General features: G+C 39.8%; 54 protein-coding genes and 2 pseudogenes (2 of these 56 only partly in view). 33 read left to right on the forward strand and 23 right to left on the reverse strand.

The genetic code is table 11. The features are described 5' to 3' along the window. On the reverse strand, nucleotides 1-353 hold the start of the coding sequence (locus tag ACGTJS_RS10220; protein WP_410471977.1) for an ImpA family metalloprotease. Its footprint begins 1,168 nt before the window's first position; 353 of the gene's 1,521 nt are visible here — the first part of the coding sequence; its start codon is at nucleotides 351-353; the stop codon falls past the left edge of the window. Between the two features lie 60 nt (nucleotides 354-413). Between ACGTJS_RS10220 and ACGTJS_RS10225 the strand changes: the two genes are divergently transcribed. Beyond that, nucleotides 414-548 (forward strand): hypothetical protein, encoded by a 135-nt coding sequence (locus tag ACGTJS_RS10225; protein ID WP_410471978.1) that lies wholly within the window; start codon nucleotides 414-416, stop codon nucleotides 546-548. Nucleotides 549-685: 137 nt separating this feature from the next. Here the strand turns inward: ACGTJS_RS10225 and thiE are convergent, their stop codons facing one another. The 3 genes from thiE to ACGTJS_RS10240 all read right to left on the reverse strand — a co-directional run bounded on the left by thiE (nucleotide 686) and on the right by ACGTJS_RS10240 (nucleotide 2,078). Continuing rightward, entirely contained in the window at nucleotides 686-1,339 is a 654-nt protein-coding gene (gene thiE, locus ACGTJS_RS10230) for a thiamine phosphate synthase (RefSeq protein WP_410471979.1), read from the reverse strand. A gap of 195 nt (nucleotides 1,340-1,534) precedes the next feature. After that, a complete protein-coding gene (locus tag ACGTJS_RS10235; protein ID WP_410471980.1) occupies nucleotides 1,535-1,750 on the reverse strand; it encodes a hypothetical protein in 216 nt (71 codons plus the stop codon). Between the two features lie 193 nt (nucleotides 1,751-1,943). Further along, nucleotides 1,944-2,078: a hypothetical protein gene (locus tag ACGTJS_RS10240; RefSeq protein WP_410471981.1), complete on the reverse strand. Its 135-nt coding sequence runs from the start codon at nucleotides 2,076-2,078 to the stop codon at nucleotides 1,944-1,946. A gap of 215 nt (nucleotides 2,079-2,293) precedes the next feature. On the opposite strand from ACGTJS_RS10240, the gene purU reads away from it, so the two are divergent. After that, nucleotides 2,294-3,154: a formyltetrahydrofolate deformylase gene (gene purU, locus ACGTJS_RS10245; RefSeq protein WP_410471982.1), complete on the forward strand. Its 861-nt coding sequence runs from the start codon at nucleotides 2,294-2,296 to the stop codon at nucleotides 3,152-3,154. 95 nt (nucleotides 3,155-3,249) lie between these two features. Next, nucleotides 3,250-4,069 (forward strand): IS5 family transposase gene (locus tag ACGTJS_RS10250; RefSeq protein WP_410471559.1). Its coding sequence is split into 2 segments (ribosomal slippage): nucleotides 3,250-3,635 and nucleotides 3,634-4,069, totalling 822 coding nucleotides; the frame shifts between segments, so codons are not numbered across the junction. A gap of 118 nt (nucleotides 4,070-4,187) precedes the next feature. On the opposite strand, the gene ACGTJS_RS10255 is transcribed toward ACGTJS_RS10250, so the two are convergent. Then, on the reverse strand, nucleotides 4,188-5,639 hold the full coding sequence (locus tag ACGTJS_RS10255; RefSeq protein WP_410471983.1) for a WG repeat-containing protein: 1,452 nt from the start codon (nucleotides 5,637-5,639) through the stop codon (nucleotides 4,188-4,190). A 165-nt stretch (nucleotides 5,640-5,804) separates the two neighbouring features. On the opposite strand from ACGTJS_RS10255, the gene ACGTJS_RS10260 reads away from it, so the two are divergent. After that, on the forward strand, nucleotides 5,805-6,287 hold the full coding sequence (locus ACGTJS_RS10260) for a hypothetical protein (RefSeq protein WP_410471984.1): 483 nt from the start codon (nucleotides 5,805-5,807) through the stop codon (nucleotides 6,285-6,287). Nucleotides 6,288-6,352: 65 nt separating this feature from the next. Here ACGTJS_RS10260 and ACGTJS_RS10265 read toward each other — a convergent pair whose 3' ends face one another. Both ACGTJS_RS10265 and ACGTJS_RS10270 read right to left on the reverse strand, forming a co-directional pair. Continuing rightward, entirely contained in the window at nucleotides 6,353-7,282 is a 930-nt protein-coding gene (locus ACGTJS_RS10265) for a LysR substrate-binding domain-containing protein (RefSeq protein WP_410471985.1), read from the reverse strand. 30 nt (nucleotides 7,283-7,312) lie between these two features. Further along, nucleotides 7,313-7,699 (reverse strand): type II toxin-antitoxin system HicB family antitoxin, encoded by a 387-nt coding sequence (locus tag ACGTJS_RS10270; RefSeq protein ID WP_410471986.1) that lies wholly within the window; start codon nucleotides 7,697-7,699, stop codon nucleotides 7,313-7,315. Nucleotides 7,700-7,907: 208 nt separating this feature from the next. On the opposite strand from ACGTJS_RS10270, the gene ACGTJS_RS10275 reads away from it, so the two are divergent. The 3 genes from ACGTJS_RS10275 (at nucleotide 7,908) to ACGTJS_RS10285 (ending at nucleotide 10,501) form a co-directional block, all read left to right on the forward strand. Beyond that, nucleotides 7,908-9,455 (forward strand): AmpG family muropeptide MFS transporter, encoded by a 1,548-nt coding sequence (locus tag ACGTJS_RS10275; protein ID WP_315044171.1) that lies wholly within the window; start codon nucleotides 7,908-7,910, stop codon nucleotides 9,453-9,455. A 2-nt stretch (nucleotides 9,456-9,457) separates the two neighbouring features. After that, nucleotides 9,458-10,294 (forward strand): peptide chain release factor N(5)-glutamine methyltransferase, encoded by an 837-nt coding sequence (prmC, locus tag ACGTJS_RS10280; RefSeq protein ID WP_315044174.1) that lies wholly within the window; start codon nucleotides 9,458-9,460, stop codon nucleotides 10,292-10,294. A gap of 75 nt (nucleotides 10,295-10,369) precedes the next feature. Beyond that, nucleotides 10,370-10,501, forward strand: coding sequence for a hypothetical protein (locus ACGTJS_RS10285; protein ID WP_315044176.1), 132 nt, complete (start codon nucleotides 10,370-10,372; stop codon nucleotides 10,499-10,501). On the opposite strand, the pseudogene ACGTJS_RS10290 reads toward ACGTJS_RS10285, so the two are convergent. Next, nucleotides 10,502-10,645: pseudogene (locus ACGTJS_RS10290) on the reverse strand (transposase); the annotation flags it as partial. It abuts the gene before it with no gap. Between the two features lie 255 nt (nucleotides 10,646-10,900). Here ACGTJS_RS10290 and rpsT point away from each other — a divergent pair. After that, nucleotides 10,901-11,167, forward strand: coding sequence for a 30S ribosomal protein S20 (gene rpsT, locus ACGTJS_RS10295; RefSeq protein WP_315042137.1), 267 nt, complete (start codon nucleotides 10,901-10,903; stop codon nucleotides 11,165-11,167). 156 nt (nucleotides 11,168-11,323) lie between these two features. Here the strand turns inward: rpsT and ACGTJS_RS10300 are convergent, their stop codons facing one another. From ACGTJS_RS10300 to ACGTJS_RS10310, 3 genes are read right to left on the reverse strand one after another with little or no spacing between them, the layout of a single operon-like run. Then, entirely contained in the window at nucleotides 11,324-13,540 is a 2,217-nt protein-coding gene (locus ACGTJS_RS10300; RefSeq protein WP_410471987.1) for a hypothetical protein, read from the reverse strand. Between the two features lie 12 nt (nucleotides 13,541-13,552). After that, complete coding sequence (locus ACGTJS_RS10305; RefSeq protein WP_410471988.1) at nucleotides 13,553-15,403, reverse strand: protein phosphatase 2C domain-containing protein; 1,851 nt, start codon at nucleotides 15,401-15,403, stop codon at nucleotides 13,553-13,555. Between the two features lie 38 nt (nucleotides 15,404-15,441). After that, a complete protein-coding gene (locus ACGTJS_RS10310) occupies nucleotides 15,442-16,158 on the reverse strand; it encodes a vWA domain-containing protein (protein ID WP_410471989.1) in 717 nt (238 codons plus the stop codon). 192 nt (nucleotides 16,159-16,350) lie between these two features. Between ACGTJS_RS10310 and ACGTJS_RS10315 the strand changes: the two genes are divergently transcribed. From ACGTJS_RS10315 to ACGTJS_RS10350, 8 genes are all read left to right on the forward strand, one after another. Further along, complete coding sequence (locus ACGTJS_RS10315) at nucleotides 16,351-16,902, forward strand: hypothetical protein (protein WP_315042148.1); 552 nt, start codon at nucleotides 16,351-16,353, stop codon at nucleotides 16,900-16,902. Nucleotides 16,903-17,018: 116 nt separating this feature from the next. After that, entirely contained in the window at nucleotides 17,019-17,999 is a 981-nt protein-coding gene (locus ACGTJS_RS10320; RefSeq protein ID WP_410473259.1) for an aspartate carbamoyltransferase catalytic subunit, read from the forward strand. A gap of 1 nt (nucleotide 18,000) precedes the next feature. Beyond that, complete coding sequence (locus ACGTJS_RS10325; protein ID WP_410471990.1) at nucleotides 18,001-18,420, forward strand: nucleotidyltransferase substrate binding protein; 420 nt, start codon at nucleotides 18,001-18,003, stop codon at nucleotides 18,418-18,420. Continuing rightward, nucleotides 18,413-18,709 carry a nucleotidyltransferase family protein gene (locus ACGTJS_RS10330; protein ID WP_410471991.1) on the forward strand — a complete coding sequence of 99 codons (297 nt, stop codon included), beginning with the start codon at nucleotides 18,413-18,415 and terminating at the stop codon, nucleotides 18,707-18,709. The genes ACGTJS_RS10325 and ACGTJS_RS10330 overlap by 8 nt, the downstream gene beginning before the upstream one ends. Before the next feature lie 25 nt (nucleotides 18,710-18,734). Next, nucleotides 18,735-19,304 (forward strand): tetratricopeptide repeat protein, encoded by a 570-nt coding sequence (locus ACGTJS_RS10335; RefSeq protein ID WP_410471992.1) that lies wholly within the window; start codon nucleotides 18,735-18,737, stop codon nucleotides 19,302-19,304. A 15-nt stretch (nucleotides 19,305-19,319) separates the two neighbouring features. After that, entirely contained in the window at nucleotides 19,320-20,504 is a 1,185-nt protein-coding gene (locus ACGTJS_RS10340; RefSeq protein ID WP_410471993.1) for a dihydroorotase, read from the forward strand. 96 nt (nucleotides 20,505-20,600) lie between these two features. Beyond that, complete coding sequence (gene gpmI / locus ACGTJS_RS10345; protein WP_315042163.1) at nucleotides 20,601-22,199, forward strand: 2,3-bisphosphoglycerate-independent phosphoglycerate mutase; 1,599 nt, start codon at nucleotides 20,601-20,603, stop codon at nucleotides 22,197-22,199. Nucleotides 22,200-22,312: 113 nt separating this feature from the next. Further along, nucleotides 22,313-23,848: a S41 family peptidase gene (locus tag ACGTJS_RS10350; protein ID WP_410471994.1), complete on the forward strand. Its 1,536-nt coding sequence runs from the start codon at nucleotides 22,313-22,315 to the stop codon at nucleotides 23,846-23,848. Between the two features lie 11 nt (nucleotides 23,849-23,859). On the opposite strand, the gene cysE is transcribed toward ACGTJS_RS10350, so the two are convergent. Continuing rightward, nucleotides 23,860-24,798 (reverse strand): serine O-acetyltransferase, encoded by a 939-nt coding sequence (gene cysE / locus ACGTJS_RS10355; RefSeq protein ID WP_410471995.1) that lies wholly within the window; start codon nucleotides 24,796-24,798, stop codon nucleotides 23,860-23,862. A gap of 72 nt (nucleotides 24,799-24,870) precedes the next feature. After that, a complete protein-coding gene (gene hemW, locus ACGTJS_RS10360) occupies nucleotides 24,871-26,034 on the reverse strand; it encodes a radical SAM family heme chaperone HemW (RefSeq protein ID WP_410471996.1) in 1,164 nt (387 codons plus the stop codon). 108 nt (nucleotides 26,035-26,142) lie between these two features. Here hemW and ACGTJS_RS10365 point away from each other — a divergent pair, with 108 nt between their 5' ends. The 3 genes from ACGTJS_RS10365 to ACGTJS_RS10375 all read left to right on the forward strand — a co-directional run bounded on the left by ACGTJS_RS10365 (nucleotide 26,143) and on the right by ACGTJS_RS10375 (nucleotide 29,294). Continuing rightward, nucleotides 26,143-27,021, forward strand: a complete 879-nt coding sequence (locus ACGTJS_RS10365; protein WP_410471997.1) for a hypothetical protein — start codon at nucleotides 26,143-26,145, stop codon at nucleotides 27,019-27,021. A gap of 90 nt (nucleotides 27,022-27,111) precedes the next feature. After that, on the forward strand, nucleotides 27,112-28,488 hold the full coding sequence (locus ACGTJS_RS10370) for an MATE family efflux transporter (RefSeq protein ID WP_410471998.1): 1,377 nt from the start codon (nucleotides 27,112-27,114) through the stop codon (nucleotides 28,486-28,488). A 308-nt stretch (nucleotides 28,489-28,796) separates the two neighbouring features. Continuing rightward, a complete protein-coding gene (locus ACGTJS_RS10375) occupies nucleotides 28,797-29,294 on the forward strand; it encodes an META domain-containing protein (RefSeq protein ID WP_410471999.1) in 498 nt (165 codons plus the stop codon). Between the two features lie 79 nt (nucleotides 29,295-29,373). Here the strand turns inward: ACGTJS_RS10375 and ACGTJS_RS10380 are convergent, their stop codons facing one another. From ACGTJS_RS10380 to ACGTJS_RS10390, 3 genes are all read right to left on the reverse strand, one after another. Continuing rightward, the gene (locus tag ACGTJS_RS10380) at nucleotides 29,374-30,570 is read right to left on the reverse strand and encodes an aromatic amino acid transaminase (RefSeq protein WP_410472000.1); all 1,197 of its coding nucleotides are present in this window, start codon (nucleotides 30,568-30,570) and stop codon (nucleotides 29,374-29,376) included. A 106-nt stretch (nucleotides 30,571-30,676) separates the two neighbouring features. Then, nucleotides 30,677-32,101 (reverse strand): cysteine--tRNA ligase, encoded by a 1,425-nt coding sequence (cysS, locus tag ACGTJS_RS10385; protein WP_315042183.1) that lies wholly within the window; start codon nucleotides 32,099-32,101, stop codon nucleotides 30,677-30,679. A gap of 154 nt (nucleotides 32,102-32,255) precedes the next feature. Continuing rightward, on the reverse strand, nucleotides 32,256-33,152 hold the full coding sequence (locus ACGTJS_RS10390) for an IS982 family transposase (protein WP_410471537.1): 897 nt from the start codon (nucleotides 33,150-33,152) through the stop codon (nucleotides 32,256-32,258). Between the two features lie 123 nt (nucleotides 33,153-33,275). On the opposite strand from ACGTJS_RS10390, the gene ACGTJS_RS10395 reads away from it, so the two are divergent. Beyond that, complete coding sequence (locus ACGTJS_RS10395; protein WP_410472001.1) at nucleotides 33,276-33,536, forward strand: hypothetical protein; 261 nt, start codon at nucleotides 33,276-33,278, stop codon at nucleotides 33,534-33,536. Between the two features lie 5 nt (nucleotides 33,537-33,541). On the opposite strand, the gene ACGTJS_RS10400 is transcribed toward ACGTJS_RS10395, so the two are convergent. Continuing rightward, nucleotides 33,542-34,384, reverse strand: coding sequence for an integrase core domain-containing protein (locus tag ACGTJS_RS10400; protein WP_410472002.1), 843 nt, complete (start codon nucleotides 34,382-34,384; stop codon nucleotides 33,542-33,544). A 121-nt stretch (nucleotides 34,385-34,505) separates the two neighbouring features. On the opposite strand from ACGTJS_RS10400, the gene ACGTJS_RS10405 reads away from it, so the two are divergent. Genes ACGTJS_RS10405 through ACGTJS_RS10420 form a run of 4 tightly spaced genes read left to right on the forward strand, consistent with a single transcriptional unit; the run spans nucleotide 34,506 to nucleotide 39,569 of the window. Further along, nucleotides 34,506-35,186, forward strand: coding sequence for a WG repeat-containing protein (locus ACGTJS_RS10405; RefSeq protein WP_410472003.1), 681 nt, complete (start codon nucleotides 34,506-34,508; stop codon nucleotides 35,184-35,186). A gap of 11 nt (nucleotides 35,187-35,197) precedes the next feature. Further along, the gene (locus ACGTJS_RS10410; protein ID WP_410472004.1) at nucleotides 35,198-36,910 is read left to right on the forward strand and encodes an Hsp70 family protein; all 1,713 of its coding nucleotides are present in this window, start codon (nucleotides 35,198-35,200) and stop codon (nucleotides 36,908-36,910) included. A gap of 37 nt (nucleotides 36,911-36,947) precedes the next feature. After that, a complete protein-coding gene (locus ACGTJS_RS10415) occupies nucleotides 36,948-38,966 on the forward strand; it encodes a J domain-containing protein (protein ID WP_410472005.1) in 2,019 nt (672 codons plus the stop codon). Between the two features lie 15 nt (nucleotides 38,967-38,981). Further along, nucleotides 38,982-39,569, forward strand: a complete 588-nt coding sequence (locus tag ACGTJS_RS10420; RefSeq protein WP_315042257.1) for a cob(I)yrinic acid a,c-diamide adenosyltransferase — start codon at nucleotides 38,982-38,984, stop codon at nucleotides 39,567-39,569. A gap of 85 nt (nucleotides 39,570-39,654) precedes the next feature. Here the strand turns inward: ACGTJS_RS10420 and ACGTJS_RS10425 are convergent, their stop codons facing one another. After that, the gene (locus ACGTJS_RS10425) at nucleotides 39,655-41,526 is read right to left on the reverse strand and encodes a SurA N-terminal domain-containing protein (protein WP_410472006.1); all 1,872 of its coding nucleotides are present in this window, start codon (nucleotides 41,524-41,526) and stop codon (nucleotides 39,655-39,657) included. A 214-nt stretch (nucleotides 41,527-41,740) separates the two neighbouring features. Between ACGTJS_RS10425 and ACGTJS_RS10430 the strand changes: the two genes are divergently transcribed. From ACGTJS_RS10430 to ACGTJS_RS10450, 5 genes and pseudogenes are all read left to right on the forward strand, one after another. Continuing rightward, nucleotides 41,741-42,442: an FFLEELY motif protein gene (locus ACGTJS_RS10430; protein WP_315042260.1), complete on the forward strand. Its 702-nt coding sequence runs from the start codon at nucleotides 41,741-41,743 to the stop codon at nucleotides 42,440-42,442. A gap of 58 nt (nucleotides 42,443-42,500) precedes the next feature. After that, nucleotides 42,501-43,445, forward strand: a complete 945-nt coding sequence (ubiE, locus tag ACGTJS_RS10435; RefSeq protein ID WP_410472007.1) for a bifunctional demethylmenaquinone methyltransferase/2-methoxy-6-polyprenyl-1,4-benzoquinol methylase UbiE — start codon at nucleotides 42,501-42,503, stop codon at nucleotides 43,443-43,445. Between the two features lie 131 nt (nucleotides 43,446-43,576). Continuing rightward, entirely contained in the window at nucleotides 43,577-44,254 is a 678-nt protein-coding gene (locus ACGTJS_RS10440; protein WP_410472009.1) for a hypothetical protein, read from the forward strand. Nucleotides 44,255-44,509: 255 nt separating this feature from the next. Continuing rightward, a complete protein-coding gene (locus tag ACGTJS_RS10445) occupies nucleotides 44,510-45,964 on the forward strand; it encodes a DUF3360 family protein (RefSeq protein WP_410473260.1) in 1,455 nt (484 codons plus the stop codon). Between the two features lie 115 nt (nucleotides 45,965-46,079). After that, nucleotides 46,080-46,899, forward strand: a pseudogene (locus ACGTJS_RS10450) (IS5 family transposase). Between the two features lie 40 nt (nucleotides 46,900-46,939). Here ACGTJS_RS10450 and ACGTJS_RS10455 read toward each other — a convergent pair. Then, nucleotides 46,940-48,208: an HmuY family protein gene (locus ACGTJS_RS10455; protein ID WP_410472010.1), complete on the reverse strand. Its 1,269-nt coding sequence runs from the start codon at nucleotides 48,206-48,208 to the stop codon at nucleotides 46,940-46,942. Between the two features lie 39 nt (nucleotides 48,209-48,247). Beyond that, on the reverse strand, nucleotides 48,248-50,341 hold the full coding sequence (locus tag ACGTJS_RS10460; RefSeq protein WP_410472011.1) for a TonB-dependent receptor plug domain-containing protein: 2,094 nt from the start codon (nucleotides 50,339-50,341) through the stop codon (nucleotides 48,248-48,250). A 241-nt stretch (nucleotides 50,342-50,582) separates the two neighbouring features. Between ACGTJS_RS10460 and ACGTJS_RS10465 the strand changes: the two genes are divergently transcribed. Together ACGTJS_RS10465 and ACGTJS_RS10470 are read left to right on the forward strand one after the other, a co-directional pair. Then, nucleotides 50,583-51,614 (forward strand): helix-turn-helix transcriptional regulator, encoded by a 1,032-nt coding sequence (locus ACGTJS_RS10465; RefSeq protein WP_315042269.1) that lies wholly within the window; start codon nucleotides 50,583-50,585, stop codon nucleotides 51,612-51,614. Between the two features lie 27 nt (nucleotides 51,615-51,641). Then, on the forward strand, nucleotides 51,642-52,499 hold the full coding sequence (locus ACGTJS_RS10470) for a TerD family protein (protein ID WP_410472012.1): 858 nt from the start codon (nucleotides 51,642-51,644) through the stop codon (nucleotides 52,497-52,499). A 32-nt stretch (nucleotides 52,500-52,531) separates the two neighbouring features. Here the strand turns inward: ACGTJS_RS10470 and ACGTJS_RS10475 are convergent, their stop codons facing one another. The 3 genes from ACGTJS_RS10475 to ACGTJS_RS10485 all read right to left on the reverse strand — a co-directional run bounded on the left by ACGTJS_RS10475 (nucleotide 52,532) and on the right by ACGTJS_RS10485 (nucleotide 54,842). Next, a complete protein-coding gene (locus ACGTJS_RS10475; protein WP_410472013.1) occupies nucleotides 52,532-52,990 on the reverse strand; it encodes a diacylglycerol kinase in 459 nt (152 codons plus the stop codon). 75 nt (nucleotides 52,991-53,065) lie between these two features. Continuing rightward, complete coding sequence (gene creC / locus ACGTJS_RS10480) at nucleotides 53,066-54,649, reverse strand: two-component system sensor histidine kinase CreC (protein ID WP_315042274.1); 1,584 nt, start codon at nucleotides 54,647-54,649, stop codon at nucleotides 53,066-53,068. A gap of 28 nt (nucleotides 54,650-54,677) precedes the next feature. Continuing rightward, entirely contained in the window at nucleotides 54,678-54,842 is a 165-nt protein-coding gene (locus ACGTJS_RS10485; RefSeq protein ID WP_315042276.1) for a hypothetical protein, read from the reverse strand. Nucleotides 54,843-55,219: 377 nt separating this feature from the next. Between ACGTJS_RS10485 and guaB the strand changes: the two genes are divergently transcribed. Both guaB and glmM read left to right on the forward strand, forming a co-directional pair. Next, nucleotides 55,220-56,689: an IMP dehydrogenase gene (gene guaB / locus ACGTJS_RS10490; protein WP_410472014.1), complete on the forward strand. Its 1,470-nt coding sequence runs from the start codon at nucleotides 55,220-55,222 to the stop codon at nucleotides 56,687-56,689. 159 nt (nucleotides 56,690-56,848) lie between these two features. Next, nucleotides 56,849-57,671 carry the 5' portion of a phosphoglucosamine mutase gene (glmM, locus tag ACGTJS_RS10495; protein ID WP_410472015.1) on the forward strand. Its footprint extends 524 nt past the window's final position, so the window shows 823 of its 1,347 coding nt (coding positions 1-823); its start codon is at nucleotides 56,849-56,851; the stop codon falls past the right edge of the window.

Consider the following 57,671-nt stretch of genomic DNA (forward strand, 5'->3'; position numbering starts at 1 on the left):
CTAAAGTTTAACATCAAAGGTCCGCCAAACGGACTGTTAAACACGGTTGTATTTTGTTTGTCTAGCGGAATTGTATAACTGTTTGGACGGCGTGGGCGAGAATAACCGTCAAAAGGATTGCCAACTGCACGTAAATGACTGGTTTGCACTCGCAAATTCGCATTGGCATTAGCGTCATCGGCAACGACTTGAATTTCAACAGGTTTACTTGGAATGCTCGCTCGTCCGATTAAAGTAACGCCAGAATTTTGTGGAATGGTAACGGTAATCGTTTCCCAATCTTCACTTGTGGCAATTTCTTTGGCAACCGCTGGCATATATTCCCATGCCTTTGCCAACGGCTTGGGCGACACCACCGCTTGTCCAGTTACTACCCATAAAGACCACGTGTAGTTGGTGTAGGCGTAACGGGATTGCTTGTCTCTGTTGTGCCAATTGGGGTGTTGATGGCGTTTGTGCTAGATGAGTCAACCGATGAAGAATTGCTACACGCTGTTAAAGTTAGGCTTGCCAAAACTGCCAGTGACAAAGGTTCTACACAAAAATGAGATAGCATACATTTACCCTATGATTACCCTATGATAAAAAATTGAAAAAAATATTTGATAACAGTTATTTTAGTTCAAGTGGACTATTTTTTACCAATACTTTTGGACAATCTTTGTTAAAATAAAGATAAAATCTTTTATGTAGAAATTTTTAACAATAAATTTTTGCTGGCTTGATAAATATCATCTTGCTGTAAAATCGCTGAAACCACCGCAAAACCTGAAATTTTAAGCTGATTTTTATCAATATTTTCTTTTAGCATTGATAAGTTTTGATTATTAATACCACCGATTAAAATAATGGGTAAATCTACTGCTTGATTGATTTGTTTGATGGTTGCCAAATCAATTACTTTGGCATCATCTTTGGTTGTTGTTCCAAAAACCGCCCCAATGCCTAGATAATCCGCCCCATCTTGCTTGGCTTTTTGGGCTTGGGTGACTGTGCGAGCCGACACGCCAATGATTTTATCATCGCCCAATAGCTGTCTTGCGACATCGGCAGGCAAGTCGCTTTGCCCCAAATGCACACCATCAGCCCCCACCGCCAACGCAATATCCATCCTGTCATTGATAAGTAGTGGCACGTTGTGCTGTCGGCAAATTGCCAAAATCCGTTCGGCTTGGTCAAAGAATGTGCGAGAGTTGGCGGTTTTTTCACGCAGTTGTACGATTTTGACACCGCCTAAAATCGCTTGTTCTACCGCTTTTTCAAGGTTGTTGGCAAAGTTTTTTGATAAACAATGTTGGTCGGTAACAAGGTATAACGAATAATCAAGTGGTTTTTTCATATTTTTCCTATGGTTTAATATTTAAAAATTATTCAAATAGTGTTAATTGGTTGTTGTCTTGGTTTAATTCGCTAAAATTGGAAAAAGTAACGCCGACCAAGCGAATAGGCAAGGCGTGCGTGGTATTAAAAAATAATTGCTTTATCCAATAGCAAGCCGTTTCATCATCAAAAACTTTAACGGTATTTTAATAAATCATGCATGTTTTTCTAACCAATCCACCGCCAATTGCCAAAGTACTTCCGATTTTCGGCTAAAAAATTTCATATGCCCGATATGCGACAAGCTGTAATCTTGGGGAATTAAGGTTTTGGTGGTCGCTTGCATATTGGGAAATACGCTTAGCATATCCGCCACATTTTTATCATTGGCAATGTCGTCATCTAGGGCGTTTAGCCACATGGCAGGCAAGCGAACATCATCATAATAATGCGTTTGAACGGTTTTGCCAAAAGCGGTTTTGATATAACCTTGACCATTGCACCATTCACGCCATTGATTGGCAACATTATCTAAAGAATCGTCAATCCCTTCATTGTCAAAAGTGATAACGGCATAACCATTTTTCGCTAAAAACTCAGCAAAATTTTGGTAAAATTGGCATTTAATCCCCCGTTGCAGGGGCTATCATCACAGCCGACTTGATAGGCGTATTGGGCGTAAAAATGCTTGCCATCAAAGTTGCATGATTTTGGGTAGGGATTTTGATATCTGTTAATGTATGAATAGCCTTCGTCATAAAAAGTCCTTTTCAAATATGAAAATAGCGTTAAAATAGCACAAAAATATTGATTTTAAAAGATAAAAATTGACTGCTGGGTTTATCAAAAGCATTTGAATTTGATAAAAAATATTTTTTTAACAAAAAGTAACATTTATTTCTTGTTAAAAAACGTAAAATATTGAGCTTTATTTTAAAACAACTATTTTATAAATTGACAAAAAGAGAAAATTATGAAAAATCCATGTACCGCAACTTTACTGATTAAATGCCAAGACCGAGCAGGTATCGTCCAAGCTGTTTCCGAATTTTTGTACCGTTATGGTGCGAATATCGTTACGCTTGACCAGTATTCTACCGAGCCTGAAGGCGGTCAATATTTTATGCGTGTGGAATTTGCTGTTGATGATTTGCCAAATGTTTTTGACAATTTAGAAGAAAGTTTTTCGCATACCGTTGCCAAAACTTATCAAATGCAATGGCAACTTTTTGACAATGCCAAACGCAAAAAAGTAGGGATTTTGGTGTCAAAATATGATCATGCCTTGCTTGATATTTTGTGGCGTTGGCAACAAGGTCAGATGAATTGCGATATTGCGTGCGTGGTGAGTAATCATGATGACTTACGCCAAGCGGTTGAGAATTTTGGCGTGCCATTTCATCATGTGCCTGTTACCAAAGCCAATAAAGCAGAAGCCGAAGCCCAAATTCATGCGTTAATGGCTGATTGTGATTTGTTGGTGTTGGCTCGTTATATGCAGATTTTATCGCCTGAATTTGTCAGCCGTTGGGAAATGAAAGTGATTAACATTCACCATTCATTTTTACCTGCGTTTGTGGGGGCAGACCCGTATCGCCAAGCCTATGATAAAGGGGTAAAACTGATTGGTGCGACTGCTCACTATGTAACGGCAGAGCTTGACCAAGGTCCGATTATTGAGCAAGATGTGCATCGTGTAACGCATCGTCAAAATGTGGTTGAATTGCGTGCGATTGGACAAGATATTGAGCGAAGCGTGCTAACTCGTGCGGTGCGTTGGCATATTGAAAATCGTGTGATTGTAACAGGTAATAAAACGGTGGTTTTTAATTAATTTTAAAATATTCGTTAAAAAATATTAATAGACCTCTTTCCAAACCTTAATAGTGATTTGGTATAATACTGATTTTTAGAAAAAACAGCAAAAGCATGATACCCGAACAAGCAGAAAAACTCAGTGACGCACAATTTAAACGCTACTTTGGCATCCAAAGAAGTACCTATACTCATATGCTCACCATACTACAAGAAGCATACAACGAACAACACAAAAAAGGTGGCAGGAAAAATGAAATCAGCCTAGAAAACAAGCTCATGCTGACTTTGAGTTACTACCGAGAATATCGCACCCAATTTCACCTAGGGCAAGACTTTGGTATCAGTGAAAGTGCTGTCTGTAAAACCATCAAATGGGTAGAAAGCATACTGATAGCCCACAAAGACTTTGCCCTACCTAGCAAAAAGGCTTTATGGCAAGACCCAAACCTTGAAACCGTACTGATAGACGCAACCGAAGTACCTTGTGAGCGACCCAAAAAAGCAACGCAGGCAATACTCAGGTAAAAAGAAACACCACACCTTAAAAGCACAAATCGTTGTCGATAAAAACAGCAAAAAAATACTTTGTACTCATTTTAGCAAAGGTAAAACCCATGACTTTAAACTTTACCAATACTCAAAAATGCGTATAAAGCCTAGTATCTTAATCCAAGTAGATTCGGGCTATCAAGGCATACACAAACACCATGCCAATAGCAAATTCCCAAAAAAGAAAACCAAGCTTAATCCACTATCTAAAGTTGACAAACAAGCCAATCGAGAATTAGCTTCTGAACGGGTAACCAATGAACATGTTATCGGCAAAATCAAACGTTTTAAAATCCTAGCCTGTCGTTATCGTAATCGCAGAAAACGCTTTGGCTTAAGGGTTAATTTGATTTGTGCCATTTATAATTTCGAGTTGGGTTAGTTTGGAAAGAGGTCTAATATTTTAAGGTGGGCTTGGCTCACCTTTTTTTGATTTTTTGATTAAAAAGTAGGGCGTTTTTATCCGCCCTACCTTTGTTAAAAAATGTTAAAAATTAAAATTATTGACAGCGTTTGTCATTTTTATCAATTTTAAACGTTTCACCATTTAACTCAACTTCCATACAGCCTTTATAAAAACTTTTGACTTCATCATATTTTGGCGGTATGATTTCTTTACCTGTTTTATCAATAAAACCGTATTTATTATTTAACTCAACCAACACCAAGCCATCAGGAAACCAATCAATATAATCATAACGTAACGGTACAATGACTTTGCCTGTGGTGTCAATCAGCCCATATTTTTCACCGATGTTCATGATGGCTAAATTTGCATAAAAAACGTCAATAAAATCATAAGTCGGTGGCAAGATTGTTTTCCCTGTTTTATCAATCAATCCCCATTTTTCACCCACTTTTACAGGGGCAACGCCATCAGAAAACGCCTCGACTTTATCATAGGTTGCCCGAATAAAAGTTTTACCCGTTTCGTCAATAAAACCATATTTTAAGCCGTTGTTATCACTCAACTCAACCACCGCAAAGCCATCATAAAAACTACTAATCAAGTTGTGATTTGGCGGTACGACCTGCTTGCCTGTGGTATCAAATAACGTTTTTTGCCACCCTATCTTACCAGTTTGCCGAGCTTCTATTAAACCGTCAGACACAAGCTCTACATCTACATAGTTGAGCGGTACGATGACTTTGCCTGTTTTGTCAATCACGCCCCATTTGCCATCAATCTGTATAGGGGCAAGATTTTGACGAAAACGATAAGTTTCATCATATTTTGGGGCGATGACTTCTTGTCCTTTAGTATTGATAAAACCCCATTTGCCGTGTAGTTTTACTTGTGCTAGTCCTTCAGAAAAACGCTGGGCATCTTCATATTTTAAGGCAATGACAACTTGGTTTGCTTTGTTAATAAAGCCCCATTTACCGCCTTTTTTCACAAGCAATAAACCGTCTTCAAACCAAGAAGCTTCTTCATAATCTAAAGGAATGATGACTTTGCCTGTTTTATCAATAAAGCCATGTTTGTCGCCTAAGCGAACTCTGGCTAAGCCTTCAGAAAAACCAGAGATAAAATCGTATTTTGGTGGGACAACATCTTTGCCTGCGGTGTCAATCAATCCCCATTTTTCACCCAATTTTACAGGGGCGACACCGTCTTCAAACCTACTTACTTCGTCATATTTGAGTGGAATGGCAATTTTGCCTGTTCTGTCAATAAAGCCCTGTTTTCCGCCAAGCTCTACAATGGCACGATTGTCGGAAAAATAAAAAGCAGAATCGTAAATCGGTGCGATAACTTCTTTGCCTATTTTATCCACATAGCCAAATTTGTCGTTTATTCTGACTACTGTCAAACCGTCATCATCTAAGCAGGATACAACGTCATATTTGCCTAAGTTGGGTGCGGTTGTACAATCATCGTCCGCCCATGCGGTTGTTGTACCGCAAGCGATGGTTAGGGCAAGGGTGAGTTTGGTGAAAAGGTTTTTCATGGATAATCCTTATAAATGTTAAAATATACCAACTATTGTATATGAATAATAGAAGATTGCAAACGGAGATTAACAATTTTACAATAGTAATCCACCGCCCAATCTTTTATAGTAAAGCAATTTTTAACTTTTTTAATAGGAAAATCCCATGCTAAACGCAGTCCCATGGCGACTTTGATTGCCATTGATGGGTTGTTGCCACTGGGTCCAAATTTTGTGCAACGCATTAGCGAGAGCCTAAGCAAAGAGCAAAACAACATTACCAATCAAGCTAACTTTGCCAATATTCAGCCCTTACTTGGCAATCAGTTATTTGGCAATGGTAATTTGTCTATGCAAAACATTTGGCAAAATTTTATTGAAATTTTTGAAAATTCCAAACAAACCATCACTCAATTTTTGAATGAAAAAGGCATTACCCAAGAGCGTGTCAGCCAGCAACTAACAGGCGTAGTAAACTTTATTAGTGCTGACAAGGTGGACTACGTCAGTGCGTATATTGACATTACTACCAATTACATTTATCACTCGGGAAGTTTGACGGTGCTTCGAGCGATGATTGAGCGGGCGTATGGCGTTGTCCAAGCACAGCCAAAACAGCCGAACATTGCGGTAGCTCATGGTAATATTGGTGTGGCTCGTGGGTGATTAAATCATTTTGTAATAATAAAAAAAGGGTGGATTTTGTATAATCCCCCCTTTTATTTGTTATATTAACCAAACTGTTGTTGGCAAATATCAATAAACGCCTTGCCAAAATGTCGGATATCGCTGTCCGCTCGTGTTGCAATCCAAGTAATATGTTTGCCAAAAACCGTGGTGGGAATTTTGGTTAAATTGCGATAATGCTCGCCTTCAAATGCCATCTCAGCAATCGTCCCCACACCCATCTCTAGCCCCACATAAGTGCTAATCACATCAGCGTCAAGGGCAGTCAGCACGATATTTGGTTCAATGCCTGCTTGATGAAACATCTTGTCAATCGCCCCACGTCCTGTAAAACCACCGTGATAAGTGATAATGGGATAATCTTTTAACACATGAATATCATCAATCCGTTCAAATTTTGTCAATTCGTGTCCCATTGGCACGATGATATGATGATACCAATCATAATAACGGATACAGTGCAAATTATCCTTTGTCAAAAGCGACTCGGTGGCAATACCAACATCCGCCTGCCCTTGTGCGACCATATCAGCGATGGACTTTGGGTCGGCTTGGTTCAAAATCAAATGCACATTCGGATAACGCTCTTTAAACTTTTTCACAACCCAAGGCAACACATAGCGGGCTTGTGTGTGTGTGGTGGCGATGGATAGCTCGCCTTTGGCAGGGTTTTGAAAATCAAGGGTAATGTTTTCAATCGTGCGAATTTCCACAAAAATCCGCTCAATATGTGGCAACAGCTCTTCGCCAATTTGGGTCAAACCTGTCAAACGCTTGCCTTGACGTACAAATACTTCGGCTCTCAGTTGGCTTTCTAGGGCGGAAATGTGTTTGCTTAGGCTTGATTGACTGGTGTGTAGCACTTTGGCAGCTTGGCTTAGGTTGTAGTTGTTGATAACGGTTTGCCAAACGGTTTCTAATTGTTTTAATTGAATTTGTAAATGTCGCTGATTAATGACAATATTGACAGCCATAAGTTTTCCTTTTTAAAAATAACAATAAAATCATGTATTTAAATATTGTTTTAACGCATTGAGAACAATTTTTTCCATCGGTTCATCAGGAAATTTTTGGCTAAGTTGTTTAAATAGTTTAACAGGCAACTGCAATTCAAAATCCACACTCTCGCCCATAATCCGAGCCAGCTCAACGCTGACAATCGCCCAAGTACAGCCTGCATAGTCAGGATTTGATAAATAGGTGTTAATGGGGTGGGGCTGTGGAATTTTTTTATCATTTTCAATCAGTTGGTGCAAATGAACAATCACATTTATACGAGTGTTGGCGATGACTTCCGCCATGTTTTGCCCTGTAATGGCTAAATCAGGAATGTCAGGCACGTTTACATAAAAATCATCGCCTTTATGAAAAATTGCAACAGGATACTGCATAAAATACCAGCCTTGGTAAGATTTTGGTGAAAAAAATAGGTGAAAAAACGTTATTCAGTATAGCACAAATTTGACAAAAAATTGATACAATTTAGAATAAAAAATACATTTCCATACGAATAGCCAAATTTTGATAGGTTTGTGAAAAAAATTGCGTTATACTATGACAATTTTTAGCAAAAATTTAACCAAAAAAAGACCTTGTTGTATGACTGTATCCACCCAAAAAAATGCCAATCTACAGCCCAAAAAATCTTGGGGGCAAGCACTTTCTGCCTACAAAGATAAACGAGCGTTAATCATGTTGTTTTTGGGATTTTCGGCAGGGATTCCGATTTTGCTGATTTTTTCAAGTCTGTCATTGTGGCTACGTGAAGCAGGGATTGAGCGTAGCACCGTAACTATGTTTAGTTGGGCGGCATTGGGTTATTCGTTTAAATTTATTTGGGCACCCTTGATTGATGTGATTCCTGTGCCTGTTTTAACCAAAAAACTCGGCAAACGTAGGGCATGGCTTTTGACTGCACAATGTTTGATTATTCTTGCGATTTGTATCATGGCAAGCATCAATCCTGTTAATCAGTCGCTTGGGTTGATGGCGATGGGAGCGGTGTTGCTTGGTTTTTCATCAGCAACTCAAGATATCGTGATTGATGCGTATCGCATTGAACTTGCCGATACGTCTATGCAGACGATTTTGTCAGCGACTTATAACGCAGGGTATCGCATAGGCATGATTGTAGCTGGGGCAGGGGCATTGTTTTTGGCAGAATATTTTGGCTCGGTGAAAGGGGCGTATCTGTACGATGCGTGGCGAAATACCTATTTTATCATGGCAGGGGTGATGGGTATTGGCGTTGCGACAACTTTATTGATTAAAGAACCTGTCAATAATCGCCCAAAAATCGTGCAACAAAGCTCCGATTATATGCGTTTGGTTGCTGTATTTGCGTTATCTGTGATTGGTTTTGTTTTAACTTTTATGGGTTTAGGTCAAATTTTACTCGAAACCAAAAACGTATTGTTAGGCTTTTTGCTTGAAACCATTCATTTAATCGGCTCGCTTGGCGTGGCGGTGGCGGTGGGCTTTAGCCTTGTTAAAATGGGTTTAGTCAAAAAAGAAGTCGCCTTTGTTACTTGGGTTGAGCCAATTTTGGACTTTTTTAAACGTTATGGTAAAAAGGCGTTTTTACTGTTGCTGTTAATTGGTTTGTACCGCATTTCGGACATTGTGGCAGGCGTGATTTCCAATGTGTTTTATGAAGACATGGGCTTTAGCAAAAGCGACATCGCCACAGCAGTGAAAACCTTTGGCGTGTTGATGGTGATTGTCGGCGGATTTGTCGGTGGCATTGTGGCACAGCGTTTTCGCATTATGCAAGCGATGATGATTGGTGGTGTGCTTGCCTGTTTGACCAATTTGATGTTTGTCGTGCTTGCCATGCGTGGGTATGATATACCGCTGATGTATACGGCAGTAGCGATTGATAATCTTGCATCTGGCTTGGCAGGGGCGGTGTTTATTGCATTTTTGTCGGCATTGACAAATATTCGGTTTACCGCTGTTCAGTATGCGATTTTTAGCTCGTTGATGACTTTAATTCCCAAGGTATTGGGCGGTTATTCGGGTACAATTGTTGATAATTTGGGTTATGCGTGGTTTTTCACTTTTACCACTTTGATTGGTTTGCCGATTTTATACCTTGTGTATTTGGTCGATAAAAAAGTGATGTTAGAAAATAAAGATGAAAAATAGCTATGATAATCAAAGATTTATTAAAAAATAGTCCGATTGAAAAACATATTAATCAACAGTTATTATTGGCAATTTTACAAAAAAATCGCAGTTTTTTAATCAGTCATGACGATTATAGTTTGAATGATAATGAGTTACAACGTTATCAAAATGCGGTCAAAGAACTACAAAATGGCAAACCGTTGGCGTATATTTTGGGGGTACAAGCCTTTTGGAAACATGATTTTTTGGTAAATGAACATACATTAATCCCTAGACCTGATACCGAAATTTTGATAGAAACCGTACTTAATTTTATTAAAAATAGCCTAAGCAAAAAAGAATATTTATCCATTCTTGATTTAGGCACAGGCACAGGCTGTATTGCCATAAGTTTAGCCTTTGAAAACCCAAACGCTCAAGTTATCGCCATTGATTTTTCTGAAAATGCCTTAAAAATCGCCGAACAAAATGCCAAAAGGGCAGGCGTGAATGTCAATTTTTTGTGTGGCAGTTGGTTTGAACCACTGCAACATTTAAAAAATCAACAAAAATTTGATATCATCGTATCCAATCCGCCCTATATTGACCCAAAAGACCCACATTTAACCAATTTGACCTATGAACCCATCACTGCTTTAGTTGCAAAAAATCATGGATTAGCCGATATTGAGCATATTGTCAGCCATACCAAAAACCATCTTAATCCACAAGGTTTGCTTGCCATAGAGCATGGCTACGACCAAGCCAAACAAGTGCAATCCATTGTTAGCAATCATCATTTTAACCAAATTCAAACAATCAAAGATTATGGTGATAATGATAGGGTAACTTGTGGCATTTTTGATGGTAATTTTTAACAATTTTTAAGAAATTTATTTTGTTAAAGTTAAAAAGTTTTGTTATGATAAAGCAATTTTTTAAAAAAAGACAATTTGACAATATTTAGCAAAATTTTTAACAAACGTTTAAATAGCCTGACTTTGGCGGTGCTATCCACTTTGGCATTGACTGCGTGCGGTGGTGGCGGTGGAGATTCATCAAGTGCAAGTATAGTCAAAACTTAATTATACCAAGTAACTTTCAATACAATCCTTAAGTGAGTTAAAGTTGCTTAGAGTTAAAAGAACTTTTTGCTTAATTACCGCCCACAACTGTTCAATTGGATTGAGTTCAGGCGAGTAAGGTGGTAAATACATCAGCTTAATATTTTTATCCCACAAGATTCAATTTTATTCATTCAGCCTAATCAGCAGTAAGCTCACCCAAGCCAAGATAAATCTTAAAAAACCAAAATCAAATATACTATTGTTATTTTGGATAAACTTTGGTAAAATACTGAGCTCTAATCAGCTTGTTCTCGTTTTTCGTGTCTCGTGATACAAGCCTTTATATAAATAACTTTGGCAAAACGGTACGGCTGACCCTTTTTGTCAATTCACCATTTTAAATTAAGGATTTTTGCTATGGCAAACTCTGCACAAGCTCGTAAACGTGCACGTCAAAACGTGAAACGTCGTCAATTAAAAGCATCACAACGTTCAATGGTTCGTACTTACCTAAAACGTGTGGTAAAAGCTATTGAAGCAAAAGATTATGAATTGGCTACTGAAGCATACAAACAAGCAGTACCAGTCATTGACCGTATCGCTGACAAAGGCGTTATCCACAAAAACAAAGCGGCACGCCATAAAAGCCGTCTTAACAAAGCAATCAAAGCACTTAAAGCTTAATTTGCCTTTTACCAAAAAAACCAACTTAGTTTTAAGTTGGTTTTTTTGTTTTTAAGGATTTAGAACCTGTATTCATAACATTTTTGATGTAAAAGCAAACAAATATTCATCAAGTATTGATAAAATTTTAATGCGTAATGTTGTAAATACAGGTTTTTATTTAAAAGGCGCAAGACAACTTTTTGGAATAGATGGATTATTCGCTTTGTCCGCTTGAATGATTTCAAATACTTGTTTGGCAATTGGCACAAGCTCTGGGTAGTTTTTGGGATAACGTCGCATATTTTCACAGCGTTTTGCCTTGTCATCGCTTAGATAATATTGGGCAAGTAGTGAGCCTTGGGCTTGATTTTGTTCATCGTTTAAAATCGCATTCGCCCCTATCATCTCAAGTGTATAAGTATTAATGGGTTTTTGTTTATCTCTTGGGGTTTGTAAAGCGTACAAACTAAAATCTTCGCTAAACGGAAAATGATTTTTGGTCAAATAAAATGCCAAATTTGATGCATATTCGTTATGGGTGGGTTGATTTTTCACGGCTTGGGCTTGCAGATACAATGCCGAAATCGCATCATTTTTTTGCCAATAATAATATTTTGCCAAATCATTTAAACTGCTTGCCAAATTGCTATTTACAGGTAACTTGTTAAAATAACCAAAATCCGCTTTGCGAAAAGCGTGCAAACCAAATTCTTTCACCGCTTCTACGTCATGATGGTTGGCAAGGCTTTGTAGTTCTTGTAAATCATTTTCGCCTTGTTTGGCAACTTTTAACACATTGTCAAAAAATTCGGGCGGTAAGTTTAGGCTATTTTGGTACAACATTTTGCCATTACTTTGATTTAAGCGTTGAAATGCGGTTGAGTTTTGTTCAATTTGATGAATTTGTTGGCTTAATTGTTGGCTCGCTTTTGGCAAGTTGGCTTTGATACTGCCAAGATTGTTTTTTACTAAGATATTGTTTTGTATAATATTTTTCTTTGCATTATTATGTTTGTTTGTGGTGATAATTGCAAAACTAATGACCACAATACTGATTAATATTAGTGGAAAAAATGATGATTTTTTGGATTGGGTACTTTTTGATGCGTTTGGTTTAATGTTGATATTTTCTAGATTGTCCAAGTTTTTGACTGTGGATTTTTGTGCGTATTTTTTGACAAAATCTTGTTGAATATTATTGGGTTTTTGTTCAACATTTTCAACGTGTTCAATATTTTCAACATTGTTCACATTGTCAACAGTCGGCATGACACCTGTCAAGCGAAAGCACTCGGCACATGGTTTGTTGGCAAAATGAATGTGACGAACGTCATCGGGAAAATGCTCGCAAACGACAAATTGTTTGGTGTTTAACAGTTGGCGAAAATGCTGTTCCCATGCTTTTGCCGTTGGTCGGTCGCTGGGATTTTTGGACAAAAATGCCTTGTCAAATAGTGTGCGAGTGGCATCGTCCCACGCCCAATGAATGCTCGATGCGATAGGGGAAATTTCGCTGGTAATATCTATGCTGTCTGCGTTTATATCATTGTTTTTAATCGGATTTTTTGCATAAGGGTATAGCCCCAGTTTGATAAAATTGTCAATGTGATAATCGTCCAAATTAATAATGCGGTCAGAAATCGGCACAAAGGAAAACGGGTGAATGCCATAGTTTAAAATTTTAAACAATTGAATGGCAAGCACAAAGCGGTCGTGATATTCATCAAGTTTTATTGGGTCTTTGTGCTGTTGAAATTCTGGACTGCTAATCTCTGGCGATAGCACTTGGCAAGGAAAAATTTGCCCTGTGCGTGAACGAATTAAATAATCATCACAATCAATAAAACTGACGATAAAACCACCGTATTCACTGCTGTTTGGCTCTGGCAATAGACGAATGTTGGTTTCTTTAAAGTCAATAAAGGCGTGATGCTGGGCGTGCAAATCCGCCATCAATGCACAAATATTTGCACAAAGCTGTACACGATAGTTGAGACTTTTTTGGTAATCGGTCAGTTTTTTGGCTTCATACGGATAAATAAAGGGGGCAAGCGACAAGGTATTCTTATCCAGCTCTGGCATGACATAGCCGACAACTTGCTCGCTATCATCAACGAGTAAATACCGCACCCATGTAAACAGCGTATACCGCACGCCTGCGATGGTCTGATACAGGCGAGCAGGCGGGCAATTTATCATGGCGTTGAGTTTGGCAAGTGTTTGCTCGCTGACAGGGTCTTTAAAAATTTTGACAACCCATTGCCCATCGCCCAAGGCTGGCAACGCCCCGATACGATACACCCAGCCCCTACCGCCTTCACCAATGCGTGCTTGGCTGTTTTGAAAAGGTGGCAAGGCGATTTTTTGTTGGTCGGTAATGATAAAATACACGCTGAACAATCCTTACTGGCTAATCTCGTGATGGTTTTTGTCAATTTTGTTCATTTTATTAATTTTGTCAAGTTTGTAAAAATTGGGCGGTAAAAAATATACTTTTGCATTTGTGGACATATTTTTATTTTCTATAAATTGCCCTTGTGATGGGTCATGTGTTTTATTGTCTAACATTTGTTTGTTTTTTAACATATCAGTAACCATAAAATCCAAACCTTGTGGCAACTGCACAACCGTTTCATGATGAAAAACATTGGTTTTATCTATATTGGCATTGTCAAAATTAAAGGTAATTTTGCAATACAATGTGCTTTTAACCAAATTTTGTTGATTTGTTAAACTGTCAAACCATGTTTTTAACAAGGGATTTTGTTGCCAAGAATTGTCAATTTTTTGGCAATCTTGATAAAGATAAACAAAGGCTTCTTGTTGTTGATTGGTTTTTAAGTTATTGATTTTAATTGAAATATTATCAAATTTTTTGCTAAAATTTGGCGTTGTCGTATCAATTTCATCGTCATTGAACACAACAAGAGAATGGATAAAAAATGGTGTATTGCTCGCTTGTACAATCGTCAAAGGCGTATGGGTGTCAAAGCCTTGTATAATCGGACTTGGTGTGGGGATTGCTGTTGTGATTGGTGGATTTTGGGTCTGTGTGTCAGTTTTGCCTTGAATTTTTGCGGTAAAATCCATGATTTTTTGTTGATTAAACCACGCCAGAACGCCCACGCCAGCCATGACAAAAAAAACTGATAACAAACTGATTAATAAGCGATTTTTACCAGTTTTGCTTAAATTTTGGGCTTGGGGTAGGGCGTTGTTATTTGTTGGGTTTTGTTGTGGGGGTGGTAAAGGTACTGGATTTTTGTTTGTTAAATTTGACTCGGTTAAACCGTTATTGTCAAAATTTTTATCCGACATTTCGTCCAATGTTTCATCTATCGTTTCATTGGTTAGCGGTTCAAAATTTTGATAATCATTTGGATTTTTTATCAATAAAACCAATGACTTATCATCACCTGTCAGGCGATAAGTGGCTGGGTTGGCAAGGGCGTTGTTAATAATGTGGTTGTGGCTGTCATTTGGTTGGTGCAACAGATTAAACAACAAATTTGCCAAAAATGGGCGATAAACGCTTTTTTGCTGGCTAGATTGTTGTACCGCTTGCAAACACAAATCGCCACAGCCATCAGACATCACGGCGATACAGTCTACATTTGACACATCTAGCCAATAGATATCTAACATTTGTTGCCAATTTTGTTGGGTAATAAAATGGGTTTCATTGACGTATTCTGACTTTTGTTCGTCAATTAGCTGTAAATTGGTAAAATAATCAATGGTTTTATCCGTAGGGTTGGCTAAAAATTGACTAAAAAACAATGGACTATCACCGATTTTTAAAATTAAAGCCTTGTTGATTGTATAATTTTGTTGATTAAAATCAGCATTGTCAAACACCAAAATCGCTGTCAAAGTACAATGATAATCGTCAAAATGAAAATGTTGTTCGTCATTAATGGCTTTTGGCAAGTTTTCTCGCACGCTGGCGATATTTTTTAACAAAAATTTGTGATAAGTTTCTGCCAAATTTTGTTCAAAAATTTGCGGATTTTGCTGATTTTTTGTCAATATTTGTTTGGAAAAGTGGCTTAACAATTCGCCAATTTTTTGACTAAAATAACTTGCCCCAATCTCGCTATGTTTGGCAGAGCCTGCACCATCGCACACCACCGCCACAAAAAAACCTTGCTGTTTGGCGGTAAAAATACGGTCTTGATTGTTTATATTGTTATCAAGATGGGATTTTCCGATGTGGCTTGCGTGGGAGATTTGCCAAAAATTTGTGTCGGTCATGATGATTTCATTGTGTTTTGTTTAATTTTGTTGGGTTTTTAACGATTTTGTACCGTTGCCCAAGGTGAAATACTGCCGAGCTGTACGACTTCTTCAGGAGCGGATTGGGAGATTTTTTTTAGGCTTGCCGATAGCCACACAAAAAATTCTACAAATTTGACAGCGTCAAGTTGTTTTGGTTCGTTGGTGATGGATAATTGTTTTAGGGCGTTGATTTCGTTTTCGCCTGTTTCAATGGCGACAGGGTAGATGACACAGCGTTTGTCGGCTTCGGCTTTTTGGCATTGTTGGGTGGCGGTGAGCCAAATATCGGCGTTGTCGGTCGGCAAGCCGTCTGACATGGTGATAATCCAAGGGCGAGTGTAGCTGATACCACTCTTACGCAGGCGGATACGCTCGTCATCAATCATGCGTAACGCAAGGAGCATACCTTCGCCCAGTGGTGTACAGCCATTTGAGCCAAACACTACTGGAAAGGCATCGGTGGCATCTGTCCAGTCCATCATGATTTCTGCGGTGTCGTTCATGCCACCGACTGTGATAATGGCAAGGCGGACACGGTTGCGAGCGGTTTCATCTCTGAATAGGTCTGCATAAAAGGCTTTGACACCAGCGTTTAACATATCAATTCGGCGTTTGCCATTGGCAGATAGAATTTTCATTGTGCCTGATACGTCTAGGACGAGTACGCAAAGGGTGCGTTGCGATGGGTTGTTGTTGTAGTCTATTTCTCGTAATTGGGCGGTTTGGTTCATGACCGGCTCTTTTATTTTTTTGGGTATTCATTTTATCAAAAAATGATATCTTGTGTGAATGGCTTTTTGTGATTTTTTGGTGTATTTTTTTACGCAATATTTTTGATAAAATTTTTGACAAAAATGGTGGTTTTTGGTGTTTAAAAATGGTTTTTTGGGGTAAAATAGCCAAAATATCTGTTGGAGAATAAGATGAAAAAAAATCGTCTTTTGTTTGTTAGTTTGGTAGGATTGATTTTGCCAATCGCAACAATGGCACAAACTATTTCTATTTCTACCAAAAAACCCTTTCACGTCAGCCAGTTAGTTACCAAAGAAACCTTGTTATGCAACACAGCCGATAGTAATGAAAAACTGATTGATTTTTATTGGAAATTGGCTGATATTCAAGGCGATTTTCCCAATATTCAACAAAAGCCTTTTAAAATTGCAAATTACACCGTAACAGGTATTAAAGCAATTAGTTCACAAAAATTGACTGATAAAGACGGTATCACAATTTCCAAAAACATGGACGTGGATATTCATAAATTTGGTTTGCATATTTTACGGCTTTCACAGTATGGTTATTTGCCACTCACGACATCAGAAGGCGAAGGTGGTGGCTATTATATGGTACTAAAAGGACTGCCTGAGCAAAATTTAGAAATTCTCAAAAAACTGACCAATGATAAAGAGCCTTATTTTGGTATTGAGAAAACCGCTGGAAATAACACACGACTATATTGTGGACTAGTCGGTTAAGCAATTTAGTTGATTAATTTTTCATATTCAAATAAATAAACAAAGGTAAACAAATGAACATTTTATCAACACAAACCCTTTCAAACGACCAACTGCAAAGCAAACTTGACCTTGCAATGGCAAAACCTGCCAAAGTTGATGACAGCCATATCCGTCATTTTATCGGCGTGGAAGGCTTAACCAAAGCCCAACTGATGGCAATCATTGAAAAAGCTAACGGCTACTTGACCGACAATGACGGACGACCCAACAGCATCAAAAACAGCAATGAGCTTGAGGGCTATACCGTGATGAATTTGTTTTTTGAAAATTCCACTCGCACACGCACCACCTTTGAAGTGGCGGAAAAACGTCTTGGGGCGAACGTGCTAAATCTTGATATCGCACGCTCGTCCACCAGTAAAGGCGAAAGTCTGCGAGATACGCTGTGGAATTTGGAAGCGATGACCGCCGATATCTTTGTGGTTCGCCATTCGGCAAGTGGCACGGCACATTTTATGGCGACCGAAGTTACCCCAAATATTGCCATTATCAACGGTGGCGATGGCTGGCACGCCCACCCAACCCAAGCTATGTTAGATATGCTCACCATTTATCGTGAAGCCAAAAAACCGTTTGAAGAGTTAAGCGTAGCGATTATCGGCGATATCAAACACAGCCGTGTCGCGCGTTCGGACATTTCGGCATTGCAAACCTTGGGCGTAAAGGACATTCGTGTCATTGCTCCAAAAACCTTGTTGCCAAAAGGCATTGAGCGTTATGGTGTGCAGGTGTTTAATGACATTGATAAAGGCGTGGTGGACTGTGATGTGTTAATCGGTCTGCGGATTCAAAATGAGCGGATTGGTTCGCCTTTGCTACCCTCCACGTCAGAATATTTTAAGATGTATGGCATTACCCCAGAACGCCTTGCGTTGGCAAAACCAAATGCGTTGGTCATGCACCCCGGACCGATGAATCGTGGCGTGGAAATTGCGTCTAGCGTGGCGGACGGTGAGCAGTCGGTTATCCTTAAACAAGTCAATAATGGCATTGCCGTGCGTATGGCGGTGCTTGCGTTGGCGATGGAAGGGCAACGTAAAATGAAAGGTATTTGATATGCCAAAAATTATCATCACCCCACTTATCAACGCCACAAACCGCCTGAAACAAGGCTTAGAACGTTATGAACAAGATACGAGCGATGAACAAATCCGCGATGGTTTAATCCAGCGTTTTGAGTTTACTTATGAATTAAGCCATAAGACAATCAAGCGTTATTTGGGAAGCACGTCTGCCAATAGTGATGAGTTTAATACCATGAGTTTTGGTGAGCTAATCCGCACCGCCAACGAGCGTGGTTTGTTAAAAGGCAATTGGTCGGATTGGCGTTTGTATCGTGAAATGCGTAACTTAACCAGTCACACTTATAATGAAGATGTGGCGTTAAAAGTGGTTGCCGATATTCCAAAATTTTTAGCAGAAAGTGAATTTTTGGTTAATCAATTGCTTATTTTAACCGAGAAAACCGATGAATAATTTACAACTTAACGACAATGATTTAGCAATTGTTAAAAACATTCTTAAGAAAAATTTACCAAATTTAACCGTTTTTGCATTTGGTTCACGTACCAAAATGACGGCAAAACCTTATTCGGATTTGGATTTGGTGGTGATGACGGACACACCGCTTGATTTGGCGACAATGGCGAGCCTAAAAGATGATTTTGCCGAGTCGGATTTGGTGTTTAAGGTGGATATTAGTGATTGGGCGAGTTTGTCTGATGAATTTAAAAGTCGCATTCAGTCGGATTTGATACAAATTTAACATTTAATTTTAAAAGGAAAAAATCATGTTTAAAAGATTATCAATTTTAACAATCAGTTTGTTAATGTCATTTTCAGCATTAGCGGTTGATGTGGCGACTTTAACCAACCAAGCGGAAAGTGGTGATGTGAATGCTCAAATGCAATTAGCAGATTATTACCGAAATCAGCAAAATTATACAAATGGATTTTATTGGACGCAAAAACTTGCTAACCAAGGAGATGCACAAGCTCAATTTAATCTTGGTTATATGTATAATAAGGGAAAAGGTGTACGCCAAGATTATAGTCAAGCAGTATATTGGTTTCAAAAGCCTGCTAACCAAGGTTATGCAGATGCTCAAAATAATCTTGGTATAATGTATGCAGATGGAAAAGGTGTAAATCAAGATTATAATCAAGCGTTTAAATGGTTTCAAAAATCCGCTAATCAAGATTATGCAGAAGCTCAGTATAATCTTGGATTAATGTATGAAAACGGTCAAGGCGTACGCCAAAATAAAGTAACAGCTAAAGAGTTGTTTGGCAGAGCCTGTGCTAAAGGCAACCAATTAGGCTGTGATAATTACAGAATTTTAAATCAGCAAGGCTATTAAAATAAAGGCAAAAAAATGAAAAACTTACTTCCCCAAAACTGGCAATTTAATGCTGAACAACTAAACAACTTAGAAACCACAAATAAATGGCTACTTCCGCCCCTTGTGGACTTATGCGGACGCTTGCGAGAGCTTGGCTACTCACAGCATGGCACATTCAAATCTGAAGGCAATACCGCCCGCCACAACGGATTTTTGCACGTCTGTATGCCACCCGATACCAACCCCGTATTAGAAAACGGCTCACTTTTCAAAGGCTTACGAGAGCGAGCTTACCAAGATGGCGGTATTCATCTACACATCTTGGGGGCATTGACCGCAGGACTAAATGGTGAACAACCTGCCAACATCGCAGGGCTAAAACAAGGCGGTGCAATCGGTGTCAGCAACGCACGTCACGCCTTTGCCAATGATGACGTATTACTCCGAGCGTTAGAATATTCCGCCACTTTTGACATGAAAGTGTTCTTTTACCCAGACGAGCCGAGCCTATCCAAAAACGGTGTCGCCCATGATGGCTATATCGCAAGCTATCACGGCTTGGCAGGGATTCCTTGGATTGCCGAAACGGTCGCTTTATCCAAACAACTGTTAATCGTTGAAGAAACAGGCGTATCCGCCCACTTTAGCCAACTGACCTGTAAATCGTCCATTGAACTTATGCGTTGGGCAAAACAAAAAGGCTTGCCCGTTACCTGTGACGTTGCCATGCACCAGTTGCATTTGACCGATGATGCCTTGATTGGCTTTAACGCCCTTGCCTATGTGTTGCCCCCACTTCGCAGTAACACCGACAAAAAAGCCTTACTGGAAGGGTTGCAAGACGGCACGATTGATGCGATTTGTAGCCATCACGAGCCGTTAGCCATGACTGCTAAACAGTCGCCATTTGCCGAGTGTACCGCAGGGATTAGCACTTACGACACCTTTATGGCGTTGGGTTGCCAATTAGTCAAAGACGGTATTTTGACTGCTGAACAATTGGTTGAAAAAATCTGTCTAAACCCTGCCAAAATCGCAGGGATTACTGACTCTGAAAATAACGGCTTTTATCAACAAACAGGCGGTGCAGTGTTAGTAAATCCAAATATAAGTTGGAAAATTAGCAAAGAAACCATGCTGTCGCAAGGCAAAAATACGCCATTTATCGGTAGTGAGTTGGTTGGTAAAGTGGAAAAGGTGTTTTTTAACGCTGAATAATTGGGTGCATTTGGCAATTTTTTTGCTAAATATAACGATTGTTGTTATCATTTATGTTAATATACGAAAAAAGTTTTTATCAATTTGGAGCAAAATATGACTGACAATGTCAAAAAAATTCCCCATGTGTTGATGATTTTGGACGGTTTTGGACATCGTGAAGACCCAAAAGACAACGCCATCGCCCAAGCGAACACGCCAAATTTGGACAAAATTTATCAAACCTATCCGCATGGCTTGATTTCGGGTTCTGGCGAAGATGTTGGCTTGCCTGACGGTCAATTTGGTAACTCGGAAGTGGGACACATGAACTTGGGGGCAGGGCGGATTTTGTACCAAGATTCTACCCGTATTCACAAAGAAATCCGTGAAAAAACCTTTTTTGACAATGCTGTTTTGACCGAAGCGGTGCAACTTGCCAAACAAAACAACGCCAACGTGCATATCATGGGGCTATTGTCAGACGGTGGCGTACATTCACACATTGATCATATGTTTGCCATGTGTGAACTTGCCTTGCAACAAGGGGCGGACAATGTTTTGGTTCATGCCTTTTTGGACGGACGAGACACACCACCAAAAAGTGCCGATAATTATTTAACAAATTTTCAAAATGATTTAGAAAAACTAAATAAAAAATACAAGGGCAACGCCTATGTGGTAAGTCTCATCGGTCGCTACTATGCGATGGATAGGGACAAACGTTGGGAACGTGTGCAACAAGCCTACGATTTATTAACCTTAGCAAAAGCCGAACGCACCGCAACCAGCGTCCTTGATGGTATTAACCAAGCCTATGCACAGGACGAAACGGATGAATTTGTCAAAGCAACGGTGATTATTCATGCTGACAAATCAGCAGATTTCGGCAAAATTCATGACAATGACAGCGTGATTTTTATGAACTTTCGTGCGGACAGAGCCAGAGAGATTAGTCAAGCTATCGTTGAAACAGATTTTAGTGGATTTGAAAGAATGGCTGTGCCAAAAATTAGCCGTTTTGTCATGCTTACCAAATATTCGGACGATTTGCAAAATAACGACTTGACAAAAATCGCCTTTTTGCCAACCGAACTTACCAATACGTTGGGCGAATATTTACAAAATCACCACAAAACCCAACTTCGCATTGCCGAAACCGAAAAATACGCTCACGTTACCTTTTTCTTTAGTGGTGGACGAGAAGCCGAATACCATGGCGAAACCCGAATTTTGGTAAACTCACCAAAAGTTGCGACTTATGATCTACAACCAGAGATGAGTGCCTTTGAAGTTACTGAAAAACTTGAACAAGCCATCAATTCTGGTGAGTATGATGTGTTGGTCGTCAATTATGCCAACGGTGATATGGTGGGGCATACAGGCGTGTTTTCGGCGGCGGTCAAAGCGGTAGAAACGCTAGACACCTGCGTACAAAAAATCGCCGATACTGTCCTTGCTAATAATGGACATTTATTAATTACTGCCGACCACGGCAACTGCGAGCAGATGATGGACTACGACAGCGGACAGGTGCATACCCAACACACCACCGAGCTTGTGCCGTTGATTTATATTAGCCAAACGGCAGACCCAAACAAAGTCAAAGTGCGTGATAATGGTAAATTATCGGACATCGCACCGACAATTTTGGCATTGATGGGCTTGCCACAACCTGTTGAAATGACAGGCGAAACTTTATTGCAAAACGCATAGTTATAGACGATGATTTCAATCATTTTGTAGGTTGGGTTAATAAGCTTTTAACCCAATATTGATAAACCGTTTTTGTTAAAACTGTTTATTAAAACCACCCAAATGGAGAATCCATGACAAATTTTTTTGTACAACCAAAAATTTTTCAATCAAACGCAAGATTAAAACCTTTGAAAAAATCAATGGTTTTAATTTTGTCGGTTTCTGCATTTTTGGGACAAACGGCAGTGGCAAACGAACCGAGCCAAAAATTAGTCAAATTAAATCCAGAACTAACCCAAGCTATGGTATCCGCCAATCCAAACATAGCTGTGCCAATCCAAAGCATTAACCAAACGCCAACGGACATACCACAAACAGCACCGACCGATATGGGCGTTGATGATGGGGGCGAGGTGGATATTCCAGACGGCTATCCAATCCCTGATGGCGTGCCGATTGCCGAGGGCGACAACGCATTAACACCGCCAGCCGATACGCAAACGCCTGCCACAAATGTGAATTTGGATAAATTAGCCGAAGAAAATCCTGATATCGGACAGACGCTTAACGTACCTTTGGGGGCGATTTCACCGACAACGGTCGCGAAATTTGTCAAAACGATTGACATTGTTCGCCAAGAATATGTAGAAAATGTTGATGATGAGCAGTTGTTTGCCAATGCGATTTCTGGGGCTTTAACCAGTTTAGACCCGTATTCGGAGTATTTGGACAGCGAAGCCTTTGAAAATTTGCGTTTGTTTACCGAAGGCGATATCGGTAGCATTGGCGTGCAAGTCAGCTTTCACCCAAGCGAGCGAATGTGGGTATTTGATGAAGTGATTGCCAACTCGCCAGCCGCCCAACAAGGCGTGCAAACAGGTTATTATCTGCACCAAATTAACGACAACAAACTCAACGAAGAGCAAACCCAACAAGATATTAATCAACTTTTATCAGGTATTGCAGGGACGCAACTAAAATTAACCGTGTCGGACAAAGGCAGACGCAAACAAACAATCACCGTACAACGTAGCCTTGTAGAACAACAATCAATCCAAGCCAAAATAGAAAAAGGCGTGGCGATTGTGCAAATTCCTGTGTTTCAAAACAACACACAACAGCAGATTTTGACAGCGATTTCGGCACTCAATCAGCCGTTTAACGCCATTATTTTGGACTTACGCAACAATCCGGGGGGTGTGCTATCATCTGCCAATGATGTGGCAAGTTTGTTTATGAGCAAAAAAACTTTGGTACAAGTCAAAAACCGTCAAGGTTTACAAGAAATCATGCAAACCTATGCTCATTCACGCCTGCCAAATGTACCGCTTGCGGTCATTCAAAACCGTTATTCTGCGTCAGCGGCAGAAGTGTTAGCCAGCAGTTTAAAAGAAAATAACCGTGCCAAAATCTATGGCGAAACCAGCTATGGCAAAGGCTCAATCCAAAGTATCGTGCCGATTAACGACAACGAAGCGGTCAAATTGACAGTCGCCCATTATTATTCAGGCAAAGGCGAAAAAATTGATGGCGTTGGTGTCAAAGCAGACGAAATTTTGACAAGCGGTGAAAAAGACTGGGAAGAACAGGTATTGCAAAGCGTGTTACAACAACCACGCCCTATTTTTTACCAGTTAGATACACCGCATAATATTCAGGCTTATTAACCAAAATTTTATCAAACTTTATCACCTTTTAATAATTGTGGGTCGATTGCGTCCAAATCTTGGGCTTGCAATTTTGGATAATCTTTTTTGCAAAAGGTTGGGTCAAGTCGGCAAATCGCATTTTGCAATTCATCAAGGCGAGCTTCTGATTGGCGGATATGCTCCAACATTTTTAAAAAGGTCAAAGCCACAGGGTCTTGGCTATTTGGGTCAATGCCGTATTGGTGAAATTCTTTTTCTAATTGTTTTAGCGTCGGATTTTGGTTAGAGTTTTCTGCACAAGGTTGTTTGTCTTGTTCGCTTGTTTTTATGCTGGTTTTTTCGCTTGATTGATTTTGTGGTTGCACCGCACTGTTATTTGCCAAGCTGTCAAGCCCTACTTTTTCTGCCAATGCTTTATCATGAATGAGCCTTGCCGCACTGCCGACCATCGTTGCCCCTTCAGGTACTTCTTTGACGACCACCGCATTTGAGCCAATTTTGGCATATTTTCCGACTGTAAAACCGCCCAACACCTTTGCCCCAGCACCGACCACCACGCCATCAGCGAGCGTTGGGTGGCGTTTGCCTTCGTTTAAGGACACGCCGCCCAACGTTACGCCATGATAAAGCGTTACATCATTGCCGATTTCGGCAGTTTCGCCAATCACCACGCCCATGCCGTGGTCAATAAAAAAGCGTCTGCCGATTTTGGCAGCAGGGTGGATTTCAATGCCTGTCAAAAAACGGTTGCCAAACGAAATAAATCGAGCCATGCCTTTTTGGTCGGCTTGCCAAATCTGATGGGCAAGGCGGTGCAAAATAATGGCGTGAATCCCGGGATAAGTCAATAACACTTCGGTGGTGTTACGAGCGGCGGGGTCACGCTCAAACACTGCTTGTACATCTTCTTTGATTTCTTGGCGAATGGCTTTGATGGTCGCATTGATTTTTTTGATGGGTGAAAACATATTTTTTTCTCTTATTTTTTTAAGTAAAATTGTTGAAAATTTTAGCACAAATTTGCATTATCCGAAATGTTTTTATTCATCAAACAAAAACTCACTTAACACCTGATTTAAAAATAAAAAACCCGTATCACTACAGCGAATATAGTCGTCAATGTGTACCAAGCCACGCTGTTGTAAATGCTGTAAAATCGGCTCAACAACTGTAAAATCCAGCCCTGTCCGCTGTTGCCAAAGCGGTTTTGGTACACCATTTTTTAGGCGTAACGCATTCATCATAAACTCAAACGGCAAGGCATTATCAGCGATTTTTTGCCAACCGATGGCAGATTGATTTGCCAAATAATCTTTTGGCAGGCGAGATTTGCTAAAGCGAAAAATGCCGTCTTCTTCGGTGCTAACTTTGCCATGAGCCCCAGCACCAATCGCCAAATAATCGCCAAATTGCCAATAATTCAAATTATGTTGGCTCGGTTGTGGGTTGTTGCGATTTGTCCAAGCGGACACTTCGTATTGTGTAAACGCATTTTTTTGTAAAAAATCACTGCCGATTTCAAAAATATCATTTAACACATCGTCATCAGGCAATACAGGCGTGTTACGATAAAAAACCGTGTTCGGCTCAATGGTTAGCTGATACCAAGAAATATGCGACACGCCCAAATCTATCGCTTGTTGTAAATCAGCAATCGCTTCAGCGATCGTTTGGTTTGGTAAGCCGTGCATAAAATCGGTGTTAAGCCTAGTAAAGCCTGCTTTTTTGGCGTTGGTAATGGCGTTAATGGCGTGTTGTTGGTTGTGAATACGTCCCAAAGCTTGCAGTTTTTTGTCATCAAAACTTTGCACGCCCAGCGATAGCCGATTAATCCCCACGTTTAAATATTGCTCAAAAGGGGCGTGTTCCACCGTGGCAGGGTTGGCTTCCATCGTGATTTCGCAAGTATTTGATAGATTTAACAAGTCTTTGATTTGATTGAATAAATCTTGATAATTTTTTATCGGCAATAATGATGGCGTGCCACCACCGATAAAAATTGAGCCAATTTCACGATTTTTGACAAACTTAAGTTGGTTTTTTAAATCGTTTATCATGGCTTTGACATAATCGTCAAACTCAGGCGTTTGCTTGATTTCATGCGAATTAAAATCGCAGTATGGACATTTTTTGACACACCAAGGAATATGAATGTACAAAGATAGCGGAATTTTGTTGATATCTAAAGGCGAGAAATGGGACATAATTTTTTTATCAATAAAATAAAGATTTGTTAAATTGAAATTTTTGGTGGATAATGGTAGCATAGACGGCACTTTTTTGCTTAATTTTTTTAAAAAAAGGTGATTGCGATGAAATTGTGGCATGGCGTAAGTATGACGATGCTTGCGTTGTCTTTGACAGCGTGTGGTAGTTCTGATGGTGAAGATATTTTAAAAAATGGGCTTGACCAAATCACCCCAGAAAGCGGTACAGGGCTGTATTTGGGCTATTTTGTGGAAAATGCAGGGGCAGATGGGCAAGCTGATGATGTGGATATCGGTGCGATGTTTGTCAATGTCAGTAGCGGGCTGTCGTCTGGCGTGTCGGCTCGCATGAGTTTTCAACAACAAGACTGCCAAGCCAACAATCTGATGGAAAGCGAAAATTCGCTGATTCGCACCGATAGAGTGCTATCAGGAGTGTTAAAAGGTAATCTTGACCCTATGCAAACGTTGGATAAAGATGAGTTAAACCGTTTGGGTTTTAAATCGCCATTTTTAGGCACTTTGACAGGCAGATTTACCGACAAACATTGGAAAGGTAATTATAATTTAACCAATTCTTATAACCCTGTGAATGTGGTGTCAAGCAACCCTTACCGTTTGTCATCAGGGATTGACGGTTGTTCGGTGAATTATACCGTTGCTCAAAAAGGTGATTTTCATTTATATCCAGCCGATTATCAATTGGGTAATTTAAACGTGCGTTTGACTGGCGTGGGTTCGGCACAAAGTTTGACATGGAGAAATCCTGTTAATGCCAACAAAATTTTGGTAAGCCAAATTGATGTGAATAATGCCAAAAATAAAGGCAACGGCTATGTGCAAAATCGTGTGTTTAACAATACATTAAACCCATTTTACACGCCAAAAAATATCGGCTCAAATGTGAATTATGCCTTTTTGGTTCAAGCATTTGACACTAATAACAACTTAATCGCTTATCAAATGATTGAAAAAACCTTATAACTTTAACGTTACATTGAATTTGTCTGTGTTTGATTTTTTAGGCTGGCAACTTTTGTCAGCCCATTATTTTTTTATTGTATCCCTGAATTTATGCAAATTTTTACACTTCCCACCAAAAAACAAGATTTAACCCAACTTTTTTTATTGACTTTACCCATTTTAATCACCCAAATTTGTCAATCAGGGCTAGGCTTGATTGATACCATCATGGCAGGTCGTGTGTCGGCGTTGGATTTATCTGGCGTGGCGATTGGGGCTGGGATTTGGATGCCGATGATGTTGCTTGCGGTGGGGATTTTGTTGTCCACCACGCCGTTAATCGGTGAAGTGATTGGACAAAAACGACTGGACAAGGTCGCCTTTATTACCCAACAATCGTTGTGGCTTGCGTTGGCGGTGGGTTTGGTCGGTTTTGGCGTTGCCAATCAGTTGCACCATTTTTTTGATGTGATGAAAGTGCCTGACAATATCCAAAGCATTGCCAAAGATTATCTGTTTGGCATTTCGTTTGGCTTTCCTGCGGTGTGTCTGTACACTACGCTACGCTGTTATACCGAGAGCCTAAAGCACCCAACGGTGGTGACGGTGATTAGTATTATTGGGCTTTTGTTGAATATTCCGATTAATTACGCCTTTATTCATGGCGTGCCAATGCTGAATTTGCCTGCGTTGGGCGGGGCGGGGTGTGGCTATGCGTCTGCGGTGTGTTTGTGGCTCAATGTGCTAATGCTGGGTGGTTATTTGGCATTGTCAAAACAAGCAGATTTTAAAAATCAGCGTTTTTTTGTCAATTTTAGTTCACCAAAAAAACAACAATTACTGAGCCAATTAAAAATCGGTATTCCGATTGGTTTTTCTATTTTTTTTGAAGTCAGTGCGTTTAGTTTAGCGTCATTGATTATCAGTCCTTTGGGTGAAATTGCGGTGGCAAGCCATCAAGTAACTTTAAGTATCTCTTCACAGTTATTTATGTTTCCCTTTTCAATCTCTATGGCTTTGACGATTTTGGTGTCAAATCGTTTTGGGGCAAAAGATTATCCAGCATTAAAACAAATTAAAGTATTGGGCGTGATTGTGGCTACGTCATTGGCATTGACAACCATGCTGTTCACTGCTATTTTTCGCACGCAATTACCCAGTTATTTTAGCCAAAATCCACAAGTTATTCATGACGCAAGTGTGCTGTTGTGGTTTGCGTTGGCGTATCAGATTTTTGACGCTTGGCAGGTGAATTTTGCAGGGATTTTGCGTGGCTTACAGGATACGACTGTGCCGATGTTTATCACGTTGTTTTGTTATTGGGGTGTGGCGATTCCGCTTGGGGCGTATTTGGTGCGTTACACTGATACAGGCGTGCAAGGCGTGTGGATTGGGCTTGTTACCGCATTAGGGTTGGCTTCGGTGTTATTGGGTTATCGTTTACTTTATCAACAAAAACATTTAAAAAAATCTTGGCAAATTGGTTAAAATTGATAAATACGTTTGGCTACAATTTTATGCTTTTGTTTAACCAAAAATTTTGTTAAATTGAGAACCTGTATTTACAACATTACGCAGTAATATTTTACAATTTTTAAAAACAAACATTTATTTGCTTTTGCATGAAAAATGGCTAAATCTTGCTTTTCTTCGTCAAAAACTTGTTTGATAGAATGACTATCAAACTGCATTTTTTCCTTGCTGTTTACTAAAAGCAAAGCTGGCGATTTATCTCATTTTTCATTGCAAAAACGTTGTGAATACAGGTTCTAAAGGTTTTAGTTAAGGAAAATACCATGAAAATTTTTCAATTAAGTTTCATCGCTATGATGGTGATTGCACTTTTAACAGGTTGCCAAACCATGTCAAACACCGCAAAACACATAACAACCAATCCAGCAAAAGCCATCATCATGCCGTTAAGTGATAGTAAATTGCAAAATTACCGTTGGCAACTGGTGTCTGTCACCGATAAAGTGGGCAATGCCACCCAAAAAGGATTATTTTTTGACAAAAATAAACCGCTAATTGTCAGTTTTAACAAAGGTGGGCGAGTGGTATTGGAAAACACGTGTAATAATTTGTCAGCAAATTATATGCTCACCAATGATAATGTGGTGGTGGGCGATATGGTGGCAACTCGTATGATGTGCGAGCCTGCGTTGATGGCGTTTGATAGCCTTGCCCCAAGTACGTTACAAGGGCAGTTTAAACTGACACAAGGCGAACATGGCAAGCCTGTTTTGACGGTGACAAGTGATAACCAAATTAATGTGTTTGAGCCTGTGAAATAATTTTTGGTAGATTGTTAAAAACCCCTTAATTGTGTATTAAGGGGTTTTTATTTTTAACAATTTTACAAAAAGTCAAAAATTAGTCTTTTAACACTTCCGCCATGGCATTGGCAACGTAATCAATATTGCTAGAATTCAATCCAGCCACCGAAATACGCCCATTTGACACCATATAAATCCCAAACTCACTGATAATACGCTCAACTTGTTTTGGCGTTAGACCTGTGTAGCTAAACATACCGTTTTGCTTGGTGATATATTCAAAGCTACGCCCTGCGATTTTGGCTTCAAGCGTATCCCGCAATTTTTGACGCATTTCTTTGATACGGTCACGCATGACGTACACTTCTTGTACCCATTCGTTAAACAAGGCTTCGTCATTCATCACGATATCAACGACATGACCGCCATGTGAAGGTGGGCTTGAGTAGATACGGCGAATGGTGAATTGTAATTGACCTTGTACCAATTTGGCTTCGTCCGCAGTTGGGCAAACTACTGACAAACCGCCGACACGCTCGCCATAAAGCGACAGATTTTTTGAAAAAGAATTGCTCACAAACAACGACAATCCCAAATCCACCGCTTTACGAATGGCATACGCATCACTGTCCATATCTTCGCCAAAACCTTGATAAGCGATGTCCATAAAGGCGATTAATTCTTTGGTTTTAATCACGTCAAGCACTTTGTCCCATTGTTCATGGGTCAAATCAATACCTGTTGGATTATGGCAACATGGGTGTAATAGCACCACATCATTTTTGTTTAAACCGTTAAGAAAGGCAACCATTTCATCAAATTTAACACCGTTTGACGCTTGGTCGTAGTATGGATATTTGCCGACTTCAATGCCTGAGCCTTCAAAAATGCTGATATGATTGCCCCACGTTGGGTCAGAGACATAGCATTTGGCTTGTGGAAACCATTGGTGAATAAATTCTGCACCAACTTTTAACGCACCAGAACCACCGATAGTCGCAGTCGTTGCGACACGCTTGTCTTTTAGCACTTGCGAATCTTTGCCAAATAACAAGTTTTGGCAAGCAGTGCGATAACCCACCAAACCGTCCATTGGCAAATAAGGACGTGGTTTTGGTGGATTGGCGATTTGGGCTTCGGCTTTTTGGACGCTGTTTAAAACAGGCAAATTGCCGTTGTCATCAAAATACACGCCCACACCAAGATTGACTTTGTCGGTGCGTGGGTCTTCTTTATATTTATCCATTAAACCCAAAATTGGGTCGCCTGCATAATGTTCAACGTGTGAAAACATCGTTTACTCCTTTTGGTTAAAGTTGTTTTTAAACAACGAAAAAATCTTAACTAGCATAAACCACACTGCACAAAATTACAATCATTTTAGTGATTTATTTTTAGGTTTAAACTCTCCGCCAAGTCGTCCCTGCCCTCGTATCTTCTAGCTCTACGCCTTTTGCTTTTAGCTCTTCACGGATTTGGTCGGCTTTGGCAAAGTCTTTATTGGTTTTGGCTTGTTTTCTCTCATCAATTTTTGCCAAAATCTCATCTTCTGACAAGCCGTTATCATCGCCTATCACCGCTTGCAAAAACTCAGTTGGGCTACTTTGGGCAATGTTAAGCGGTTCGGCTAGGGTTTTTAGGAGTTTGGCAAAATGTTTGGCTTGTTCATCATCGCCATTTTTAAGGGCTTTATTGATTTCACTTGCCACGCTAAACAGCACGCTTGTGGCTTTGGCGGTGTTAAAATCATCATTCATGGCAAGCATAAATTCTTGCCCAAAATCGCTTTGCCAAAGATTTTTATCAATGTCAATTTCATTAAAATCAAAGGGTTTTAGGGCGTGATAAAGCCGTGATAAAGCGGTGTGAGCTTCTTTTAATGCCGTATCAGAAAAATTAATCGGACTGCGGTAATGGCTTGACAAAATAAAAAAGCGAATGGTTTCGGCATGAAAATCTTTTAACACATCACGAATGGTAAAAAAGTTGTTTAAAGATTTGCTCATTTTTTCGCCATCAACATTGACAAAGCCAACGTGTAGCCAGTTGTTTGCGTAAGTTTTGCCTGTTGCACCCTCGCTTTGTGCGATTTCGTTTTCGTGGTGCGGAAATTGCAAATCATGCCCACCGCCATGAATGTCAAAGGTTTCGCCAAGACAGCAGGTACTCATTGCCGAGCATTCAATATGCCAGCCGGGGCGACCCACACCCCAAGGCGACTGCCATTTAGTCTCGGACGGTTCATGTTCTTTTGCCGATTTCCACAGCACAAAGTCAAAGGGGTTTTTTTTGTCGGTTTCTACGTTGGTGCGTTCGCTTGCCCCTGCTTGCATTTCGTCAAGTTTGCGTTTTGAGAGTTTGCCATAACCTGCAAAATTATCCACCGCATAATAGACATCGCCTGTTTGCCCTTTGTAGGCAAGGTTTTTTTGCTCAAGCGTGGTGATGAGATTTTGCATTTGGTTAATATAATCAGTAGCTTTTGGTTCGGCAGTTGGACGCAAACAGCCTAAATTATCGGCATCTTCGTGCATGGCTTTGATAAAACGTGCAGTTAAATCAAAAATAGATTCGCCGTTTTCATTGGCTCGGTTGATGATTTTGTCGTCAATGTCGGTGATATTTCGCACGTAATTGACATCAAACCCAAGCTGTTTTAACCAGCGAAAAATCACATCAAAACTCACCATGACACGAGCATGACCAATGTGGCAATAATCGTAAACCGTCATGCCACAAACGTACATACCGACTTTGCCTTGTTCAATCGGCATAAATGGCTGTTTTTGGGCGGTCATGGTGTTGTAAAGGTGTAAATTGTTCATGTCATTCATGGGCGTGCCTTTTCAATTATATTTGTAAAATTTGTAAAATTAAACCGTTTATCATAACCAATTTTTGTGAAAAATGCTATAATTAACCTCAATTCGATATAAAAAATCATTTAACTTATTGAAAAAATATAAACAAATAAGAAACCTACAATAAAGAATACCCCAACAGGACATTTTTTAATGTAGGCTTCTTTGTTTGATGACAATAAGCAATCAACCCTGCCAACAAATTACTCATAAACCCAACATAACTACGATGCCTTGAATGCTCAATTTGACACATATTCTTTAACTCATCAAACACAGTTTCAATCAAAAAACGGCGTTTAAGCAATCGTCTATTTAACCATGAAATATCTTTAGATTTCATATTCTTTTTAACATTCGTGATTAACTCAATATCTAAATGCTCATCAAGCCAATCTGTCAATGATTTATCAATATAACCTTTATCAGCAAAGAGTTTACCAAAAACATGAGATTCACAAAGTCTTTTCACAGGTTGCCTATCATCAACATTGCCTTTGGTTACGGTTAGATTGACCAATTCACCTTTATCATTGATAATGACGTGTAGTTTAAAGCCAAAAAACCACCCCATACTGCTTTTACCTCGCTGTGCTGTTTCTGCAAATACTTTGTTGCGGTTGATACGGTGATTATCACATACGGCTAAACTGGTTGAGTCAATGTAGTTTATGCCTGTGCAGTTGTTTTGCATGAGAGATTGTAGGTAGTCACACATGGGAACTATTGCTTTTTCCATGAGTTCTACCATTCTTGTGTAGCTTGGTAGGTTTGGAAAGGCAGGTTTTAGCCATTGGGTGAGGTAGTTGTAGTAGAAGGCTTTAAATTCTCTGTATTTTATTTGGTGAAATACTACCAATATGGTGATGATTTCTGATAAACTAATACGGCATGGTTTGTTTCGTGTTTTTTTACTGCTTTTGCTCTTTTGGGTTAGCATTTTCTTCTGTTGTTCGTTTGTGTATGTTTTGCAATAGTCGTCTATGTGGCAGTATAGTGCTTCGAGGTTGTCCATGTAAGAAGTCCTTGTTAGGGTTGTTTGTGGTGAATTTACTTTAACATATTGGGCTTCTTTTTTTTAGTTTTTTCTTATGTCGAATTCAGGTTAATTAACGTATTAATTGTTAAAGGAATAGACATGAAATTTTTAAGTGTGATAGTTGCTTTGTTGTGTGCCAATTTCGCCTTTGCCGATAGCGAATTGACCCAACAAGAAAAAGCGTTTGGCTGTGTCAAACCAAAAACCGAACAAAAATTTGATTATGTTGAATGTATCAACCAAAAAAACTTTGCGATTGTTGGCAATATTGTACAAACACCGCATGGTGATTTTCCTTATCCGCTCGGATTGGTGGATAATAACGGCAAACTAATTTTACCAAATGAATATCATGTGTAAGAACCTCAAGCGTTATTTACACTTTGTTTAAAATAAAACTCCAACCACTCATAAGGAGTAAAGGTTTGAGTTTTGCCAGTAATATCATCTTTTTTAGTTAAAGATGAATGGGGTTTAACGGTATTATAGAAATTAAGAAATCTTGTTAATTCTTGCTTTCTATGTTCACTACCTGTAAATTCACATTGTTCATGCCACATTTCCATGAGCGTACGTATTACTCGTTCTGCTTTACCATTGGTTTGTGGTTTGGCAACTTTGGTGAATTTCTGATTGATGTTGTTATTATAACAGGCTTTGACAAATTCATGGTCTTTTGTGCCTTTATATTCTGTGCCATTGTCAGAATAAATCACCTCAATCGTATAAGGGCAAGGTTTAATAACTTGTTCTGTCAGAAACTTAGCCGCACTAAAAGCTGTTTTGTCTGGCATAATACAAGCATACAGTTCACGAGAATAATCATCAATGGCAACAAACAGATATTCTCTAGGGCTGTTGCTATTTTGTCCTTTGAGCAGTGGTAGGCGTTTTGTATCTACGTGTACCATCTCACCAGGATAGGATTTATTATAACGCTTGGCTTGTTTTTTGAGTTTGTCTTGTATACTCTTTTCAACTTTAGCTAAGCGTTTAATGCCAAATTTCGCTTGTTTAAAGCGATTATTGACACTGGTTTGTGGTTTTAGTAACTTCACTCTGGCAAGTTTCAATACCTTGTAGATTGTTGGTCTTGATACTTTGTATTCTTCAGCAAGTGATGTTACGCTTTGTTTGTTTTGATGATAGGCTATCCAAATAGCTTCTCTTTCAAACGGTAGCAGTCTGGTGTTTTTATGTATGTTCATTTGCAGTATTTTATCCTAAATACTGTAAATAACGCTAGGATATCTTACATATCATGCAATAACTTATCCACGAGAATGGGGTTATGACTATACGACTTCATCAGAAACTTTACCAGATGGCTTGATTATCGTTGTCAAACGTGATTTAAACGAAAATCCCATGTTTGGTAACTTGGGCGTTACCGAGCAACATGGTTTGGTGAATCCCAAAGGCGAATTTGTCGTGCCATTGGGTGAATATGACGAGATTTTTGAATTTTATGACAATGGCTTAATCAGCGTGCTTAAAAATGACAAATATGGTTTTATCAACACCAAAGGTGAAATTGCGATTCCCTTAATGTATGATGATACCAATGGTGGCTTTCATCAGGGTTTGGCAAGTGTTGAAAAGAATGGCAAATTTGGCATGATTGATGTCAAAAACCAAACGGTGATTCCTTTTGATTATGATAATCTAAAAATACTGGAAAATTTGGACGGTAATATTTATTTTGAAGCCACCAAAAATGACAAATCAGCACTGCTTAATCCACAAAATCAAACGATAACAAAATATGAATACGATTTCATCAGCCCCATTTATCGCTCCGAGTTTTTTATTGTAAAACAGGGTAAAAAACATGGGGTGATTGACAATACAGGTAAAATTATTGTGCCGATTGAGTATGATTTTATAGATGACACGCTACAAAGCACTGACCCGTATAATTTTGATTTGTCACAAGACTATATCCGAGCCAGTCAAGATGATAAAGATTATTTATTTGACAAAATGGGTAAACAAGTTAAACAAAAATAAAGGAAAAAAACATGATTATTGGTATTGATTTAGGTACAACCAACAGCCTTGTCGGTGTTTGGCAAGACGGCAAAGCGGTGCTAATCCCCAATGCGTTGGGCGAATATTTAACGCCATCAGTGGTGAGTATTGACAAAAATGGGGCTGTTTTGACAGGCAAAATCGCCAAAGAACGCCTTGTCAGCCACCCCAACCAAACGGCTCACACTTTTAAACGCTTTATGGGTAGCCAAAAAGTTTATACTTTGGCAAATCAACGCTTTAGCCCAGAAGAATTGTCCGCATTGATTTTAAAATCGTTAAAAGCCGATGCCGAAAGTTATCTTGGCGAAACGGTAACAGAAGCGGTGATTACCGTGCCTGCCTATTTTAACGACACCCAACGCCAAGCCACCAAAAACGCCGCTCAACTGGCAGGCTTGACCGTCAAACGCTTGCTCAATGAACCAACGGCAGGGGCGATGGCGTATGGCTTGCACCATGCCAAAGATGAACAAAAATTTTTGGTGTTGGACTTGGGCGGTGGTACGTTTGATGTAACCTTGCTTGAGTTGTTTGCAGGCGTGATGGAAGTGCGTGCGTCCGCAGGCGATAATGTGTTGGGTGGTGAAGATTTTACCCAAATTTTAATCAAAGGTTTTATGGATTATCAAGCCAAAACCCACCAAACCACCACCGATTTTTGGCAAGATTATCAAGCCTTGTTATACGACCAAGCCGAAATGTTAAAAAAACAGCTAAGCACCCAAAATACAGGCAAAATGAGCTTGACGGTTGATAACCAAACTTATGAATGGCAAACAAATATTGACGAATTTACCGAATTGAGCGAACCTTTGTTAGAGCGGTTTAAAGCACCGATTGAGCGAGCGGTGCGTGATGCCAAAATCCGTGTCAAAGAGCTTGATGAAGTGGTGTTAGTCGGCGGTGCAACGCGTATGAGCGTTTTTCGTGCCTTGACGACCCGTTTGCTTAAACGCTTTCCATCAATCAACCTAAATCCCGATGAAACCATCGCCATCGGTGCGGTGATACAGGCGGGTTTGGTCGCTGATGATATCGCCCTTGATGAGATGATTTTGACCGATGTCGCCCCATATTCGCTGGGCGTGGACACCAGTATTCAGATTAATGAACATCATTTGCAAAACGGCATTTTTTCGCCGATTATTGAACGAAATACCATCATTCCGACCAGTAAAGTCAAAAATTTTACCCCTGCACACGACAACCAAACCGAAGTCAATTTTAACATTTATCAAGGCGAAGCCAGACTGGTCGCCGACAATATTAAACTGGGTGAATTAACGGTCGCCATTCCCAAAAAATACCACGGCAAAGCTACGCAATTACCGATAGATGTCCGCTTTTCTTATGATGTCAATGGTTTGTTAGAAGTGGATATCGACTTTGCAGGAGAAACCGCCAACATCAGCATTGAAAACGGTACAAAACAGCTATCCGCAGAAGAATTGCAAGCGTCCAAAGACAAATTGTCATTGTTAAAAATCCACCCACGAGATGACGCAAAAAACCGTCATATCTTGGCTCGTGCCGAACGTCTGTACGCTCAGCGATTGGGCTTTGACCGTGAACGCTTAAATTATCTGATTACTTGGTACGAAAGTATGCTAGAGAGCCAAGACCTTGATAAAATCCGCCATGCCAACAGCGAAATGCTTGCCAAACTTGACGAAATTGAAAATCATGATGATTATTTTTAATTTTTTTAAATAATCAATCTAAATTTTTGGGAAAAATATGAATAATTGTTGGCAAATATTGCAAATTGAACCCACCGCAGATGAAAAAGCCATCAAAAAAGCCTATGCCGTTTTGTTAAAACACAACAAACCAGACAAAAATCCACAAGGCTTTCAACAACTGCGAGAAGCCTACGAAACCGCCTTAAATGAGCGGTATTGGTACGCCGATGATGAAGATGACGATGAATATGACAGCGATGATGATTTTGCCGAAAACATTGCCGATGATATGCTTGATAAAGTTGCCATTGATAAAACGGTCATTGACAATCAAAATTTTGCACCGCCCATTTCATCAACCATTGAGCCAATCAGCTATGCTTACGCCCCAGTTCATCAAGTGGCTAACGCTACAACGGACGTAAATCATGAAGATGGTTTTAATGAAGATAACTCTGTTGAAGATACTGAAGCTACTTCATCAACCATTGAGCCAATCAGCTATGCTTACGCCCCAGTTCATCAAGTGGCTAACGCTACAACGGACGTAAATCATGAAGATGGTTTTAATGAAGATAACTCTGTTGAAGATACTGAAGCTACTTCATCAACCATTGAGCCAATCAGCTATGCTTACGCCCCAGTTCATCAAGTGGCTAACGCTACAACGGACGTAAATCATGAAGATGGTTTTAATGAAGATAACTTTGTTGAAGATACTGAAGCTACTGAAGAAGATTTTGATAGCTTTGATGACGAAAATTTGCCACGTTGGACAGCGATTTGGCACAATCAAAATGACCATGAACTTGTCAAAACCCTTGTCGCCCAGTTTGGGGAATTAAACGAACAATCTTTTGATTTTGTGCATGATTATGAAGTGGCATTGCTACAATTTTTGGCATATCAAGAGCCGATTTTTCCACAAAGTTATCAAACTAGTTTTGACTATTTTGCTTGGCAAAATTATTTAAACAGTTGGCAAATTGACAATTATCCGTGGTTTTATTTAAAGCAACTTGATGATAATTATCAAGATTTTGGCAAATTTGGCCAACAAAACATTGATACGATTTTGGCAGTCAATTATCCGCATATTTACAAAAGTTGGGATTTGGATAGATTTAACCGTTTTAAATTTTTAAAAAATCTTAACAGTTTGCCACAGCTAGCCTATGAATTAAGCCAGCTAAATGCTGCTATAGACAGAGCGACACGCCATTATTTAAGCTACACAAGCCATAGCCCTGTATTAGATACGCTTAATAATTTACAACAAGATGTCAAACTTAAACAGCTTAATGCATGGGTATTTGACAAAGTCTTTGGTGTTAAAACGATAGCTTTGTTGATTGCTGTCTTTGCCATTTTAACCGTCATCGGTGGCTTGGTTTTTGGTGATTGGGTGTATGTTTATAGCAATTTGGGCTTGTTGTTGATAGGTGTGTTAGTGTGGTTTGGGTTTTGGCAAATGGTTTTTTGGTTTTTGGCAAGACCTGACAAATTTACCTTGGACTTGAGCGACCCTGAGCTGTATCGTGGGTTGCTTGGGGCGAGTAGTTTGGTGTTTATCGGTTTTTATGGAAAATGGGGTAACCAAGCCGACAACTGGGCGACATCGCTACACCAATCAGGCTATTATTTTGCCCATATTGCAGGTATGCTGGCGTTGGGCTTGTTGGTCTATGCCGAGCAACAAAAAATCCTACCCAACACACTTTTGACCGCTTCACGAGCCTTTACGCTTATGGTGGTGGCGTTGGGCGTGCCGTTATTTGCTATGAGCATTGGCTTGGCTGGCAAAAACGAATTTATGACGATTATGGCGATTTCGCCTTGGATTTGGTGGATTTATGCCTTGCCAAGCATTGCCTATCGCTTTAAAATTTTTAACCATGAATTTATCATCAGGCTGTTATATGTCGTTCATCAATTTGTTGGCTTTTTTTTAGGGGCATTTTTGCTTATTTTATTGTTAAATCTGCACCTTGTGGGCTATGGCTTAGCAGGCGTGGGCTTGTTTTTAATCGGTCTGGTTCATGCGTATTGGATTAGAACTGACAAATTTTTATAAAAACGGAGAAAAAATATGGGTAATCGTTTATCAAAAATCTACACACGCATAGGCGATGACGGCACAACAGGCATGGCGGACGGCTCGCGTCTTACCAAATCGGACTTACGCTTTGACACGATGGGCGTGGTGGATAATCTGAACGCCCAAATTGGTTTGTTACAAGCGGTGGTAAACCGTCAAAACAATGCCAAATCTGACGATTTTTGTCAAAAAATCAATGCACAAATCAGCCAAATTCAGCACAAATTATTTAACATTGGCGGTGAAATCGCCTTGCCAAACCATGCCGAAATTGGCTATGTCGCTATCAATTCGGACGATGTTGTTACGCTTGAAAACTGGATTGATGACTATAACCAAAACTTGCCTTATTTAAAAGAATTTATCTTGCCAGCAGGTTCAGAAGCGACTTGTCAAGCCCATATCACTCGCTGTTTGGCGCGTGATAGCGAACGATTGTTAATCAAATTAAACGAACGAGATAACAACATTAACCAAAGCACACGGCAATATATCAATCGTTTATCCGATTTTTTATTTGTATTGGCACGAGTCATTGCAAGGCTTGATGGAGGTACAGAAGTGATTTGGCAAAAATAATTCTTGTTGAAAATCATGGTTTAAATTTTGGATAAAAAAATACCCAACAATTTTAAGGTTAGGTATTTTTTTGTTGTTAATGGCTTTAGTGCGTTTGCACATTTTGCTCATTAATTTTGACTTCATGCACCGAACGCAAGTACGCCAAATAATCTTCAAACTGCGACTGTCCAATATTATCACGAAGCATTTGTGCGGTTTGTTGGCGGATTTGTGGCGTTACTTGGCGATTATCACTAGTAATTTTGCCACCGACAATCACGCTCACGCCTTGTTCGGTCATCTGCGTGGTAGCCGTTAGCTTGTCGTCAGCACTTGCCATCGTAAATGCCACGCCACGCTCTTCATCAAGCAAGGCAGGGTTTAAACGATTGGTCGTACCAAGATTTTGAAAATCTGCACCTACATTATCCAAACTATTGTTTTTGTTAATATTATCCGCAATGCTTTGGGCTTTTGTTTTGGCAATCGCTTTGGCTTTTTCCACGGTCAAACGCTGTTTGATAACTGGGATCGCTTCAGTTTGGCTTAAACTTTTAACAGGGCGATAATCGTTCGGTTGTACCCACAACACACGATTTGGCAATTCAACGCCGACAGACACTGTTTTATCATGAATTAACGTATTATCAAAAGCAGTGCTAATGACGGCAGGTTGGTTTAACACGCTGGTGTTGTTCAGTTTGCTGTAGTCGTTGATATGCTTGATGTTTAGTTTATAACGACTGGCGATTTCGTTGATATTTGCTCCGCTTACCGCATCATTGTTGATTTTGCCAATCAAATCTTGATACATGGCTTCACGTTTTTGTTGGGTGATTTGTTCAACCAATGTTGCTTTGACACTGTCAAGGCTTGGTGGATTTTGTCCATTGATTTTGACCAATTGAAATAGATGATAACCGTAATTGGTCTGAATTGGTGCGGTGATTTCGCCTGTTTTTAAGTTTTTAATCGCATTGACAATTTTGTCAAAATCGTTGGGAAACATGGCTTTGCTAATCGTACCAATCTTTCCGCCATCATTTTTACTGCCTTCGTCTTGGGAATATTGTTTTGCCAAAGTCGCAAAATCGGCTTTTTTATCATCAAATTGTTTTTTAACATCATTCAAAGTGGCTTTGGCTTTGTCGCCATTCACCAAAATCATCGCCACATCATAGCTGACTTCATTTCCAGAATCTTTTAAATATTGTTGATACTGTGTTTGCAGTTCTTCGGCGGTTGGCGCAGGCACAGACAACGTATTTTTATCCAGTTCCAAATATGCCAAATTCACCATTTCTTCGCTTTTTAGATTGTCTTTGTTGGCTTGATAATAGGCATTGATGTCTTGGTCGCTGACTTGAACCTGTGGGGCAAACTGTTGCCAATCAAGGCGTGCCACCCACAGCGGACGCACTTGGGTTTGCATATTGATAAAATGCTCAATGCCACTGTTGGCAAAAATCCCTGTGGACAAAATGCTACGGCTAAACGCTGGCACGACTCTGTCATTACGTAAAATGGCAAAAAGTTGGTCTTTGTTAATGCCTTGTGAACGCAAATAATTGCCAAAAATTTCATTAGAAAATTTGCCGTCCGCCCCTTGAAAATTAGGGTCAGTGGCAAGCATTTGGGTCAGAGCGGCGTCTGAAATGCTAAAACCCAGTTGTTGTGCTTGTTGCAAAATCAAATAACGGTCAATCAAGCTATCCAACACTTGACGGCGTAACGCTTCATCGTTAATCAAACTGGCATCGCCTTTGACCGACTCTAGCAAAGCTTCACGGCGTTGATTGACGGTGTTTTGTAAAGTGGACGCATCAATATTTTGCTCGCCAACTTTTGCCACTGCATTTGGGTCATCGCCTTGACGCACGATAGATTCAAAACCTGTAATCGCTAAGGGTAACAAAAATAGGATAAGTAAACCTTTACCTGCCCAACCTTTTAAAAACTCTCGTAATGCTTCCATCGTGGCTCGCTTGCTTGAATAAAACTAAAAAATGGTGTCAAAAATTAGTCCAATATTTTAAAGTATTTAAGCCAAAAAATCTATGCTATCTATCACATTTATTGCCATTTTTAACAATTTAGCACCATTTTATTATTGTAATTTTGCTAAAATTGGTTTACCTTAGAGTTTTAATTTATAATCAGATAAAAATTAGACAAAAAACCGAACATTTATGAGTACTTTAGCCGAATTACAGTACAATTTAACCGAGTTTTGGGCATTGCCTTATCACAGCAATCCTGCACTTTTTGCCAAATTACAAGCGGTGCAAGCATGGCAACGAGAGCGGATTTTAGCCATCCATCAAGACCAATTTGGCGACCCAAAATTTCAGCCAATGGCGGATTTTTTGGTGGGGCAATTATACGGTGGCGACAAATTTGCCACTCTTGCCAAACAGCTTGAACGCATGATAAAAAAAGGCGAAAAAGTAGAAAAATTTATCCCAGACAGTGCTTTGTCCACAGGCGTGGCAGGGGTGAATGAAGCGATTTTTGCAGTGAAGTTAGACTTACAATTATCTCAATATTTATTTGATAATCAGCTTGATGTTAATGAGCAAAATATGCTCATTGCGTATCGTGCCATCAATGCCGAAAACGAGCGAAAACAACAGATTGAACAGCTTAGACAAATGTTTTATCAAAGTGATAAATATTTAAAATCTTTTATTTTGCAAAAAACCTTTGCACTTGCTAAACCATTGGCGTACAAGCATGATTTTGATGCGTTATATGAGTTTATCAATGAAGGTTTTGTGGCGATGAAACCCATTAAAAGTATGGGCGATTTTATTGAGCCATTTTGCCAAAAAGAATTGCAAATTATTGACAATGTTCATCAAAATAAACCCAATCCATTTTCTTTATCTTAACAAATTTTTAACAGTGTTTTTATTGTTTAATAGCTAATTCATTTAACAGGAAAATCTTATGAGCGACAATACAATCCCAAGCCAACCAGAATCGACCCAAGCAACGCAACAACAATTTGCCAACACGCAAGACTTGCCACCATCAACGCCACAAGGGCAACAAATCACTCGTGAACAATTGTCAAATCCAAACTCAACCCAAAGCTCAACAGGTTTTGACAAATCAGCGATTTATAATCCGCATACCGAAGCCACAGACGGCAACGAAGACACGCATTTTGGCTATAAAACCGTCAAAAAATCAGAAAAACAAGAAAAAGTTGCCGAAGTTTTTACATCAGTTGCCAAAAAATATGACATTATGAATGATTTAATGTCGTTTGGTATTCACCGCCTTTGGAAACGCTATGCGATAAGCCTAACAGGCGTGCGTTCGGGGCAAAGCGTGCTTGATATTGCGGGCGGTACGGGCGATTTGGCAAAAGTGTTTAGTAAAGAAGTCGGTCGTACAGGTCATGTCGTGCTGTCGGATATTAACGAAGCCATGCTTGAAGTTGGTCGTGAGCGTCTGATTAACGCAGGTTGTAACAATGTGGATTTTGTGCTTGCCAATGCTGAAAATCTTGAGCCATTTGCCGATGAGAGTTTTGACTTGGTAACGATTAGTTTTGGCTTACGTAATGTTACCGACAAAGATGCGGCGTTGCGTTCTATGTATCGTGTGTTGAAAAAAGGCGGTCGTTTACTGGTGCTTGAGTTTTCAAAGCCTGTATTTGAGCCGTTGTCAAAGGCGTATGATTTGTATTCGTTTACCGCGTTGCCGTTGATGGGCAAAATCGTGGCGAATGATAGCGAAAGTTATCAGTATTTGGCAGAAAGTATCCGTATGCACCCAGACCAACGCACGCTTAAAGGCATGATGGAAGACGCTGGATTTGTCAATTGTGATTATCATAATTTGACAGGTGGGATTGTCGCTATTCATCGTGGTTTTAAAAAATAATTTTTAACAATTTTAAAGCAATCGGTAGGGGCGTATTGAATACGCCCATGATTCATTTTATTTGGAAAAGTTCAAAAAATGGATTTTGGCAAATGTAAAATTTTTGTCAATTTAATTAAAAAAGGTTAAAAATGTTTACAGTTTTACTATTGGCAGGCGTGGAAAAAATAATCAATTTATCACTTGCCACCGACCCAATCACTCAGCATAACTTACAACAATTAAACGGCAAAACCTTACGCATTGTCATCGGTCAACCACGCTTAAAAATGGACGTATTGTTCAATGACAAACGCATTCGTTTTGAACCTGTCATCAGCAAAACGCCGATTTTTGAGCCAAAACTTTCTGATAATAATGCTTTAAATCGTAATTTAACTCCAAACGCCACCATTTTTGCCGAAAATATCACCCACCTATTAGAGCAATTTAATCAAAATAGCCTAAGCAAATATCCATCAGTTTATGAAGATGAGCCTTTGCAACATGATGAGCAGTTTTTGGCAGATGTAGAGCATTTGTTGGCAAATTTTGACCCAGACATTATCGGAAAATTGCAAAATATTGTTGGTTTGCCGATTGCCAGTCAGTTGGCAGGGTTGTTTGATATGCTCAAAAATAATCATACCAATCGCCAAAGTTTTTATCCAGAAAATGATTTTCAACAGCAAAGTTATCGGCATGATAATCACCAACAAGCCGATAGATTAGACCCACAAACTCGCTTAACCCAGTTAGAACAACAAGTAACTGAATTGCAAAAACAAATTGAAATTGAAAAACAAAAGCTTGAAAAATCAATGGGTTAGTTGTTACAAAAATACTATCATCATTTTAAAAAATACCAAAAATCATGGCTATCTATGACAAAAACGGCATCAATCGCAGATTGGTGCTTGTTTTTTATGCAAAAATCGTTTAATTTATCCATGCTTCTTTGATTCAAAAAGTTACATTTTGAATCAAATAAGTAATATTGTAATAGCAACGGCATTGACGCAGGTTGCAGATTTCAAAAGGAGTTTATTTTGAGCGATTCACAGGTCATTGAGTCTGACATTGATATGTCAAAATCTTATGAACAGTTGCATAAGCCAAGTTCTAGTTTTTCCAGCCGAGCGGATTATCTTAATCATGAGCTTCAGATTATGAAGCCAAAACGCTGGGGTGTAAATTTACCTTTTAAAGATTATCGTTTTGAGTTTGAAGATGCCATTCCTGCATTGGCGGGGACGATTGGCAAAATCGTGATGGTAGGAGCGGTAGCGGCGGCGTTTGCTGTGCCGTTAGGCTTGCCAGACAGTTTTGTGTTAGAAAATGTGCGGTATGAATTACTGATTGTCTCGGTGTTTATTTTGCTGTTTTCTGGTATGTTTTTGCCAACGTCAAATTTGCCCGGTACGCATGGACCTCTCATTCCATTGATTCCGATTGTGGTTGCCGCAGGCGGACATCCATTGGCATTTGGTTTGTTAATCGGGGTGTTTGGTTTGGCGTTAGGCTTGCTAAAAGGCGGTAGCTTAATGGCAAAACTCACCAGTAATGGTGTATGCGGTGGGTTGCTATTGTACCTTGGCTTTGTGGGAACTATCGGTCAAGTGGATAAAATGATGAAATGGGCGGCAAGCATTAATTTGCCACACATCGCTTTTATCATTATTTTGGCAACAATTATTTTGTATGCACTGCTTGAGCATTGGCAAAAACGTTGGTTGGCTGTGCCTGTTGGCTGTTTGATGGCAGGCGTGTTGGCGTTTATTTTTGGAGCACCGTTTGAGTTTAAGACCGCCCCTGGTTTGCCACACATGAGCCCAACGTATTGGTGGGGAGAAACCACAGGCTGGCAAATGGGTCTGCCAACATTTAACAGCTTTTTGGTGGTGTTTCCATTTGCGGTGTTAGCGGTTGCGATGTGGACACCAGATTTTTTGGGTCATCAAGTGTTCCAAAAATTAAGCTATCCAGAAAAATCTGAAAAAACCCACATGAATATTGATGATACAACGATTGCTTGTTCTATGCGACAAGTTGCAGGTTCGGTATTGGGTGGTGCAAACTTCACCTCATCTTGGGGAACGTACATCGTCCCTGCGGCTATTGCCAAGCGTCCAATCCCAGCAGGGGCGATTTTGACGGCTGTTTTTTGTATCATGGCAAGTCTTTGGGGTTATCCGATGGATTTGGCAGTTTGGCAACCTGTGTTATCTGTGGCGTTGGTGGTCGGTGTGTTTGTACCGTTACTAGAAGCAGGCATGGAAATGACCCGTAAAGGCAAAACCACACAATCTGCCGCTGTTGTGGTGTTCTCTTCAGCGTTGGTAAATCCTGTGTTTGGTTGGTCTTTGACTATGTTGTTGGATAATCTAGGATTAATCGGTGATAAACAACGCAGTACCGATTTGGGCTTTGCAGGACGAGTGGTAATTCCTTCGGTGGGTTTTGTTATCTTGTGCCTTGCGATGGGTGCAGTCGGTATGTTGCCAGGGATTCCAGCGTTTTTACCACAGTTTAGACATTGATTTTGATGTTGTATAAAAAACCATTTACGATTGTAAATGGTTTTTTATTAGACCTCTTTCCAAACCTTAATAGTGATTTGGTATAATACTGATTTTTAGAAAAAACAGCAAAAGCATGATACCCGAACAAGCAGAAAAACTCAGTGACGCACAATTTAAACGCTACTTTGGCATCCAAAGAAGTACCTATACTCATATGCTCACCATACTACAAGAAGCATACAACGAACAACACAAAAAAGGTGGCAGGAAAAATGAAATCAGCCTAGAAAACAAGCTCATGCTGACTTTGAGTTACTACCGAGAATATCGCACCCAATTTCACCTAGGGCAAGACTTTGGTATCAGTGAAAGTGCTGTCTGTAAAACCATCAAATGGGTAGAAAGCATACTGATAGCCCACAAAGACTTTGCCCTACCTAGCAAAAAGGCTTTATGGCAAGACCCAAACCTTGAAACCGTACTGATAGACGCAACCGAAGTACCTTGTGAGCGACCCAAAAAAAGCAACGCAGGCAATACTCAGGTAAAAGAAACACCACACCTTAAAAGCACAAATCGTTGTCGATAAAAACAGCAAAAAAATACTTTGTACCCATTTTAGCAAAGGTAAAACCCATGACTTTAAACTTTACCAATACTCAAAAATGCGTATAAAGCCTAGTATCTTAATCCAAGTAGATTCGGGCTATCAAGGCATACACAAACACCATGCCAATAGCAAATTCCCAAAAAAGAAAACCAAGCTTAATCCACTATCTAAAGTTGACAAACAAGCCAATCGAGAATTAGCTTCTGAACGGGTAACCAATGAACATGTTATCGGCAAAATCAAACGTTTTAAAATCCTAGCCTGTCGTTATCGTAATCGCAGAAAACGCTTTGGCTTAAGGGTTAATTTGATTTGTGCCATTTATAATTTCGAGTTGGGTTAGTTTGGAAAGAGGTCTATTTTGCCAAAAATTTTTGGTCGGATTATTTAGGTTGAATACCAAATTCAAAGACCCAAGATGTTGGCAAAAGGGCTTCACTAGTAGCGTATTTGATTTCGGCTAAACGCATACGAGCGTAGCTATCACCTTCAGCAGAACGAAGCAATACGCCTTTGGCAGTGTCTTCAGGTTTTGCGGTAAGTTTATGGTTTGTGCCGTTGTAGGTGTACCATTGATAGTCTATGTTTGGAAATGTACCTGTATAAGCTGGATTTAATGGCGAGCTAAAACTATCTGATACCCAAGCTCTGGCAGAAGTTGGCAATCTGTACTTCTGTGTATTCTGCAAATCTGCCAAACTTTCTTGGATATTGTTCTGATTGAATTTTTCGGCAATTGCTTCGCCTTTGTCATCATAGTAACCAGTTGGTTGTTTTGCCAAAAAGCCTGCAACTTTGCCTTTGCCACTTGTACCGCCGTTTAGTTTGATTTTATCTCGTTGCAGTGCGATATGCCAGTTGCCATCGGCTGTGGTGGTTTGTGATGTGCTTAAGTTAATATAAGTCCACTCTGTTTGTGACGATGCGTTAAACATTTGTGTTTTAACATCATTTGGCGTAGCTGTGTCAATCCAACGCAAGGTTGGATAGCCAGATGTTGCACTTTCGTTGTAATAATTAATCACTTGCAAGGCAAAAATCGGTGCTTGTACGCTACTGGTGGTATTGGCACTGGTGTTATCGGTGGTAATCAAATAAACACGGTTATTGGGTGCTAATTGGTGCGTGTCCATGTTGTATTGATACCATGATTGTGTGGTAAAAATACCTGCCGTGCTGTCTAATATATAGCGTTGGGCGATGTTTTGTTTAGATTTTGGGTCAATGGTGGCGTTGGTATAAGTTTTTAATTCAGACCAATCAAACAGACCTAATGACGCACCTTTGCCAGTGCCACTTGTACCGCCATTTGTCCAAAATGTTGGAGTTCTACCTGTTGTATTGTCAAATTTAAAATCCCAAATTGTGCTATCACAGCCAACTTCTGTTTTGCTATCAAAGTCATAACAAATGGCTTCTTTTTTGGTGCTATCCACTTCCCAAGTTGCCGAATCGCTAAAAGTTGCAGTCGGTGTTTGGTTGGCATTGTTTGCATTGCCGTTGTTGGTATTACTGCCATTGCTATTGCTTGCGTTGTTGCTTGCGTTATTACTAGGGGTAGGGCTACTTGAGCCACCACCACCGCCACCACCACAAGCGGTTAAGCCGACAGTTGCCAACAAAGTGGCTAATACAGTTAATTTATGGTTCATACGATTGCTCCTGTTGAAAAAAAACGGTTAAAAATACGATTAAAATTGATACGTTGCACCCAATAACCATTGACGATTATCAAGATTGCTTTGGTCATTGCTATCGCTGGTATCTCGTTGTTTATCAAACACATTGTTAATAGCAGTATAAACGGCTAATTTTGGCGTTGCTTGATAATTGAATTTGGTATTCCAAACCCACCAAGCAGGCGAGTAGGCGACTTGTTCACTGTCAAGCAAATGTTTGGATTCGTACATCGCTTGATTGACCCAATCTAACTTTGGCGTGATTTGATAATTTGCCAAAATGCCTGCTTTATGTTTGGGGCGTTGGGTCAATTCTGTGCCAGTTGTGGTATTATGCGTATGCAAATAACCATAATTGAACTGTAACTCAAGGTTTTTTAACGCTTGCCAATGAATTGCCACATCACCGCCATAAGTGGTCGCATTGTCCACATTGTCATAGCCATAAATTGCAATATTGTCTTCATAACGTAGTGGTTGGGTGCGGTCAGTTTGAATCAAATCTTTAATATCATTGTAAAATAAATTAACAGAAAGATTTAAATTTTCTAAAATATCTGCTTGATAACCCAACTGATAACTGGTAGATGTTTCAGGCACTAAGTCAGAACTGCCCAGCACCTTATAACCCAACGCACTGTGGTCAAAGACATAATAACGCTCTTTTAAATTTGGCACACGATAACCACTGCCAACGCTGGCTCGCCAAGTATGGTTAATGCCTGTATCACCGATATGATTGTACTTCACAGCCAGTTTTGGGGCGGTATTACCACCAAAATCGCTATCATCTTGATAACGAATACCCGTAATCAGCTCCCAATTATCACCAATTAACCAATCATTTTGTAAATAAACTTCGCTCACATCTCGCTGTTCTTTGGCACGGTTAAGTTCGTTATTGCCATTGTTTTGTTGTTGCAAATCGTCTTTTTGATGGCTAAAACCCACTTGCCATAATTGATAACTATTATCATTAATAGCTAAACTTGGAAAATCCGCTTGTAATTGAGCGATTTGGGTACTCATATTGGCGGTGCGGTTGGTTTGTTGCACACCGTTCATAGAGGTCGTAGAATGGCTATCATAGCCTTCATAAAATACCGAACCTGTCAATTTGGTATCTTGCAAAACATTGTTTATATTCTTTAATTGACCGTTAAACCCTAGCGAAAATCGGTTTTTATCAATGGCTTCTTCACGCAAAGTATTGTAGCTTAAAGGGGCTTTAAAAGTATCAAAACGGCTTTCATCATCTTCTTGATAATGCTCCATTTCTAGCCATGCTTTTTGCAAAAATGCTTGGTTTTGTTGGGGTTGATATTGGAGTTTTGCCGAAATTTGCTGTTGCTCGGTGCTGTCTTTTAGCTGTTTCCACGCATCTGGATTGATACGCAAGCCCTTGTCTTTTAAATGCGAAGCAGAAACCCTTGCCAACCAGTCGCCCTGTTTATCAAGCTGAATATCGCTACTCATCTCAACAAACTGATAATTGTCATCAAAATTTTTGCCACTCGGATTTTGTTCACCATTGGTCGCAACATTGGCAGTGATATGACCTGTTATGCGTTGGTCTTGGGGCTTTAAACGCTTGGTAATCACGTTCACCACACCGCCCATTGCCGAACTGCCGTATTGAGCCGATGAAGCCCCTTGAATGACTTCAATCTGTTCCACATCAACATTTAAATATTGACTAATGTTTACTTTTGAACCTGTGCTGGCAGTTACAGGCAATCCATCAATCAAAACCAACACTTGGTCGCCAGAAAATCCCTGTATGGTAACTTCATAGCCAGTTTTGCCGTGCAAAGGGCGTAATTGCAACTGTGGTAACAATTCTAACGCCTGTTTTAAGGTGCGAGCATGGTTTTCTTCTAATTGTTTTTTGCCGATGACGCTGACAGGAATGGGGGTTTCTTTGACACCTTTTTCGGTACGAGTGGCAGTAATGACGATTGTGTCAAGCGTGGTGCTAGGCGACATATTATCGGCTAAATTGTCATTGGTAAAACCAGTTTGACAACTGCCCATCATCATCAAGGCGAATAGGTATTGTAAAGATTTGGTTAATTGTCTAGGTTGAAAATTTGAACAAAAAATCATAGTTTATCTATATTAACTTAAGTTTTTTAAAATAAAATACACATTGTTAAAAATATCTCAAAAATATTTTATTACATATGATAATAATTATCAATAAAATATTGATAATTATTATTATTTTGTTTTAAATTTATAGGGTTCGATTTTGACAAAAAAATAACAAAAAATCGTCATAAAATTTAACACGACATAAAATGTCATGTTAGAATAACCGTATTTAAAAAAATTTGAAGGAAATATCATGGGAAAAACCAATCACCACAACGCCACCGCAACCACCGCTCGCCAATGGCATATCCTGTCGCAACTTGACCGCAAACGCTGGATAGGCACGAACCACATCAAAACGCAACTGGATTTGATGGGATTTGGCATGAGTATTCGCACCATTCAGCGAGATTTAAACGCTTTGGCGGAGCGTTTTCCCATTGAAAAAAACAATGCTAATCCGCAAGGCTGGCGTTGGCGTGAAGACGCACCCATGCAAAGTTTGCCCCACATGAATTTATCGCAAGCGGTCGCCTTTAGCATGGTAAAAGATAATTTGACCCAACTGTTGCCTCCTGCGGTGCTTGATGAGTTAGTGCCTTGGTTTGACCTTGCCAATCGTCAGCTAAAAGAGAGCAAAGTCGCAAACACGTGGCTAGACCGAGTAAGAATTTTATCGGCAAATCAACCACTTATTCCACCGCACGTGGATGCGAATGCCAAAGAAGCGGTGTATGAAGCCTTGTTTAATAACAAACAATTGATTGCCCATTATAAAGGGCGTGGGCGAGATGAGGCGACCGAATATACCTTAAATCCGTTGGCGATTGTTCAGCGTGGCGTGGTGATTTATTTGGTTGCCACCCGTCAAGATAAACAACCGACTGATGTTCGCCAATTTGCCTTGCACCGTTTTGAAAAGGCGACCGTCAGCGACAATGACGCACCATTGCCGACCGATTTTAACCTTGATGAATATATCAACACTGGGGCGATGGGCTTTAATTTTCCGTTATTTGACAGTTTAAAAACCCAAGAAAATCACAAACAAAATTATCCAATTAGTAATATTCATCTGATTTTTGAGCCAAAAGCGGGCAATAGTTTGCTAGAAAGCCAGTTGAGCGAAGACCAACACACTTGGGAAGATGAAGATGGCTTGCACGTTACTGCTACCGTCAATTTGACATCGCAGTTGGTATGGTGGCTTCGTGGTTTTGGCAAAGGACTTCGTCAAATTGAGCCAAATATTTTGGCATTGGCGGTTTTTGAAAATGACTTATAATCAATTAAAAAATTTGGAAAAAAAGTAATGACACAGACTAACGAGCAACAAGCCATAGACGTTTTACAAAAAATTGAAAGCCAAAATACGCTGAAAACCACGATTGTACACGACCGACTTGCCCAAAAAACGAACAATTTTGAACAAAACTTTGATGAAAGTGTCAAACAAACTGCCAAAAATGCCAATTTACCATTGGACGCACCGCCAAGCAATCCGCACGAAACTGAACAAAACGAGTTGGCATTGGCAGGCGTGTTGATTGATGAGTTGGCGGTCAGCTTAAAACAATGGCAATTTAGTTTGCATTGGCAACAGACCCGTGTGCCAAAGTCAGGTTTAATCAATCGCCTAAAAAAACGCACGCAGTTGATGGATTTGGATTTGTCGTGTCTGCTGTGCAACCGTTATGGCGAAGTGGTAGAGCGAGTTTGGTTCAAAAATGTGCGAGACCAAGCCGAGTCGGTGCGTTATCAAGGCGACGAGTTGCTTGGCGATAGAGCCTTGCACGTGCAGAAAAAAAACATGCTGGAAAAAACTGACGTAGAGCAAAAAATTGAGCCAAAATACGAAAATATTAACTTGTATTTGTCCAATATTCCACCACATATTTATCAAATTGTGTTGGTTATTTCGTCTTATACGGGCGATGATTTAAATTTGGTCGCACAGGGCGAATGCCATCTTAGCGATGATGAAGGCAATGTTATCAGCCAAATTTCTTTGCCAAAACTGCCTGAAAACGTGCCTGCCGTTTGGCTTGCCACTTTGACTCGTTCGGCAAACAGTTGGTATTTGGTTGAAAACAAACAACATTTAAAAAACCATCAACAATTTGAATTTGAAAAAGAAATTAGCAGTCAAATCATACGACAAGCTAGATAATATCAAAATTTTGATGCCCAATATCAACCGTGTTACCCAAAAAACGCCATCAACCATAATACCGTTATCAAACACAACGCCAAAAACTGTGCCGCCGAGCCGACATCTTTGCCGATTTTGGCAAGGGGGTGGCGTTCGGTGGACGTGTGGTCAATGGCGGCTTCTAGCCCTGTGTTAAACAGCTCCACCACCAACGAAAAAACACTGGCAAATACCAAAATCATTTTAATCACCAAGGCAAACGGCATAAAAATCAATGCCAATAACAAACATAAGTTTAGCCAAAAAACTTGGCGAAATGCCGCTTCATGTTGGTAGGCTGCCAAAAAACCGTCTTTGGAATAAGTGCTGGCTTTGATGATACGCCCAAAACCTGTCGTGCCTTTGATTTCACTGGCGTAACCTGATAAATGTTTGTGAAATTTTTCGGTGTTGGCGTGGTTGTTTCCATGATTTTCGTTATTTTGCGGTTGTTCCGTTGAATTTGGCATACATTTTTCCATAGATTGATTTAAAACGCATTATAAAACAATCTGTGATACCGTCAAGCACAATTTGTCTTATCTTTATGCGTGCATTTTTGGCAACAAAATTTGTATTTTGACAAAATTTTGTAAGTTTGGATTGTTTGATAAAAATTCATCAAAATTGTTATGATTTAACACAATTTTGTCGGCAGATATTTGTGAAAATGTGATGCTACCTGCGTGACGGTCTATCACTTGTTTTACCAAAGTTAAGCCCAAACCTGTGCCTTTTACAGATTTTTGTTGCTGATGTTGAGCGTGATTTTCCATAATTTCAATAATTTCAATGCTAAAATAACGTTCAAAGGCTTTTTGAATGACATAATCTGGCAAATATTCACTGTCGTTTAACACATTGATTTCAATTTGATTTTTGTCATTTTTTAATTGAATGATGATGACTTGATTGGCAAATTTGATGGCGTTATCAAGGATATTTTGCAGGGCTTGTTCTAGCCAAAATTTGTCCACATTTGCCATAACATTGTCATCAAAATCTTGAATGACAGTTAAGTTTTTTTGTTGAATCCATGCTTGTTGGTTGTGAATGGTGGTGTGGATAATCGGATTGATGGCTTGATGATGTTGATTTAGTTTAAAATTGGGCTGTTCTAATTTGGCAATGACAAGTAATTTTTCAACCAAAGTTTGTAGTTTGTCCGATTGTTGCAAAATTGTTTGGCTAAATTGTTTACGATGTTTGGCAGGCAAGTCATCGCCAAGCAACTCGCCACTGGCACGAATGGCGGTTAGCGGGCTTTTTAGCTCGTGGGTCAGCGTATGTACATAGTCGGTAACGTAGGCTTTGTTTTCAATGGTGTTTTTCATCTCATTGATGGCAATCCCCAGCTCGTTTAACTCTTTTCCAAGATAAAAATGGGGCGGTGGGGTGCTGGCAAGATTTTGGGTGTAGCGGTTAATTGTCTGAATACTGTAGCGAAGCCACCACGCCATCAGCCCTGTAAACAACAGCCCAAGCCCTGCGATATACAGCATGGTCTTCAAAATTTCATCACGGCTAAGATTGATATAAGGCAACAGGCTTAACACAGGCTTGCCAACGCTCACCACGCCAATCAACTCGCCATTTTGGTTCAAAATCGGCGATGCCACATACATTACAGAACTGTCAGCAATCGTTGGGTTTTGCTTGGACGACCTTGCTCCATATTTGCCTTGCAAAGTCAGATACACATCATTCCAACGGCTAAAATCTTTGCCAACCGCTTGATTTTGGCTATCATAAATCACCACGCCTTTTTGATTGGTAATGTAAACGTGCAGTTGGCTTTGGGTTTTTTGGTCATACCAAACTGGAAAATTGGGCTGAGTTGGATTGTAAGGTGCAAATGATTGTGCTAAATCTTGTTGAAAATCACGCTGATAAATCTGTCCAGATACCACCACAGGGCGAAGCGACACCGCCAAAATCCGTGAAATATCCACTAAAGTATCTTCCACCACACGCTGAGCCGATGGCTTGATAGTTTTTTGTAACTGATAAATGGCAAGCGTACTGGCAAGCACAATCACCAAACCAAACGCAAACCAAATACGAAAAAATACACTAAAACTTAAGCGCTTTTTAAAAATATGGTCTAAAAATTGATGAAAATTTTTCACAAAAATAACAATCTAATATTACCAAAGATTAACACATTTTTTGGTGTAAATATCGGCGAATGGCTTGATAAATTCGCTCATGCACATAGGATTTATGACGGTATTTTCCCAAAAATTTTAACAAATAATGCGTTATCGCTCGCATGATTTCTTTTTTGATGGTGTTGTTTAAGGTTGAACGATTGCGGTTCATAATGTGCCTTGATATGCCTTTTTAAAGTGATTTGGTTAACTGAATTGATAACTTTTATTTGCTTTTAGCATTGTAACATTGTTTAAAAATTTTTCAATTGTTAACTTTTTACAAAGCTAAAAAAAGAATTTGACAATCGTTAATTCTATGGTTAAAATAAGTCGCTAATTTTATATTTAAACTTTTAATATTGCAAAAATATAGGTCAAAAATTGGCAACTTTTTTTATTAAAAAACCAAAAAAAATGGTAAAAAACCATTAAAAAATAAGGCTAGGCAGAAATCTGTTTAGCCTTTTGTGTTTTTTGTTTGGCAAATTTTTGTATATTAAATTCACCAATTATCAAAAACAATTTACAACAACCATTGGGGTCATTATGTTAAAAATAGTCAATGAAGCCTTAACCTTTGATGATGTGCTGTTATTGCCAGCTTATTCTGAAGTGTTACCAAAATCCGTCAATCTAAAAACTCGCTTGACAACAGGTATTGAGCTTAATTTGCCAATCATTTCGGCAGCGATGGATACCGTTACCGAAGCCAAAATGTCAATCTCTATGGCACAGCTTGGTGGTTTGGGGATTATTCACAAAAATATGGATATCGCACGTCAAGCTCGTCAAGTGCGTCATGTCAAAAAATTTGAAGCAGGTACGGTCGCTGACCCAATCACGGTAACGCCTGATGTAACTGTGGGTGAGCTGTTAAAAATCACACGTGAAAACAAAATTAGCGGTGTGCCTGTGGTTGATGAAAATAAACAAGTGGTCGGTATTGTTACCCATCGTGATTTGCGTTTTGAAGAAAATCACAATCAACCTGTCAAAAACGTGATGACACCCAAAGAAAAATTGGTAACAGTCAAAGAAGGCGAAAGTACCGAAAATATCAAACGTTTGCTCCATGAACATCGCATTGAAAAAGTGATTGTAACTGATGATAATGGGCGTTTAAAAGGTTTGATTACGGTCAATGATTTTACCAAAGCCGAAAACAATCCAAATGCGTGTAAAGATGCCAAAGGTCGCTTGCGTGTTGGGGCGGCTGTCGGCACAGGTGCAGATACAGAAGCCCGTGTGGAAGCCTTGGTCGGTGCGGGCGTGGATGTGATTATCGTGGATACCGCTCACGGACATTCTAAAGGCGTGCTTGAGCGTCTCAATTGGGTGAAGAAAAACTTTCCACAAGTACAAGTGATTGGCGGTAATATCGCCACAGGTGATGCGGCATTGGCATTACGTGATATGGGGGCGGACGCAGTTAAAGTCGGTATTGGTCCAGGTTCTATTTGTACCACACGCATTGTTGCAGGAGTTGGCGTGCCACAGATTTCGGCGATTGACAATGTTGCCAGTGCGTTAAAAGACAGTATTCCACTGATTTCTGATGGTGGTATTCGTTTTTCTGGTGATATGGCAAAAGCGATTGCCGCAGGTGCAAGCTGTATCATGGTCGGTAGCTTGCTTGCAGGGACAGAAGAAGCCCCCGGTGAAGTGGAGCTATTTCAAGGGCGATATTACAAAGCCTATCGTGGCATGGGTTCATTGGGTGCGATGAGTGGACAAAATGGCTCGTCAGACCGCTATTTCCAAGACAGCAAAGACGGCGTGGAAAAACTTGTTCCAGAAGGCATTGAAGGTCGTGTACCTTATAAAGGCCCTGTGGCAGGTATTATCAATCAAATGGCAGGTGGCTTGCGTTCATCAATGGGCTATACAGGCTGTGCCACGATTGAAGATATGCGTACAAAACCTGAATTTGTGCGTGTTACGTCAGCAGGTATGAAAGAATCGCACGTTCACGATGTGCAAATTACCAAAGAAGCCCCAAATTATCGCCAAAATTAATTAACAAACGATTTAGAGCCTGTATTCATAACGTTTTTGCAATGAAAAATCCACCAAACATTTGGTGGATTTTTTTTTGAAAAAAATGACAAAAGGTATGATATCTGATATATTATTTGACATATTTGTCAATATTAAATTTAAAAAAAAGGTAAAATTATGAGTTATTTTGGTACAGATGGTATCCGTGGTAAATTCGGCGATTTTCCGATTCACCCAGAATTTTTGTTAAAATTGGGCTTTGCCACAGGGCAAGTTTTAAATGAGCAAAATCCTAACCAAAACCGCCGTCCCAATGTCGTGATTGGCAAAGATACACGCATTTCAGGGTATGTGATTGAAGCCTGTTTACAAGCTGGATTTAACGCATCAGGCGTTGATGTGCATATGCTTGGTGTGATTCCGACCCCTGCGATTGCCCATTTGACACGCAGTTTTCATGCTGATGCAGGCGTGGTGATTTCCGCTTCGCACAATCCTTTTTATGACAATGGGGTTAAGTTTTTTTCGCATGACGGCAAAAAATTATCGGACGAATTGCAACAAGCGATTAATGACAAATTGGCACAATTAGAAAATACAAGCTTTAACATTGATGGTTTGCATTTGGGTCGCCATCATCGTATTGAAGATGCCAAAGGTCGGTATATTGAGTTTTGTAAAGGCAGTTTTCCTTATCAATTAAATTTAAAAAACTTAAAAATCGTCGTGGATTGTGCCAACGGTGCAGGTTATAGCGTTGCCCCACGTGTGCTTCGTGAGTTGGGGGCAGACGTGATTGCGATTGCCAATGAGCCAAATGGCACAAATATCAATGACAGCGTCGGCTCAACCCACATTGAAACCCTACAAAAAGCCGTGCTAGAACAGCAAGCGGACTTAGGTATCGCCCTAGATGGCGATGGTGACCGTATTATGATGGTTGATGAAAAAGGGCAAGTCGTAGATGGCGACCGTATTTTGTACATTTTGGCGACCAAAG

Origin of the sequence: Faucicola mancuniensis (genome assembly GCF_046523945.1) — a bacterium.
Classification (GTDB): domain Bacteria; phylum Pseudomonadota; class Gammaproteobacteria; order Pseudomonadales; family Moraxellaceae; genus Faucicola; species Faucicola mancuniensis.

Bases quoted from the DNA above. Each gene is read 5' to 3' on its own strand.
- thiE (WP_410471979.1), bottom strand. From the start codon at position 1,339: ATGAAAAAACCACTTGATTATTCGTTATACCTTGTTACCGACCAACAT.
- ACGTJS_RS10240 (WP_410471981.1), bottom strand. From the start codon at position 2,078: ATGACGAAGGCTATTCATACATTAACAGATATCAAAATCCCTACCCAA.
- purU (WP_410471982.1), top strand. From the start codon at position 2,294: ATGAAAAATCCATGTACCGCAACTTTACTGATTAAATGCCAAGACCGA.
- ACGTJS_RS10255 (WP_410471983.1), bottom strand. From the start codon at position 5,639: ATGAAAAACCTTTTCACCAAACTCACCCTTGCCCTAACCATCGCTTGC.
- ACGTJS_RS10260 (WP_410471984.1), top strand. From the start codon at position 5,805: ATGGCGACTTTGATTGCCATTGATGGGTTGTTGCCACTGGGTCCAAAT.
- ACGTJS_RS10265 (WP_410471985.1), bottom strand. From the start codon at position 7,282: ATGGCTGTCAATATTGTCATTAATCAGCGACATTTACAAATTCAATTA.
- ACGTJS_RS10270 (WP_410471986.1), bottom strand. From the start codon at position 7,699: ATGCAGTATCCTGTTGCAATTTTTCATAAAGGCGATGATTTTTATGTA.
- ACGTJS_RS10275 (WP_315044171.1), top strand. From the start codon at position 7,908: ATGACTGTATCCACCCAAAAAAATGCCAATCTACAGCCCAAAAAATCT.
- prmC (WP_315044174.1), top strand. From the start codon at position 9,458: ATGATAATCAAAGATTTATTAAAAAATAGTCCGATTGAAAAACATATT.
- rpsT (WP_315042137.1), top strand. From the start codon at position 10,901: ATGGCAAACTCTGCACAAGCTCGTAAACGTGCACGTCAAAACGTGAAA.
- ACGTJS_RS10305 (WP_410471988.1), bottom strand. From the start codon at position 15,403: ATGACCGACACAAATTTTTGGCAAATCTCCCACGCAAGCCACATCGGA.
- ACGTJS_RS10310 (WP_410471989.1), bottom strand. From the start codon at position 16,158: ATGAACCAAACCGCCCAATTACGAGAAATAGACTACAACAACAACCCA.
- ACGTJS_RS10315 (WP_315042148.1), top strand. From the start codon at position 16,351: ATGAAAAAAAATCGTCTTTTGTTTGTTAGTTTGGTAGGATTGATTTTG.
- ACGTJS_RS10320 (WP_410473259.1), top strand. From the start codon at position 17,019: ATGGCAAAACCTGCCAAAGTTGATGACAGCCATATCCGTCATTTTATC.
- ACGTJS_RS10325 (WP_410471990.1), top strand. From the start codon at position 18,001: ATGCCAAAAATTATCATCACCCCACTTATCAACGCCACAAACCGCCTG.
- ACGTJS_RS10330 (WP_410471991.1), top strand. From the start codon at position 18,413: ATGAATAATTTACAACTTAACGACAATGATTTAGCAATTGTTAAAAAC.
- ACGTJS_RS10335 (WP_410471992.1), top strand. From the start codon at position 18,735: ATGTTTAAAAGATTATCAATTTTAACAATCAGTTTGTTAATGTCATTT.
- ACGTJS_RS10340 (WP_410471993.1), top strand. From the start codon at position 19,320: ATGAAAAACTTACTTCCCCAAAACTGGCAATTTAATGCTGAACAACTA.
- gpmI (WP_315042163.1), top strand. From the start codon at position 20,601: ATGACTGACAATGTCAAAAAAATTCCCCATGTGTTGATGATTTTGGAC.
- ACGTJS_RS10350 (WP_410471994.1), top strand. From the start codon at position 22,313: ATGACAAATTTTTTTGTACAACCAAAAATTTTTCAATCAAACGCAAGA.
- cysE (WP_410471995.1), bottom strand. From the start codon at position 24,798: ATGTTTTCACCCATCAAAAAAATCAATGCGACCATCAAAGCCATTCGC.
- hemW (WP_410471996.1), bottom strand. From the start codon at position 26,034: ATGTCCCATTTCTCGCCTTTAGATATCAACAAAATTCCGCTATCTTTG.
- ACGTJS_RS10365 (WP_410471997.1), top strand. From the start codon at position 26,143: ATGAAATTGTGGCATGGCGTAAGTATGACGATGCTTGCGTTGTCTTTG.
- ACGTJS_RS10370 (WP_410471998.1), top strand. From the start codon at position 27,112: ATGCAAATTTTTACACTTCCCACCAAAAAACAAGATTTAACCCAACTT.
- ACGTJS_RS10375 (WP_410471999.1), top strand. From the start codon at position 28,797: ATGAAAATTTTTCAATTAAGTTTCATCGCTATGATGGTGATTGCACTT.
- ACGTJS_RS10380 (WP_410472000.1), bottom strand. From the start codon at position 30,570: ATGTTTTCACACGTTGAACATTATGCAGGCGACCCAATTTTGGGTTTA.
- cysS (WP_315042183.1), bottom strand. From the start codon at position 32,101: ATGAACAATTTACACCTTTACAACACCATGACCGCCCAAAAACAGCCA.
- ACGTJS_RS10390 (WP_410471537.1), bottom strand. From the start codon at position 33,152: ATGGACAACCTCGAAGCACTATACTGCCACATAGACGACTATTGCAAA.
- ACGTJS_RS10395 (WP_410472001.1), top strand. From the start codon at position 33,276: ATGAAATTTTTAAGTGTGATAGTTGCTTTGTTGTGTGCCAATTTCGCC.
- ACGTJS_RS10400 (WP_410472002.1), bottom strand. From the start codon at position 34,384: ATGAACATACATAAAAACACCAGACTGCTACCGTTTGAAAGAGAAGCT.
- ACGTJS_RS10410 (WP_410472004.1), top strand. From the start codon at position 35,198: ATGATTATTGGTATTGATTTAGGTACAACCAACAGCCTTGTCGGTGTT.
- ACGTJS_RS10415 (WP_410472005.1), top strand. From the start codon at position 36,948: ATGAATAATTGTTGGCAAATATTGCAAATTGAACCCACCGCAGATGAA.
- ACGTJS_RS10420 (WP_315042257.1), top strand. From the start codon at position 38,982: ATGGGTAATCGTTTATCAAAAATCTACACACGCATAGGCGATGACGGC.
- ACGTJS_RS10425 (WP_410472006.1), bottom strand. From the start codon at position 41,526: ATGGAAGCATTACGAGAGTTTTTAAAAGGTTGGGCAGGTAAAGGTTTA.
- ACGTJS_RS10430 (WP_315042260.1), top strand. From the start codon at position 41,741: ATGAGTACTTTAGCCGAATTACAGTACAATTTAACCGAGTTTTGGGCA.
- ubiE (WP_410472007.1), top strand. From the start codon at position 42,501: ATGAGCGACAATACAATCCCAAGCCAACCAGAATCGACCCAAGCAACG.
- ACGTJS_RS10440 (WP_410472009.1), top strand. From the start codon at position 43,577: ATGTTTACAGTTTTACTATTGGCAGGCGTGGAAAAAATAATCAATTTA.
- ACGTJS_RS10445 (WP_410473260.1), top strand. From the start codon at position 44,510: ATGTCAAAATCTTATGAACAGTTGCATAAGCCAAGTTCTAGTTTTTCC.
- ACGTJS_RS10455 (WP_410472010.1), bottom strand. From the start codon at position 48,208: ATGAACCATAAATTAACTGTATTAGCCACTTTGTTGGCAACTGTCGGC.
- ACGTJS_RS10460 (WP_410472011.1), bottom strand. From the start codon at position 50,341: ATGATTTTTTGTTCAAATTTTCAACCTAGACAATTAACCAAATCTTTA.
- ACGTJS_RS10465 (WP_315042269.1), top strand. From the start codon at position 50,583: ATGGGAAAAACCAATCACCACAACGCCACCGCAACCACCGCTCGCCAA.
- ACGTJS_RS10470 (WP_410472012.1), top strand. From the start codon at position 51,642: ATGACACAGACTAACGAGCAACAAGCCATAGACGTTTTACAAAAAATT.
- ACGTJS_RS10475 (WP_410472013.1), bottom strand. From the start codon at position 52,990: ATGCCAAATTCAACGGAACAACCGCAAAATAACGAAAATCATGGAAAC.
- ACGTJS_RS10485 (WP_315042276.1), bottom strand. From the start codon at position 54,842: ATGAACCGCAATCGTTCAACCTTAAACAACACCATCAAAAAAGAAATC.
- guaB (WP_410472014.1), top strand. From the start codon at position 55,220: ATGTTAAAAATAGTCAATGAAGCCTTAACCTTTGATGATGTGCTGTTA.